This is a genomic window from Desemzia sp. AGC72 (assembly GCF_057334175.1).
The window spans coordinates 1-50765 of the sequence record NZ_JBHFIG010000008.1 but is presented as its reverse complement, the minus strand read 5'-3'; the positions used below and the strand labels follow the sequence as shown (position 1 = coordinate 50765).

43 protein-coding genes, 1 tRNA gene and 1 riboswitch are annotated in these 50765 nt (G+C 37.5%); of the genes, 12 read left to right on the top strand and 32 right to left on the bottom strand.

Features of this window, described 5'->3' with window-relative positions:
- Positions 1-2 precede the first annotated feature (2 nt).
- The 8 genes from ACE025_RS05290 to ACE025_RS05255 form a co-directional block, all read right to left on the bottom strand.
- Positions 3-635 carry an SGNH/GDSL hydrolase family protein gene (locus ACE025_RS05290; protein ID WP_485938177.1) on the bottom strand — a complete coding sequence of 211 codons (633 nt, stop codon included), beginning with the start codon at positions 633-635 and terminating at the stop codon, positions 3-5.
- Complete coding sequence (locus ACE025_RS05285) at positions 616-1527, bottom strand: ROK family protein (RefSeq protein WP_485938175.1); 912 nt, start codon at positions 1525-1527, stop codon at positions 616-618. Before ACE025_RS05285 ends, ACE025_RS05290 begins: the two co-directional genes overlap by 20 nt.
- Positions 1527-3785, bottom strand: a complete 2259-nt coding sequence (locus ACE025_RS05280; protein ID WP_485938173.1) for an alpha-galactosidase — start codon at positions 3783-3785, stop codon at positions 1527-1529. Before ACE025_RS05280 ends, ACE025_RS05285 begins: the two co-directional genes overlap by 1 nt.
- Positions 3786-4131: 346 nt before the next feature.
- Positions 4132-5739, bottom strand: coding sequence for a gamma-glutamyltransferase family protein (locus tag ACE025_RS05275; protein WP_485938171.1), 1608 nt, complete (start codon positions 5737-5739; stop codon positions 4132-4134).
- A gap of 133 nt (positions 5740-5872) precedes the next feature.
- Positions 5873-6250, bottom strand: a complete 378-nt coding sequence (gene gloA / locus ACE025_RS05270; protein WP_485938169.1) for a lactoylglutathione lyase — start codon at positions 6248-6250, stop codon at positions 5873-5875.
- A 95-nt stretch (positions 6251-6345) separates the two neighbouring features.
- Positions 6346-6726 carry an SMU1112c/YaeR family gloxylase I-like metalloprotein gene (gene gloA2, locus ACE025_RS05265; RefSeq protein WP_485938167.1) on the bottom strand — a complete coding sequence of 127 codons (381 nt, stop codon included), beginning with the start codon at positions 6724-6726 and terminating at the stop codon, positions 6346-6348.
- Positions 6727-6794: 68 nt separating this feature from the next.
- Positions 6795-7796: an L-glyceraldehyde 3-phosphate reductase gene (gene mgrA, locus ACE025_RS05260; RefSeq protein WP_485938165.1), complete on the bottom strand. Its 1002-nt coding sequence runs from the start codon at positions 7794-7796 to the stop codon at positions 6795-6797.
- Positions 7797-7845: 49 nt separating this feature from the next.
- A complete protein-coding gene (locus ACE025_RS05255; protein WP_485938163.1) occupies positions 7846-8787 on the bottom strand; it encodes an MsnO8 family LLM class oxidoreductase in 942 nt (313 codons plus the stop codon).
- A gap of 255 nt (positions 8788-9042) precedes the next feature.
- On the opposite strand from ACE025_RS05255, the gene ACE025_RS05250 reads away from it, so the two are divergent.
- Together ACE025_RS05250 and ACE025_RS05245 are read left to right on the top strand one after the other, a co-directional pair.
- Positions 9043-9201, top strand: coding sequence for a hypothetical protein (locus ACE025_RS05250; protein WP_177192457.1), 159 nt, complete (start codon positions 9043-9045; stop codon positions 9199-9201).
- A 717-nt stretch (positions 9202-9918) separates the two neighbouring features.
- The gene (locus ACE025_RS05245; protein ID WP_485938160.1) at positions 9919-10836 is read left to right on the top strand and encodes an AEC family transporter; all 918 of its coding nucleotides are present in this window, start codon (positions 9919-9921) and stop codon (positions 10834-10836) included.
- A 112-nt stretch (positions 10837-10948) separates the two neighbouring features.
- Here ACE025_RS05245 and araA read toward each other — a convergent pair whose 3' ends face one another.
- The 12 genes from araA to ACE025_RS05185 all read right to left on the bottom strand — a co-directional run bounded on the left by araA (position 10949) and on the right by ACE025_RS05185 (position 24139).
- Positions 10949-12373 (bottom strand): L-arabinose isomerase, encoded by a 1425-nt coding sequence (gene araA / locus ACE025_RS05240; RefSeq protein WP_485938158.1) that lies wholly within the window; start codon positions 12371-12373, stop codon positions 10949-10951.
- Between the two features lie 14 nt (positions 12374-12387).
- Positions 12388-13089: an L-ribulose-5-phosphate 4-epimerase gene (locus tag ACE025_RS05235; RefSeq protein WP_485938156.1), complete on the bottom strand. Its 702-nt coding sequence runs from the start codon at positions 13087-13089 to the stop codon at positions 12388-12390.
- A 27-nt stretch (positions 13090-13116) separates the two neighbouring features.
- A complete protein-coding gene (locus tag ACE025_RS05230; protein WP_485938154.1) occupies positions 13117-14724 on the bottom strand; it encodes a xylulokinase in 1608 nt (535 codons plus the stop codon).
- 169 nt (positions 14725-14893) lie between these two features.
- Positions 14894-15982 carry a substrate-binding domain-containing protein gene (locus ACE025_RS05225; protein ID WP_485938152.1) on the bottom strand — a complete coding sequence of 363 codons (1089 nt, stop codon included), beginning with the start codon at positions 15980-15982 and terminating at the stop codon, positions 14894-14896.
- A gap of 196 nt (positions 15983-16178) precedes the next feature.
- Positions 16179-16493, bottom strand: coding sequence for a PTS sugar transporter subunit IIB (locus ACE025_RS05220; RefSeq protein ID WP_485938150.1), 315 nt, complete (start codon positions 16491-16493; stop codon positions 16179-16181).
- 27 nt (positions 16494-16520) lie between these two features.
- Positions 16521-17738 carry a multiple monosaccharide ABC transporter permease gene (gene mmsB, locus ACE025_RS05215; RefSeq protein ID WP_485938148.1) on the bottom strand — a complete coding sequence of 406 codons (1218 nt, stop codon included), beginning with the start codon at positions 17736-17738 and terminating at the stop codon, positions 16521-16523.
- A 1-nt stretch (position 17739) separates the two neighbouring features.
- Positions 17740-19269: a multiple monosaccharide ABC transporter ATP-binding protein gene (mmsA, locus tag ACE025_RS05210; RefSeq protein ID WP_485938146.1), complete on the bottom strand. Its 1530-nt coding sequence runs from the start codon at positions 19267-19269 to the stop codon at positions 17740-17742.
- Between the two features lie 66 nt (positions 19270-19335).
- The gene (gene chvE / locus ACE025_RS05205) at positions 19336-20424 is read right to left on the bottom strand and encodes a multiple monosaccharide ABC transporter substrate-binding protein (RefSeq protein WP_485938144.1); all 1089 of its coding nucleotides are present in this window, start codon (positions 20422-20424) and stop codon (positions 19336-19338) included.
- A gap of 262 nt (positions 20425-20686) precedes the next feature.
- Positions 20687-22033, bottom strand: coding sequence for an FAD-dependent oxidoreductase (locus ACE025_RS05200; RefSeq protein ID WP_485938142.1), 1347 nt, complete (start codon positions 22031-22033; stop codon positions 20687-20689).
- A 203-nt stretch (positions 22034-22236) separates the two neighbouring features.
- Positions 22237-22320, bottom strand: a tRNA-Leu gene (locus tag ACE025_RS05195).
- Between the two features lie 83 nt (positions 22321-22403).
- Entirely contained in the window at positions 22404-23048 is a 645-nt protein-coding gene (locus ACE025_RS05190; RefSeq protein ID WP_485938140.1) for a response regulator transcription factor, read from the bottom strand.
- On the bottom strand, positions 23045-24139 hold the full coding sequence (locus ACE025_RS05185) for a sensor histidine kinase (protein ID WP_485938138.1): 1095 nt from the start codon (positions 24137-24139) through the stop codon (positions 23045-23047). The genes ACE025_RS05190 and ACE025_RS05185 overlap by 4 nt, the downstream gene beginning before the upstream one ends.
- A 143-nt stretch (positions 24140-24282) precedes the next feature.
- On the opposite strand from ACE025_RS05185, the gene ACE025_RS05180 reads away from it, so the two are divergent.
- The 3 genes from ACE025_RS05180 to ACE025_RS05170 are packed head-to-tail and all read left to right on the top strand — an operon-like array spanning position 24283 to position 27623.
- Positions 24283-25221: an ABC transporter ATP-binding protein gene (locus tag ACE025_RS05180; protein ID WP_485938136.1), complete on the top strand. Its 939-nt coding sequence runs from the start codon at positions 24283-24285 to the stop codon at positions 25219-25221.
- The gene (locus ACE025_RS05175; protein WP_485938134.1) at positions 25214-26440 is read left to right on the top strand and encodes an ABC transporter permease; all 1227 of its coding nucleotides are present in this window, start codon (positions 25214-25216) and stop codon (positions 26438-26440) included. Before ACE025_RS05180 ends, ACE025_RS05175 begins: the two co-directional genes overlap by 8 nt.
- On the top strand, positions 26427-27623 hold the full coding sequence (locus ACE025_RS05170; RefSeq protein ID WP_485938132.1) for an ABC transporter permease: 1197 nt from the start codon (positions 26427-26429) through the stop codon (positions 27621-27623). The genes ACE025_RS05175 and ACE025_RS05170 overlap by 14 nt, the downstream gene beginning before the upstream one ends.
- Positions 27624-27718: 95 nt before the next feature.
- On the opposite strand, the gene pyrE is transcribed toward ACE025_RS05170, so the two are convergent.
- Both pyrE and pyrF read right to left on the bottom strand, forming a co-directional pair.
- The gene (pyrE, locus tag ACE025_RS05165; protein ID WP_485938130.1) at positions 27719-28348 is read right to left on the bottom strand and encodes an orotate phosphoribosyltransferase; all 630 of its coding nucleotides are present in this window, start codon (positions 28346-28348) and stop codon (positions 27719-27721) included.
- 1 nt (position 28349) lies between these two features.
- On the bottom strand, positions 28350-29063 hold the full coding sequence (gene pyrF, locus ACE025_RS05160) for an orotidine-5'-phosphate decarboxylase (RefSeq protein WP_485938128.1): 714 nt from the start codon (positions 29061-29063) through the stop codon (positions 28350-28352).
- A gap of 311 nt (positions 29064-29374) precedes the next feature.
- Here pyrF and ACE025_RS05155 point away from each other — a divergent pair, with 311 nt between their 5' ends.
- On the top strand, positions 29375-30607 hold the full coding sequence (locus tag ACE025_RS05155; protein WP_485938126.1) for an MFS transporter: 1233 nt from the start codon (positions 29375-29377) through the stop codon (positions 30605-30607).
- Between the two features lie 43 nt (positions 30608-30650).
- Here the strand turns inward: ACE025_RS05155 and ACE025_RS05150 are convergent, their stop codons facing one another.
- From ACE025_RS05150 to ACE025_RS05140, 3 genes are all read right to left on the bottom strand, one after another.
- Positions 30651-32063, bottom strand: coding sequence for a glycoside hydrolase family 55 protein (locus ACE025_RS05150; RefSeq protein WP_485938124.1), 1413 nt, complete (start codon positions 32061-32063; stop codon positions 30651-30653).
- 93 nt (positions 32064-32156) lie between these two features.
- On the bottom strand, positions 32157-32627 hold the full coding sequence (locus tag ACE025_RS05145) for a SprT family protein (protein ID WP_485938122.1): 471 nt from the start codon (positions 32625-32627) through the stop codon (positions 32157-32159).
- Positions 32628-32647: 20 nt separating this feature from the next.
- Entirely contained in the window at positions 32648-34828 is a 2181-nt protein-coding gene (locus ACE025_RS05140; protein ID WP_485938120.1) for a Tex family protein, read from the bottom strand.
- An 806-nt stretch (positions 34829-35634) separates the two neighbouring features.
- On the opposite strand from ACE025_RS05140, the gene ACE025_RS05135 reads away from it, so the two are divergent.
- From ACE025_RS05135 to ACE025_RS05125, 3 genes are all read left to right on the top strand, one after another.
- The gene (locus ACE025_RS05135; protein ID WP_485938118.1) at positions 35635-35829 is read left to right on the top strand and encodes a gauf-3-monomer; all 195 of its coding nucleotides are present in this window, start codon (positions 35635-35637) and stop codon (positions 35827-35829) included.
- A gap of 176 nt (positions 35830-36005) precedes the next feature.
- Positions 36006-36371, top strand: a complete 366-nt coding sequence (locus tag ACE025_RS05130) for a hypothetical protein (RefSeq protein ID WP_485938116.1) — start codon at positions 36006-36008, stop codon at positions 36369-36371.
- Positions 36371-36559: a helix-turn-helix transcriptional regulator gene (locus tag ACE025_RS05125; protein ID WP_485938114.1), complete on the top strand. Its 189-nt coding sequence runs from the start codon at positions 36371-36373 to the stop codon at positions 36557-36559. Before ACE025_RS05130 ends, ACE025_RS05125 begins: the two co-directional genes overlap by 1 nt.
- Positions 36560-36895: 336 nt before the next feature.
- Here the strand turns inward: ACE025_RS05125 and ACE025_RS05120 are convergent, their stop codons facing one another.
- The 4 genes from ACE025_RS05120 to ACE025_RS05105 form a co-directional block, all read right to left on the bottom strand.
- A complete protein-coding gene (locus tag ACE025_RS05120) occupies positions 36896-37720 on the bottom strand; it encodes a metallophosphoesterase (RefSeq protein ID WP_485938112.1) in 825 nt (274 codons plus the stop codon).
- 78 nt (positions 37721-37798) lie between these two features.
- Positions 37799-39316, bottom strand: coding sequence for an ABC transporter permease/substrate-binding protein (locus tag ACE025_RS05115; RefSeq protein WP_485938179.1), 1518 nt, complete (start codon positions 39314-39316; stop codon positions 37799-37801).
- A complete protein-coding gene (locus ACE025_RS05110) occupies positions 39316-40287 on the bottom strand; it encodes an ABC transporter ATP-binding protein (protein WP_485938110.1) in 972 nt (323 codons plus the stop codon). The genes ACE025_RS05115 and ACE025_RS05110 overlap by 1 nt, the downstream gene beginning before the upstream one ends.
- 123 nt (positions 40288-40410) lie before the next feature.
- The gene (locus ACE025_RS05105) at positions 40411-41139 is read right to left on the bottom strand and encodes a metallophosphoesterase (RefSeq protein ID WP_485938108.1); all 729 of its coding nucleotides are present in this window, start codon (positions 41137-41139) and stop codon (positions 40411-40413) included.
- Between the two features lie 173 nt (positions 41140-41312).
- On the opposite strand from ACE025_RS05105, the gene ACE025_RS05100 reads away from it, so the two are divergent.
- Genes ACE025_RS05100 through ACE025_RS05090 form a run of 3 tightly spaced genes read left to right on the top strand, consistent with a single transcriptional unit; the run spans position 41313 to position 44126 of the window.
- Positions 41313-42179 (top strand): efflux RND transporter periplasmic adaptor subunit, encoded by an 867-nt coding sequence (locus ACE025_RS05100; protein ID WP_485938106.1) that lies wholly within the window; start codon positions 41313-41315, stop codon positions 42177-42179.
- Between the two features lie 13 nt (positions 42180-42192).
- Positions 42193-42882 (top strand): ABC transporter ATP-binding protein, encoded by a 690-nt coding sequence (locus ACE025_RS05095; RefSeq protein ID WP_485938104.1) that lies wholly within the window; start codon positions 42193-42195, stop codon positions 42880-42882.
- Positions 42883-42899: 17 nt separating this feature from the next.
- Positions 42900-44126 carry an ABC transporter permease gene (locus ACE025_RS05090; protein WP_485938102.1) on the top strand — a complete coding sequence of 409 codons (1227 nt, stop codon included), beginning with the start codon at positions 42900-42902 and terminating at the stop codon, positions 44124-44126.
- A gap of 316 nt (positions 44127-44442) precedes the next feature.
- On the opposite strand, the gene ACE025_RS05085 is transcribed toward ACE025_RS05090, so the two are convergent.
- From ACE025_RS05085 to ACE025_RS05075, 3 genes are all read right to left on the bottom strand, one after another.
- A complete protein-coding gene (locus tag ACE025_RS05085; protein WP_485938100.1) occupies positions 44443-45834 on the bottom strand; it encodes an L-cystine transporter in 1392 nt (463 codons plus the stop codon).
- 248 nt (positions 45835-46082) lie between these two features.
- Entirely contained in the window at positions 46083-48758 is a 2676-nt protein-coding gene (locus ACE025_RS05080) for a cation-translocating P-type ATPase (protein ID WP_485938098.1), read from the bottom strand.
- Between the two features lie 142 nt (positions 48759-48900).
- The gene (locus ACE025_RS05075; protein ID WP_485938096.1) at positions 48901-50364 is read right to left on the bottom strand and encodes an NCS2 family permease; all 1464 of its coding nucleotides are present in this window, start codon (positions 50362-50364) and stop codon (positions 48901-48903) included.
- A gap of 188 nt (positions 50365-50552) precedes the next feature.
- A riboswitch (purine riboswitch) is annotated at positions 50553-50654 on the bottom strand.
- Positions 50655-50765 lie beyond the last annotated feature (111 nt).

The window sequence follows — 50765 nt, the reverse complement described above, 5'->3', positions numbered from 1 at the left end:
TGTTACTCGATATTTTCCAACCATTTTTCAGCAATCAATCCATGTCCTGCTACTGTTGGGTGCACGCCATCTTCACCTGTTAAATATTGGAAGCTGTGCTTGATGCCGTAAGCATTCAATGGACCATCCAACGCTATAAATTCTGTCTGGAATTCTTTCGCTAGTTTGCGGATGATCTGGATACGCTGGTCTAAATCAACTCTCCATTTTGTACGATTTTCTGGATATGGTAAGACAAAAGGTTCCATCAAAACGATTCGTGCAGCTGTTTCTTCTTTTATGCGTTTCAACACTTCACGGTAGTCTTGTTCAAATTGAACCATCACTTCTTTTGAACCTAGAGCTGGCGAGTTTTCGATGTGCCAAGTATCGTTTATTCCGATTAGGATAGACACTACAGTAGGCTCCAATGCAATACAGTCTTCATCTAATCGATTCTTCAAATCTGCTATTTTATCTCCACTGATCCCGCGATTTAAACACGTCAAATTCAACTCAGGGTATGTTGCTTGCAGCTTGCCAGCAGTCATCAACGCATAACCTTGACCTAAATGATCATATTCTTCGCGGTTTCTCCCTACATCTGTAATACTGTCACCATAAAATAAAATTTTGTCATTTTGCAGTAGTTTCATTCTTGGTCCCCCTGATTTTATTACTTTGTTGTACATAATTATAGACAGCCCCAATCAAATTGGCTTCACTTTTAAAATAGCATGTTTCTACTTTAGGAACAAATGGAGCAATACCAACTTGTTTCAAAATAAGTTCGAAGCGCTTCTCCAATTGCTCTAAAATATCTGGTTTATTGGATACACCCCCACCAAGCAAAACCAAATCCGGATCATAACTATACTGCAAGTTGTAGATTCCACGTGCTAGAGAATGATAAAAGACTTCTGCTTCTTCTGCAGCTATTTCATCTCCTGTTTCAGCTAATCGGAAAACCTCTTCCCCGTTTACAGTCCCTATAGGATACCCTTTTCGTTCGCAATAACGTTGTGCCATTTTCACGGCCGTTCCTAATTGACTGAACGTTTGAGTCTCATTCAACAGCATAAATCCAAATTCCCCACCAAATAAGTGAGCTCCGTGCTGCACTTCTCCGTTGATGATCACAGAACCGCCTATTCCTGTGCCGACAACGACCATCAATACATTATCTAGCCCTTTAGCTGATCCTTTCCATACTTCGGCCAGGGCAGCACAATTCGCGTCATTCTCCAAAGCCACTTCACAGCCAAATACCTCTTCCAATTCATCATAAATTGGAAAATGATGCAGGTACGGTAATGCACTAGCTCCTTCAACAACTCTAGCAGCTTGATTGACCGCCCCAGGAGAACTGATTGCCACGCCATCTACCACATACCGTTCTGAATACTTTTCTTTTACTCTTCTCAACTCTTGTTTCATGCTGACCCATGTTGTCGGCGAAGGGAAACTGCCTTTTTCAATCAAATTATCTTCTTGCCAGAAAGCATGTTTTACAGATGTACCTCCAATATCAAATACTGCTAATCCCATTAGTTTACCTCCGAATCATTTTTACTGGTCAAATAGAAAATGTTGCTCGTGAAATCTCCATGGCGATTAAAAGTCCAGTTTTCGCCTCGATCAGCCGTCACATCATCCGCAAAAATCAAGCCTGCAGCCATCAGGTCGTCTCCATAACGTTCCTGATGCATAGGATGCACCGCATAGCGTTTTTCAGTGTCTAATCCCGTCAGTACCAATCGTTCATAAGCTGGGTTTGGTGTTCCTAAAACTTGATAAAAGCCTACGACAGCTTCTGTTTGATTTCTTGAAACGATCATCCAGGCCGTATGGTTTCCTTCAAACGGTGATTTCAAACGATAAAAATCTCCTTGTTGAATCAACTTACGGTGTTTTTTAAAGAACTGGATATGCTGCTGGATTGATTCAATTTCTTCGTGGCTGAGCATCGTAATATCTAACTCATATCCAAATGTTCCAAAATAAGCTACATGAGAACGCATATCCATTGATGTCATCCGACCTACTTGATGATTAGGAACTGCTGAAACATGGCTTCCGATACTGGAGATTGGATAAACCATCGAAGTTCCATATTGAATCTTCAATCGTTCCACTGCATCTGTATCATCGCTCGCCCAAGCTTGTGGCGCATAATACAACATACCCGGGTCATTACGTGCACCGCCGCCAGCACAAGATTCAAACAGAATTTCTGGATACTTAGCAATCAATCGTTCATACAAATCATAAACACCTAATATATACCGGTGATAAATTTCCCCTTGCCGGTCCGCTGGCAACCTGATTGAGAAGGCTTCTGAAATGTAACGGTTCATGTCCCATTTGATATAATCGATGTGAGAACCTTCAATGATCGCGTCCATTTGCTGAAATAAGTTATCTACCACTTCTGGGCGAGAAAAATCCAACACAAATTGGTTTCGCCCATGAGAAACATTTTTCCCGGGTACTTGAATGATCCAATCGGGATGCTTTTCATAAAGAGTCGTGTCCTTGTTGACCATCTCAGGCTCAAACCATAACCCGAACTTCAGTCCTAATTGATGGATTTTTTCTGATAACCCTTTTATCCCATTCGGCAACTTCGATTCGTCTTCAAACCAATCTCCTAGAGAAGTTGAATCATCATTTCGTTTATTGAACCAGCCGTCATCCAACACAAACAGTTCTACTCCTAATTCAGCAGCATTCTCTGCGATCTCCAAAATTTTATTTTCGTTAAAATCAAAATAGGTCGCTTCCCAGTTATTGATCAATACTGGGCGTTCTTTATCTCTCCAGACACCTCTGGCTAATCGAGTTCGATAAAGCTCATGAAAAGCCTGACTCATGCCATTTAAACCTTTATCAGAATAGACCATGACAGCTTCAGGAGTTTGGAAAGAAGCTTTGGGATCCAACTGCCAATTGAAGCGGAACGGATTGATTCCAATCATTGCTCTCGTCACGTGGTACGTATCAACTTCTACTTGTGCAGAAAAATTCCCACTATAGACCAAACTGAATCCATAAACTTCTCCTGCCGTTTCCGTACTATCTGGACGGACTAAAGCCATAAACGGATTATGAGCATGACTGCTTGCACCTCTGGCACTGGATACAGATTGCAGCCCTGTATGAAGAGCTTTACGTTCAACATGAGTTTCTCTTGCCCAGGCTCCATTTAAATGCAGCAAATCATAGTTAGCATCTGGCAAATCGATACTCGCACTCATCGTATTCTCCAATTCAACACTCTCTAAGCCATGATTGATAAAACGAGTGCTGCGAGCAATTACAGGCAGCGCTTTAAAAATAGTGTAATTCAAGTGAACTTCTAGTCCAGAATAAGCGTCTTTTAAAATTACTGTTAACGTTTCTGCTTCTGATTCTTCTTCAACATATGTAGCTGGCAATCCTTCTAAAACCGGTTTTCCTTTCATTACTTTGTGAGAAGAATATTCCAAGTGGGTCACCCGGTCTCCTAATGGCCATTTTACTTGGTGAGCAGGATATCTGAAATCTGTCGTCCCAAATCCTGGGTATTCTTGCTTGATGTGTTCCAGAGCTGAGGTATGATCTCCTTCATATAAATTATTTGCCGGACGATTTTCCCGCTCTACTAAATAAGAAAATGATTCTCTATGTTTGATGCTCTTACCGAAAAATAATTGCTCCAGTTGTTTGATTTTAGGTTCTACTCTAAAAATATAACTCATTTGACCGTTGCTTAAATGAAATTCTTTGGCTTCTTCATTGATGTGAATCAACTGCATGTTTTCCATTGAGAAATCCCCCGCTTTTTCCTTCATTTGATAATACAACGCTTCGCATTTAAATCGCTTTCATTTATGTGGTTGGTAATAGTAGTACACAAATTATATTATACATATTTTTTTATTCAAAGATAGGTTTTTTAGACTATTTGTATATACTAATTAAAAGATTGCTGTTCTGACGGAAAGGCTCCTGTATTTCTACTCTCATTTCTACTCTTTCAAAAAAGTTTTTATTAAGCTGATAAGCCTGTTTTAGAGCTGTAACTTTTTTATATTCTTCACTCATATTGGAGTCAAATATAGTACCAAAAAAAGAACAATAAGGAAAAATTCCCCTATTGTTCTTTACGTTTTACCAAACTGCTATATGCCCGTCTGCTCTCGGCTCAGTCCCTCCGACGAGCACTCCATTTTCCTGTCGCAAAATGATTTGCCCCCTGCCAAAAGATGCCGTACTCGTAGCAATCTCCACCTCATGCCCTCTCTTTAACAAATCTTGAATGATTGGATAAGGGAATTGTGGTTCAACGAGGATCTTTTTCTCCTCCAACCATTGCCAGCGCGGAGCATCCAAAGCGTCTTGAGGATTCAATTGAAAGTCGATCATACTGCTTAGGACTTGAAGGTGAGCTTGGGGCTGCATCCCTCCGCCCATGATGCCGAATGGTCCGATAGGCTTTCCGTTGTGAGTGATAAACGCGGGAATGATCGTATGGAAAGGTCTCTTACCAGGGACCAATACATTTGGATGGTTTTCATCTAATGAAAATTGATTACCTCGATTGTGCAAGCTGATTCCAAGACCAGGAACAACTGACCCGGAACCAAATCCCGCGTAGTTGCTTTGGATATAAGAAACCATATTCCCCTCACTGTCAGCAGCAGCCAAATAAACCGTTCCGGGGTTGTCAAATTTTCCAGGTTCAGGTAAAAGAGCTTTTTTAGTAATTAGACCAGCCCTGCTGGTGGCATATTCCTTAGACAGCATATCTTCAATTTTTGTTCTCATCGAACGAGGATCAGAAATATAGTGCAGTCCATCGCTGAAAGCTAACTTGATGGCTTCTATTTGCTTGTGATAAGTATCTGGACTCTCTTTATCTTTCAACGTCAACTCTTCTAAAATATTCAACGCCATCAATACAATGATCCCTTGTCCGTTTGGCGGCATTTCCCATATTTCATATCCTTTATAAGCAGTTGAAAGAGGGGTGATCCATTCCAATTGATGTTTCTTTAAATCTTCTTTTCGTATGTAGCCGTCATACTTTTTGGAAAAAGCATCGATTTCATCTGCGATCCAACCGGTATAAAAAGCCTCAGCATTAGTAGCACCAATCTCGCGCAACGTTTTTGCGTGACCTTTTGAAGACCACATTTCTCCTGCTTGAAGAGGTTTTCCGTCTGGACAAAAAGTGTCAAACCATGTTTGAAGAACCGGATAGTCTTTCAATTGTTTAGAGAATATTTGATAAGTCCTTTCCCAAGATTCTGCTATCTTACTGGTTACTGGATGCCCTTCTTCTGCTATGATGGCTGCAGGTTCCATCACTTCACTGAGCGATAGTCGTCCGAATTTGTTGACCAATTCTGCCCATCCTTTAGGTACTCCTGGAACAGTTACCGGTTCTAATCCATATCGCGGAATCTCTGTACCTTTTTGCTGGAAGGCCTCTCGCTTCATCAATTCAGGTGCAGCTCCACTTGAATTGAGTCCATACATCTCTCCTTTATACCAAATGATCGCAAAACTGTCGCCGCCGATTCCGTTCGCAGAAGGTTCAACAACTGTTAATGCCGCTGCTGCAGCGACAATTGCATCAATTGCATTACCGCCTTTTTTCAACACTTCCAGCCCAGCTTGTGAAGCTAGGGGATGCGTGGTTGAAACCATCCCTTTTTTCCCGTAAACCAATTCTCTTCTAGATGAATAATGAAAAGTTCCACTATCATATTTCATCAAATTCCCCCTAATTATTTGTGAAGTCGTTATTCGTATCCCTATATAATAAAAAGATAGATTCATTAAAGACCATTTGTATCAGTCTTTAATGAATCTGTTGTTTAGCCGTCCCTATTAAATATGGAATGGATTAATTTTGTACTACTTCGATTTTGTAGCCATCTGGGTCCATGATGAAGAAATAAGTAGCAGCTCCATCAGAAAGACCTTTGATATCTGTAATATCGCAGTTTTTACTTTTGTATTCTTCATGAACTGCATTTAGATCATCTACACCTATAGCGATGTGTCCGTAGCCATTTCCTAAGTCATATTTTTCCGCACTATAGTTGTAAGTCAATTCCAACTCATAACCGCCTTCTTCAAAGGCTAAATAAACTAAAGTGAATTTGAAATCAGGATAGTCTAAACGACGAGCTTCTTTCATCCCTAAAATTTCTGTATAAAATTGAACTGATTTTTCTAAATCTTGTACTCTATAGCACGTGTGGATCATTTTTGTACTCATATTATCCTTCTCCTTCTCGAATAAATTGCTCTTACCTGTTTTATTTTAACCCAACTCTATAAAACTTTCAAAAATGTTCGTTTAAGTTTAAAAATTTACTCATGCAGCTCCAGCGGTAAACCGTCTGGGTCTTTAAAAAAGGTGTATTTGCCGCCCGTAAATTCATCAACTCGAATCGGTTCAGTTTCAATCCCCTTTTGATTCAATTCTTTTACCGTTTCTTCAATGTCATCCGCGTAAAAACACAAGTGTCTCAACCCGACAGCTTCTGGACCACTTTGTCTTTTTGGTGGGTTTGGAAAAGAAAACAATTCTATCTCGCTGTCTCCTATTTTCAAGTCCAACTTGTAAGAGTCCCTCTCTTCACGATAGTTTTCACGGATAATCTCCAGTCCTAGCAGCTCTGTATAAAAATGTTTCGATTTTTCGTAATCAGACGCAATAATAGCGACATGATGAATGTTTTTTAAGTTCATTTAATTTCCTCCTGCAATAAAAAGCTCTTCATTCAGTATATTGAATGAAGAGACCAATTGATAGAATGTTATTTTTTCGTCTCGTTTAAAATAGCATCGATTTCATTCAATTCTTCAGCTGTGAAATGAATGTTGTCCAAGGCTTTTACGTTGTCTTCCAATTGAGCAACACGACTTGCACCTATTAATACACTGGTAACTTTTTGGTCGCGCAAGATCCAAGCTACAGCCATTTGAGCTAATGATTGTCCACGTCGTTTGGCAATCTCATTCAAAGCTCTCGATTTTGCGATATTTTCATGAACTTGGTCTTCTTGTAAAAACGGACTTGAAGAACGTCCAGCTCGCGAATCTTCTGGGATTCCATCTAAATAACGGTCTGTTAATAATCCTTGCGCTAATGGACTGTAAGCGATTGTTCCGGTCCCGTTCTCACTCAAAACGTCTTGCAATCCGTCTTCGATCCAACGGTTGAACATGCTATATGAAGGTTGGTGGATAATGAACGGTGTCTTGAGTTCTTTAAAGATAGCGCTGATTTCGGCAGTTTGTTCTGCAGAGTAATTAGAAATCCCAATATACAAAGCTTTTCCTTGGCGCACCATCAAATCTAATGCTTGAGCAGTCTCTTCAAATGGTGTATTGACATCTGGTCTGTGAGAATAAAAGATATCTACATAATCCAATCCCATGCGGTTTAAGCTTTGGTCAATACTGGCCGTCAAGTTTTTTTTCGATCCGAACTCTCCATAAGGACCTGGCCACATATAATACCCAGCTTTGCTGGAAATAATCAATTCATCACGATACGGTTTTAAATCTTTTTCAAAAATTCTACCGAAGTTTTCTTCAGCACTTCCAGCTGGAGGACCGTAGTTATTTGCCAAGTCAAAATGAGTGATTCCTAAGTCAAATGCTCTTGTGACAATAGCTCGACTTTTATCAAATAAATCTACGTCTCCAAAGTTGTGCCACATTCCTAGCGAAACAGCTGGTAATTTCAATCCGCTTTTTCCTACTCGATTATAGATCATTTTATCGTAACGATTTTCTGCTGCTTGGTAACTCATTTTATCTCTCCTTCAATCTTCTTTATTTTTTAATAAACAATACACTTATTTATCCAAAAAGAGCTCTTCTTTGTTCCGCCAAGGCTTCAGCAAACAACTGGATCGTCATAGCTCTTTTTTTGTTGTTCTCTATATTTGGGATCAACATGACTTCATCAGCTGAATATTCTTTAGCTAATTTGCTGACTTTTTCCACTACTTCATCCCCAGTACCAATGATAGCACGATTTGGGTCTCTTTCTCTATCAGATGCCTGCTGCAATTCATCCCAATGATTGAAATCTTTCTTTAATTGTTCGATTTCTTGTGGTGTATTACCAATAGCGACAAAAACAGCCAGCATAACGTGGGCCTTTTCCAACACATTAGATTGGACAAAATGTTCTTGATAGTAACGGATTGCCTCTTTTAATTCATCGGATGAATTCAAATAATATGGTGCGAAAAAACCTGCACCGATTTCTGCTGTTATGGGTGTATTTCTTGGGCTATTATTGATAATAAAAACTTCAGGTGTTCCATTTTTCATTAGAGACATATAAGCATTGCCAGCTTTTGTATGATTGGTTTTCTCAAGCAACCTTTGAACTTCTTTCATCTCTTGTTCAAATTGACGGTAGTCTGATGGAGCTTCATTCAACTTTTTCGAAAACCATCTTTTTCCGTCAGCTTGCCCTACTCCTACATCAATTCGGTTGTCTCTAACAACAGCCATCGTTTTAAAGGTATCGACGATTTTTTCTCCATTATAGTAAGGCAACATGATTCCTGCAGATCCAATCCGAATCTCATCTGTCGCAAGTGCCAAATGAGCCATGATCAATTCTGGTGTACTGCCGACCAGAACTGAATTGGCCTCATTTTCTGAAATCCAAAAACGATGGTAATCCATAGATTCTGTCAATCTCGCCAATTTGATTCTTTCATTGAGATTTTTCTTTGCTGAAACAGTCGTTTCTTGAGAAGAAAAATCTAATATACTATATTTCATATGAACACCCCATCATACTAGAATTCTTTTTTTATTATACCATTAAAGAATCCGTTTACACATTTTTTGAGAACTTTTTCGTTGTTTCCTTATCTTATAAGCATTCTTAGTTCCTTTTTTAATTTTTAAAAAAAGGAGAGTGTTTTTGTTGAAGTATTGGCAAGAATAAGAGATAATGAAGGTGTAATAAAAATAAATAGATTTCACTTTAAGTGCAGCAGGATCGAAGGATTTTTAGGAGAGAGGATGAGAAATATGAACACAGAAACATTGATTTTCAGTTCAGGATTCATGATGTTTGTAACCTCAGCACTTTTCCTGCGTGCCCACTTTTCTATGTTAAAAAGAAAAGCTGTTCGCGTACGCGTACAAGCCCGTGACTCTGTAGACAGACGATACAATAACCTCAGATAAATGAAGCAGTCTTTAGCCTTGTGCTAGAGGCTGTTTTTTTAAAAACATAGAATAAAGGAGTGGTCAAATGGTCAACCAAGCGCATCCCTTTAATGAACTTATCTCATCTATGTTATTGGATTTATTCGCTAGACGTAATAAACCTCCAAATCATTCACTATACGGGGGAAAATCATTTTATTAATCGTCCGGTTTCGTATACTTAATTAAAAGGAGGGGATTGTCATTAATCTTTTGAGTTTTTATTCCAAAAAGAAAGGTTAAGGTGATCCAACTATCTCGTCCGGCTGTACGTTAACAGCTGAATGATCGGTAACATAGAAAAAATTTTATACGCTAATCAAAAGAGCAGATTAATTTTCTGCTCTTCTTTTATTTCTTATATGGTTAGATAGTAATTGCATCACTTTATTTTACTAACCAACTGGGCACTCTCTAACACAACAGAGTCTTTTTAAATGTGCTTTGGAAATGTCTTCTTCAGAATAATGAATAGCTTTTGCTAATCCTTTGTTTAACTCACCAAATAAAGACATTCTATCCCCAGCTGTAAATATCTTTCAAAATCAATACTTGTTTAGCCAACTTGTTCCGTTCTTCTTTTATAAGATTTTCTGAATCAGATAGGTAAATGAATTCTCTTTTTTATTTTGCAAAAGACCCGTATACTAGTAGTAATAGTGTTTTAATTCAGACTGCGGAAGGAATTTTAATTAAATGAATATTTCAGGAATTATTATCGGGCAAATGAGCATTATGTTTTTGTTGATTTTCTTTGGCTATTTTTTAATGAAGAAGAGCATTCTAAACGATGATGGAACTCAACAAATAGCTAATATGCTGACCAAATACATAACACCTATCATTTTGATCAATGCATTTACACAAGATTTTGAGTCCAATCAAATAGGTTTGCTGTTAATGACTATGGGAGTCTCTTTTTTACTGCTTTCTTCAAGAGCTTTTTTAAATCATTTCCTTTTGAAAAAAGAGCAACGGACCGATAAATTTGCAGCTACATTTTCCAATTCAAATTTTATGGGAATACCTTTGGTGATGTCTGTTTTGGGGTATGAAGGAGTCTTCTTTATGACTGGGTTTATGGTGGTATCCATCACTTTTCAATGGACTTATGGCATCTATACCGTTACTGGAGACAAAAGAATGGTTCAGTTGAAAAATGCTTTGCTTAACCCAGCATTTATAGGTTTATATATTGGGTTATTTTTCTATCTAACTCAAATCCCTTTGCCTTTTGTGATCTTTGAAGCATTCAATGATTTGAGTTCGTTAAATACTCCTTTAGCCATGATTTTATTAGGAAGTTACATCGCTAAAAGCAACTTGATCGATATCTTCAATTCAAAAGCGGCTTATTGGGCAACTTTCTTGAGATTGGTCCTTTATCCTTTAGTAGGAACGTTTATTTTATGGATATTGCCGATTGATAATTATTTGATCTTAATGGTTCTGACAATAGCCTCAGCGGCACCTTCAGCCATCAATACTGCTCTCTTTTCTCAAATATATGGCGGAAATTATGAGTACGGGGCTAGGATCGTTGTCTTATCCACACTACTTTCCATCATCACTCTTCCAATAACATTGACGATTTCGAATATGTTGTTTTCTTGAGTAACATTAAAGGTTTAACTAAAATATGCGTAAACTATTGTAAATAAAATACTCCAACTATTCGACTCCTACTTTTTAGAAGTCGTTAAACAGTTGGAGTATTTATTCTTTTTTATTTGATTACAATTGTTTCCAAGTCAACCATCTTTGCCCAATCTTGAATTTGTTCTACTGTTAAAACTAATGATACTACTGTATGGTGTCCGCCACCTGATTGAATCCATTTAGTGATACCTTCTTTAAAGTTAGGTTTAGGTGTCCACAATACTCTGGCTACAGGCAGTTTTGGTGCCTCTTGAGTTGGAACCTCAGCCTCTACAGCATTGATCAAAAGTCTATAATGAGTTCCCAAATCTAACATTGAAACTACGACTCCATTTCCTGCTGCTCCATCAAATACTAAACGAGCAGGGTCTTCTTTATCACCAATGCCAAGTGGTTCAACGACAATTTTCGGTTTACTACTTGCTAAAGTCGGATCAACTTCTAACATATGAGATTGTAAAATCATTTCTTTTCCTTCTGTTAAATCATACGTGTAATCTTCCATAAATCCCGTCTGCTTATTTTTTGACATAATTTTCATTAACCGATCTAATGCTGCCGTCTTCCAGTCGCCTTCGCCAGCAAATCCGTAACCTTCAGCGTTTAATCGTTGAACAGCCATCCCAGGCAATTGCTTCATACCATGTAAGTCTTCAAAATTAGTAGTAAATGCTGTGTATCCTCCTGCTTCAAGGAATCTGCGTAAAGCAATTTCGATTTTAATTTGTTCTTTTACGTGTTCTTCATAGTATGCTGGTTCATTATTTCCCAATTCAAAATCATATAATTTTTCGCACTCTTCATAAGTAGCATGAATCTCTTCAGAGGTTACTTTTTTCATTTCTGCTACTAAATCTCCAATACCATAGTAATCTACAGTCCAACCAAATTGTATAGAAGCCTCTACTTTATCGCCTTCTGTTACAGCAACATGTCGCATATTGTCACCAAATCGTGCCACTTTGATATTTTGACTTTCAATAAATCCGATAGCTGAATCCATCCATAAGGCAATATCTTGTTGAACAGATCTATTTCCCCAATACCCTACGACAATTTTATTGTTTTTCTTCAGTCTTGCATTTATGAACCCATATTCGCGATCTCCATGAGCTGATTGGTTTAAGTTCATAAAATCCATGTCAATAGTATCCCAAGGAATTTTTTCGTTAAATTGTGTCGCTAAGTGAAGTAATGGTTTTTGCAGCAATTTAGTTCCAGCTATCCACATTTTAGCAGGAGAAAATGTATGCATCCATGTTATCACACCGGCAACGTTATCCTGGTAATTCACTTCTTTCATAACATTTTTGATTTCATCCGAAGTTGTGACCAGCTCCTTAAAAACCATTGGATAAGGCAAGATACCGCTCTTATTTAATCCTTTGACCATTTCATCAGCATGCTCTTTAACTTGATTTAACGTTTCTTCACCATATAAATTTTGACTCCCAACTACAAACCAGAATTCTTTTGCATTTGTTTTCAACATATTGATTAGCTCCTCTATTTTTTAATTTGTCCATAATAGGCATTTTTTCCATGTTTCCGCTTAAAATGTTTATCTAGCAGTACTTGATCCATACGAATATCAAATGGATTCAATTGCAGTGAGTGATATGTCATCTCAGCAACTTGCTCTAGTACTACTGCATTATGGACAGCATTTTCCGGAGATGTTCCCCATGTAAATGGTCCATGGTCATTTACAAGTACTCCAGGTAATTCATCTGGTGATAATCCCTTTTCTTGGAATGTCTCAATAATCACAGTGCCAGTTTGTTTTTCATAATCAGTTGTAATTTCATCTTCCCTCATTGCACGTGTAATCGGGATATCGCCATAAAAGTAATCTCCTTGGGTTGTACCGGCTGCCGGAATTGCGCGTCCAGCTTGTGCAAATGAAACGGCCCACGGTGAATGTGTATGTACAATACCTTTTATGGAAGGAAAGGCCTTATACAATTCAATATGGGTAGCGGTATCGCTAGAAGGATTCATTTTTCCTTCTACAATGCTTCCTTCTAAATCTACTATCACCATGTCTTCTGGTCGTAATTTATTATATTCTACTCCACTCGGTTTAATGACAATATGACCACTTTCTCTGTCAATACCACTAACGTTTCCCCAAGTAAAGGTGATTAATTGATACTTAGGTAACAGCATATTAGCTTCATAGACTTTTCTTTTCAATGTTTCTAACATGACTAATCTCCTTTATTAACTTACTTTTTAACTAAGATAATCAATTGCTGCTTGTTCTATAGGCAAGCCCATTTTATAACGTTCCATAAATATTTCAAATCCAGCTACTTCTTCTGCAAGAGGTTCAATAGTTGTTCCTTTGTCTTCTTTAAAAACTTTATTTTCCAGAAAATCAGCCAATGTTTCATTATTTTCTTTTTGGCGTAGATAGGCAGCCAACAAAGCAATGCCCCATGCTCCACCTTCTCCTGCAGTATGCATCACTGTCACTGGCGCATCCATTACTGATGCCATAACACGCTGACCAACTTCTTTAGTTTTAAAGATTCCTCCATGGCCAACAATTTTATTTATATTTATTTTTTCTTCTTTTGTTAAAATGTCCATCCCAATTTTCATAGCCCCGAATGCTGTATACAAATTAACGCGCATAAAGTTTGCAAGAGTAAATTTACTATCTGGTTGCCGTACAAATAGAGGTCTTCCTTGATTTATATGTGTAATATTTTCGCCCGAATAATACCCGTATGATAGTAACCCACCGCCATCTAAATCACCTTTTAAAGCTTCGTTGAACAACAAACTGAACAACTCATTCTTATCCAATTTCAATCCTGCAGCAGCAGAAAATTCTGTAAATAGATCTATCCAGGCATTTACGTCAGAAGAGCAATTATTGGTGTGTACCATTGCTACTAAATTGCCCGAAGGTGTTGTCACTAAATCGATTTCGGGATGAACTTTTTGTAGTTCTTTTTCTAAAACAATCATGGCGAACGCAGAAGTTCCAGCTGAAACATTACCAGTCTTTTTGGACACACTGTTTGTTGCAGTCATACCCGTTCCAGCATCTCCTTCTGGAGGACAAATCGGAATTCCTGCTTCTAGTTTACCTGAAGGATCTAATAATTTCGCACCCTCTACCGTTAAGGAACCAGCATTATCACCGGCAAATAAGATGTTTGGCAGTATACTCTCAAGTTGCCATGTGTATCCCTTATCTCTAATAAGTTCATTATATTGGCGAAACATTTCCGGATGGTATCCTCTAGTTGTATTATCGATTGGAAACATCCCTGATGCGTCTCCTACGCCGATAACTTTCTTTCCAGTCATTTTCCAATGAACATAGCCAGCAAGCGTAGTTAAAAAATCAATCTCTTTTACATGCTCTTCATTATTCAATATAGCCTGATGTAAGTGAGCAATGCTCCAGCGTTGCGGTATAGGGTAGTTGAAAAGTTTAGTTAGTTCTTTTTCTGCTTGCCCAGTCATTGCATTTCGCCATGTTCGAAATGGCACCAATAGACTTTCTTGTCTATCAAAAGCTAAATATCCATGCATCATTGCACTAAACCCAATAGACCCAACAGAAGTCAATACTTCATCGTACTGTTCTTTAACCTTATTAGCCATTGCTTGATAGCTTTCTTGTAACCCCTTCCAAACGTTATCAAGCGAATAAGTCCAAATTTCATTTTCTAACTGATTTTCCCATTCAAAACTTCCTGAAGCAATTGTTTGATAATGAGAATCAATTAATATGGTTTTGATTCTAGTAGATCCTAATTCGATACCAAGAGAAGTTTGGTTACTTAAAATATCTTTTTTGGCTTTTTCTATTTTACTGTTCAAAACATCTCCACTCCTTATCCATTCTATAAATAGAAAGCGCTATCATCTGTACAACAAAAATTATACCTTTTTTGTACGTACACGTCAACGTTTTTTTTTAAAACGTACGTACAAAAAAGGTATAATTCGTTTTTTCCTTTTTATTCTATCCATTTGCTTAATTCTCAATTTATATTTTGTTTTTGCTTGTAGAAGAACGAACAATCAACTCAGGTTCATACACAATAGATTCCTGTTTGAAAGAATTCTTCTCAATAGCTTGTATGATCCAGTTTGCTGCATCTCTTCCGAGTTGTTCTTTCGGATGATTGATTGAAGTCAACTTTACATCTGTGGCAGTACTTAAGAAGGAATTATCGTGACTGACGATGGAAATATCTTCAGGTATCCTTTTCCCTATAGCTTGAATACGTTCTATGACTTTTACAGCAATCTGATCGTTATAGCAGACAAATGCAGTGGGCGAATTATCCAGTTGCAATACTTGATCTATTTTACTAGTCAATTTGTCAATGTTTTCAGTATCAAAAGTAATCATTAAATTTCCGTCAAAAACCTTATTAACATTACTATGCGCTCTCACAAAACCTTTCATTCGTTCTTTCCCTTGTAAATCATCTGTTTTCGTTACCATACAGATTCTAGCATGTCCTAAATCTAATAAATGTGATGTCAATTTTTCACTTGCCAATTTATCATCCATTCTTATTTCTGGAGCTTCTAATTCTTCATATGAAGCATTTATAGACACGTAAGGGATTCCTCTTTCTTGAATACCAAGATAATAGTTTAAGTTAGGGTTCAAATTTGCACTTTTAGTGGGCTCAACAATTAAACCATCTACACGTTTTTCTAACATCATTTCAAGACTTCTTTTTTCATTTTCAACATTATTTTGAGTACTGGACAATAATAACGCGTATCCTTTTTTACTCAATACATCTTCAATTCCTCGGATAATAGATGGAAAAATATAATCAGAAAGATAAGTTGTAATGACCCCTATGGTTTTTTGAGAAGTATCTTTTTGTTCCAACTGGTATTGGTTACTTACATAAGTTCCTGATCCCTGTTCTTTTTTCAAATAACCTTCATTTACTAGCTCTGATATAGATTGACGAATAGTATGTCTGCTGACATTAAATTTATCTTTTAACTCAGCTTCTGAAGGGATCTTACTATTCACTTCATATTCTCCGCTTAAAATAAATTGTTTTATTTTATTTTTAATAATTATATACTTAGGTTCACTACCCATAAGTTCACTCCTTCAAAAGTTGTACGTACGTATATAGTACAGCAAGTAAAGTATAGTTGCAATAACGTACATTCTTCTGTACAAACTTAATTTTATTTTTTCTACCTTAGTATATAAGTTTACTGTATATAAAAAAAGCAATTAAATTACCTTATAACAAGGCTAACTTAACTGCTTTTCACTTAAATTAAAATTTTTACAACATCGTTTCTAATTTACTATAAATCACTTGAGAATCAAGTCTCTTGTAATCATCCTCATCAATCAATCTATATGGAACTTTTTTGTAGTTAAGCAACTCTTCCAGTCTAGAAACTTCATATCTAGCTTGGGGGCCAATTAATAAAGCATCAATTTTCTGTTCTTTTATAACATTTTCAGCAACTATCGCAGGAGCAGAATAAATATGATACTTTTTACCACTATCTTCTGCAATTTTCTGTAAATTTTTTACTATTAAACCTGCTGTGATACCCGCGGTACAAATCAAAAGAATTGTTTTATCTTCCAAGAATCAGCCACTCCCTCAGTTCAAGTTTTAAGATGCTTTTCTTTTTCTGCTGTAAATATCAAAAGCTACTGCAAGTAATAATATCAGCCCTTTGATTGCTTGTTGCCAGTCAATACCTACACCCATGATAGACATTCCATTATTTAAAATCCCCATGATCAGACCACCAATAACAGCTCCAAGTATAGTTCCAATCCCGCCAGATGCTGATGCCCCACCAATATATACCGCTGCAATAGCATCTAGCTCAAATCCATTTCCTGCGTTTGGTGTAGCTGCGTTTAAACGAGAAGCTACTAATAATCCAGACAAAGCAGCCATGACTCCCATATTTACAAATATCCAAAAAGTTAGTTTTTTCGTTTTAACCCCTGATAATTCAGCCGCTTTTCTATTACCTCCTGTCGCATATACTTGTCTTCCTATAGTAGTTTTTGTCGTTACGAAACCATAAACCATAACTAGAACAGCTACAAGTATTAATATAAGAGGATAGCCTTGGTACGAGGCTAATACAAAGGTCAATAGCATAATTGCTATAAACGTAATAGCTACTTTAGTTGCAAACCAAACAATAGGTTCTACTTCAAATAAGTTATCTTTTTTCCTTTTACGTGCCTTCCATAAATTCCATACAGCAAGAAGAGATAAAAGTAAGCCTATTATAATTGAGGTAATATGCAAACCGCCATCTCCAAAGAAGTCTGGTATATAGCCTGAACTTAATTTAGTGAACGTTGTTGGAAAAGGAGCAAGCGTAGTTCCTCCTAAAATTACTTGAGTCAGTCCCCTAAAAGATAGCAAACCTGCTAATGTAACAATGAAGGCTGGGATACCTATATACGAGATCCAAAAACCGTTCCAAGCACCAATCAATCCACCAATCAATAGCGATGCACCTATAGCTACAAAAGGCGGCCATTGCCATTGAATCATCATTACAGCTGATGCTGCACCTACAAAAGCGACAACAGAGCCTACCGAAAGATCTACATCACCCAGTAAAATAACTAACAACATTCCTATAGCCAACACTAGAACGTGACTATTTTGTAAGATTAAGTTTGTGATGTTTAATGGTTTCCAAAGGATTCCATCTGTCAATAACTGGAATGCTATTAGAATAGCAATCAAAATAAATATCATACTATATTTGCTTAAAATATCTAAGGCTATATCTTTTATGGTCTTTTTTTCTCTTGTATTGTCTTTTGCTTCTAATTTTTTATCGCTGATTTGTTCCATATTATATCATTGCCTCCTCTGAAGTCATCAGTTTCATTAAATACTCTTGTGTCGCTTCCTCTTTAGTGATATTTCCAGTGAAACGACCTTCATTCATCGTATAAATTCTATCGCACATACCCAAAATTTCAGGTAATTCTGAGGAAATAATACAAATAGCTTTCCCTTCAGTTGCCATTTGTTCAATAATAGAATAAATTTCAAATTTAGCTCCTACATCTATTCCTCGAGTAGGTTCATCAAGAAACAGAACGTCTGGCTCGGACATCAGCCATTTTCCAAGAACTACTTTCTGTTGATTTCCACCACTTAAACTTGCAACATTTTGATAAATATCCTTGGTTTTTATGCGCATATTGTCTCGATATTTTTCTGCTTCAATAATTTCTCTTTCTTTGTCAATGACTCCTTTTGCTGAAATTTTAGACAAACTTGCGATAGTAATATTTTCTTTTATATCTTGCAATAAATTTAACCCATAGTTTTTTCTATCTTCTGATAAATAAGCTATTCGGTTATTTATAGCATCAGATACACTGTTGATTTTTATTTCTTTACCATCTTTAATTACTTGACCACTTATCCCATGACCATATGATCTACCGAATAAACTCATAGCGAACTCTGTTCTTCCAGCTCCCATCAGTCCTGCTATACCAACGACTTCGCCTGCATTAATATAAAAATCAATGTTGTCATTTACTCTTCTCTTTGTATCTATAGGATGATAGACAGTCCAATTTTTAACTTCAAATATCTTTTGTCCTATATTAGGTTTTCTATCTGGATATCTATTTATTAAGTCCCTACCAACCATTCCTTTAATAATTCTATTTTCATCAATTTCTTCGTTCGATAGCGTTTCAATAGATTTACCATCACGAATAATTGTTACATTATCCGCTACATCTGTTATTTCATTTAATTTATGGGAAATAATAATAGACGTAATCCCTTGTTTTTTAAATTCTTTCATTAGCTCCAACAAATTTTTACTGTCTTCTTCATTTAAAGCTGCTGTTGGCTCATCTAATATGAGTAATTGAACATCTTTAGAAAATGCTTTTGCAATCTCTACCAACTGTTGCTGACCTACTCCTAATTGAGTTACTAGACTATTAGGTGAGACTGCCAGTCCAACAGTTTTCAATAAATTGGAAGCTTTTTTCTCTGTTAGATCCCAATCAATAATACCTTTTTTAGATTGTTCATTACCTAAAAAAATGTTTTCTTTAATAGATAAATAGGGAATAAGTGCTAATTCTTGATGTATGATAACAATTCCTTTTTGTTCACTATCTGATATAGATTTAAATTCGCAAACTTCTCCGTTATAAACAATATCTCCAGTGTATTCTCCGATTGTATAAACTCCGCTTAAAACTTTCATCAAGGTTGATTTTCCTGCACCATTTTCTCCGCATAAAGCATGAATTTCACCTTTTTTAACTTTAAGATTCACATTATTTAAAGCCTTGACTCCAGAAAAATCTTTTGTGATATTCTTCATTTCTAAAATTATATCTGACATATACTCACTCCTAATCTTATTTTGGCTCTTACTTATACTAAAATAAATAAGAGCCAAGATAATTTGTTAGTTGTTGATTTCTTCTTCTGTATAGTATCCGCTATCAATTAATGCTTCTTCATAATTCTCATCATCAACAGAAACAGGTTCTACTGTAAATGTTGGAACAACTTTTACACCATTGTCATAAGTTTCTGTATCATTAACTTCTACTTCTTCATCATTGATAATAGCTTCAATCATATCAATAGTTACAGAAGCTAATGTTCTTGTATCTTTAAATATTGTTTGTGTTTGTTCACCTGCGACAATGGATTTAATGGCTGGTAAGTTAGCATCTTGCCCCGTAATAACTGGCAAAGGTTTGCTATCAGTTCCATAACCTACTCCTTTTAGTGAGGAAATAATTCCTAAACTAATAGGATCATATGGTGACAATACTGCGTCTAATGTATTATCTGTATAGTTTGCGCTTAAAAGGTTATCCATACGAGATTGAGCAGTAGCTCCATCCCAACGTAATGTTGCAATTTGGTTGAATTCGGTTTGTCCACTTTGTACTACTAATTGTCCTTTGTCTATATAAGGACTAAATACTGACATGACACCTTCAAAATTAATTACAGCATTATTATCGTCCGGTGAACCACCAAATAATTCTATGTTGAAAGGTCCTTTACCTTCTTTTAATCCTAAAGCTTCTTCTATATAACTAGCTCCTATAACTCCAACTCCAAAATTATCAAATGTTGCATAATAATCTACATTTTCACTATTCATCAACAATCTATCATACGCAATAATTTTAATGCCTTCATTTTTTGCTTTTTGTAATACATCTGTTAACGCTGAACCGTCAACGGAAGCGATTACAAGAACGTCAACACCCTTTGTAATCATGTTTTCAATTTGAGATACTTGGTTGTCTACTACATCTTCAGCAAATTGCAAATCTGTTTTATAACCTAAGTCTTCTAATTCTGTTACCATGTTATTTCCATCGTCAATCCAACGCTCTGCTGATTGTGTCGGCATAGAGATACCTATATATGCCTTTGATTCTTCTGCTTCTGAGTTGCCACACGCAGCTAATAAGACAAAAGATACTAAACCTATAAAACTTAATAATAACTTGCTGATTTTCTTTTTAGTCATTTTCTATATCCCCTTACTAAATTTTTTTATCTATCAACTAAAATATAATCTCTAACAAACCGTTATTAAATAGTTTATCCTCCTTATACTTGTTATGATATCGCTTTCAAAAAGAATTATAACTTACTTATACGTACATGTAAAGTCAAAACTTAAATATTGTACGAACGTTTTTTTGATATTAATAACAAAAAGAAAGCACCATCCTTAAATGATGCTTTCCTTTTTGCTGTTTTTTCAAGTTCTATACATTGTTATACTTTTATAATTTCTCGTTATCAAAATTACCATCTAAAGCTTTTTGTGCAAGAACGTTCAGGTAGTTCCATGGACGGTTGAATCCTGGCTGGAAGAAGAAGTCAGCAAATGCTAATTGCTCTAATGTCCATCCTGATGAAATCGCCACAGAGATTACATTAATTGAAGCTGTCACATCGTAAGTAGACATCAATTGTGCCCCTACGATACGGTGGCTTTCTTTTTCAAAATGGATTTTCATCATCACTTTTTCATCATCAATAAATGTTGGACGGATATTTTCGACTACAAATGTGCTTTCTACTTCAGCATCAATTGAGTCTTGATCGATATCTTTTACACCTGTAGAAGCTAGTTTGTAATCAAACAAAGTTAATCCTGATGTTCCAGAAACTTCCGGCATTTTAACTTTTTTCTCCATAATATTCTTAGCTGCAATCACACCTTGGCGACGAGCGTTTGAAGCTAAGGCAATCAATTTAGAACCATGGTTTGGAGCAAATGGAATCTTAGTAGCGTCTCCCATTGCAAAGATATCTTTTGCAGACGTTTCTAAATACTCATCAACAACTACAGTTCCGTCTTGATTCAATTCAACAATACCTTGCAACCATTTCGTATTTGGACGAACACCTACAGCCATGATAACGGTATCTGCTTCATATTCGCCTTTATCTGTGATGACTTTAGTAACAGTTCCATTTTCTCCAACGACTTCTTTAACCATTTCACTTGTACGGACAGTCAATCCATTTTGTTCCATATTTTCATTTAATACATCTACAAATTCTTTATCTAAATAAGTGTTCAATACTCTATCAAGAGAATCGATGACCGTTGTTTCAATACCCGCTTTAGTAAAGGCTTCAGCGACCTCGATACCAATGTATCCTCCACCCACAACAACTGTTTTTTTCGAGTGATTCATACGATTTTTAACTTTTTCAGCCCAGTTACGGCCACGCACGTAGAAAATGTTGTCCAAGTCAGTACCTGGAATAGGAATACGAACTGGCATTGCACCTGGAGAGATGATCAATTTTTCATAACTTTCTTCAGTTTCTCCATCGGCTGTTTTTACCGTAATCGTTTTGGCTTCCGGATTGATCCCAACAACATCACTATTCATATGTACATTGACGTTTTGCTCAATGTACGAATCTTCTGTTGCATAATGTAAGCTATCAAGAGATTCTGCAATCCCTTCTAAATAACTTTGGATTCCACAAGACAAGAACGATGCTGTGTCTCCACGTTCGTACAAATGCAATTCAGCATCTGGTTGTTCTTTTATCAACGTTTGAATAGCTTCATAACCAGCATGTGATGTTCCTACGACAATAACTTTCATTTAAAATGCCCCCAATAATAATTTTTTATTACAAACTGTACCTTATCACTAATCTGTATTTTTATAAAATGATATGCATATAAAATGATAAATTCATGAGTGGAAAATTAAAATAATTCGCCCAAATATTGATGTATAAGCAAAAAAATCCCTTTAATTAGCTGTTAGACTAATTAATAGGACCTATTAGTTTCGTATATATATGCGGCCGAGAAGAGTCGAACTTCCACGGGAGAACCTCCCACTGGCCCCTCAAGCCAGCGCGTCTACCATTCCGCCACGACCGCGTATCGCAACACAGACAATTTTAACAACATTTTAAAAGATTGTAAAGATAGTCTTTGATAGGATATCCAAGAAAACTTTTTTTCTAAAATTGCTCTGAATTTTTGTAATAATAAATCGCTAATTGAGTTCGATCTCGTAAGTGGAGTTTCTCTAAAATAATGGATAAGTAATTACGAATCGTACCTTCACTAAAGTGCATTTTTTCAGCAATTTCTTTATTGTTCAGTCCTTGCGAAACCCAATGTACTAGCTCGCCTTCTTTTTCAGTCAAAAGAGGAAAAGATAAGATTTTTTTCTGCTCTTTAAAAAGGTATCCAGGAATTTTGGCAATAATCTCATCACCAAATACTCGTTGTCCAGACGCTACTGCTTCAATGGCTGGAATAATACTGTCGTAATCTGTTTTCATCAAATAGCCTTTAGCACCTAACTTTAGCGCATCTATAATGTATTCATCTTCTAAAAAAGTTGTGAGATAAATCAGTTTCGCATTCGAATCCAGTTGAACAATTTGTTTTCCCGCAGTAATTCCATCTAACTCTGGCATCCGAATATCAATCAAGACAATATCCGGTTGATGTTGTTGATAAAGACTAATGGCCTCATTTCCATTTTTCCCTGTGTTGCAAATTTGATAAGGGTTTGGAAAATGTTTTGTTCCCATCTCGATGATTGTTCGAAGACCATTGATTACCAAAGCGTCATCATCTATTAATAGAATATTCATCCTGCTTCCCCCTTTTTTGGAATAACAACAAATATATGAAAACCATTTTCATAATTGATATAGATATGGCCATTCATTTTGCCTACCCGTTCTTCTATGTTCAACAATCCAATACCTTTGGGATGCTTCATTTGATATTCTGACACTGTTCCATTATCCGCTATTAATAATGTCCATTGATGACTTACTTCTGTAAATCGGACTTGAACAGATGTGGCAGTTGAATGTTTATTGATATTTGTTAAAGCTTCTTTGACTATATTAACTATTGAATGAGCGATTTGGTTATCAATCAGAGCATAATTTTTGTAGTGAAAGCTGATAGGGCATTTAGAAAATTGGCGCACAAGTATCCGTAATTCTTCTTCCAAATTCACCGTTGTTTGTCGTTCTGTGTGGATAACCGTCCGCACGTTATCCATGCTCGTGCTCAATACCTCTTTTACTTGTGTGAGTGAAGACTTAACTTGGGGTTCAGTGGCTAGATATTCTAGAGCACCAATTTGAATGATGGCACTGCTCAACTGATGTCCTAGAAGATCATGGATTTCTTCTACAATTCTTCTCCGTTCTTGCAAACGAGATGAAGTTACTTTCTCATCTTGCAAATGCAATAGGCTATCTTGTTCGTTTTTAATTCGCTGATTTAAAAAACGTAGTGTATCTATTTCTTCAAATGAGGCTTTTTCAAATATTTGACTGTTGTCTATAACAGTGTGGATGATCGAAGCTAACCAACACAGACTTGTAATAAAGTAACTTATATAAATGGATTGCCCGGTCCCTAATCCTAACAAAAGTGGCAATAGAAACAAACTGTAGTTTTTATAGGATTGAAGAGAATACTCATAAAAAATAAGCGGCCAAAATAAGTACAGCTCAGGCAGAAAAGTACTGGTGAGAAAGAATAGAATAAAATAAATGAGGTAACGTCTAGGCACATCTACATTCTCTGTCAACAAGTACACTGCACAATAAATAACAGCTATGCACAGTTCAACAATTGGAAATGAATTTGGTTCGATAATCATCTGAAACAAAAACATAGCTCCCAATAAAACAGCGCGTATTCCTAGTTCCAACCATCTCATATTCTCCCCTCCTCATAAGAACAGTTTACCACATTTACTGGCTGTTTTTAGTGACAGATGTCATCTCATACACTGACAAATAACCATTCAAAACCATACCTATCTTTGCCATAATAAAAGAAAGAGTAAGGAGGAGAAATAAAATGGTAATCGAAGTCCACGATTTGGTAAAGCGGTATAAAGAGTTAGTAGCACTTGACCATTTTAGTATGTCCGTCAATGAAGGTGAAATTTATGGTCTATTAGGTCCAAATGGAAGTGGTAAATCAACTGTTATCAATTGCATGCTGTCTCTTTTACGATATGAAAAAGGGGCTGTAGAAATATTTGGAGAAAAAATGCATCCGAACAATTATGACATCAAAAAAAGAATTGGTTTGGTGATGCAAAATATTGGGGTGTATGACGAACTTACTGTAGAAGAAAACATTGATTACTTTTGTGGATTGTACATCCAAGATAAGAAACTAAGGAAAAAATACGTAGATGAAGCCATTGAATTTGTCGCATTGGAAAAATTCCGTAGTTTCAGACCTAAAAAATTATCGGGCGGTCTCTTGCGTAGGTTAAATTTAGCTTGCGGTATTTCTCATAAACCTGATCTAATTATTTTAGACGAGCCGACAGTAGCTGTTGACCCGCAATCTCGAAATCGTATTTTAGATGGAATCAAACAATTGAGAGATGAAGGAAAAACCATTATTTACACTACACATTACATGGAAGAAGTAGAATTGATTTGTGATCGCTTGACTATTATGGACAACGGAAAAGAAATTATAACTGGAACAAGTGACGAAATCAAAGCCATTTCCCAGCATGGAGAAGTTGTCAAAGCAGAGGTCTTTGATTTGACGGAAGAAACACAACTTAAGATTCAGCAAATGCCTGAAGTCACAGGATTCCATTACCATCAAGGTGACTTGACTGTTCATTTTCAAAAAGGAGCAAGTCACTTGATGACTTTAATCGAATTATTTGAAAATGAACACATCACTCTATTGAATTTAACCGTCCAACGTCCAACGTTAAATGATGTCTTTCTGGAAATCACAGGAAAGGAGTTGCGGGACAATGTTTAGCCATTTGCAAAAATATGCTGTGAAAATATTTTTCCGCAACAAAGAGGGTGTAGCATTCGGTATCATTTTCCCTCTCGTCTTTGGACTTATCTATCTTTTTGCTTTCCAAGGGCTAGCAGCAACAGATACTGTTTTAGAAATCGTTCCCGTAGCGATGGTTTTTGAAGGTAACGAAGAAGAAACGGAAAGTGCAAAAGATTCTTTTTCTTCCATTGCGACTCCAGCTAGTTTAGAAAAGGATGAATTGGTAGCCAATGAACTAACGGAAAACGACTATATGATGTACTACGAAACAGATTCTCAAGTAGCTCAGCAATTACTCGAGGATGGTGTAGTAGAGGAAATTATATATGTCGATAACACGGAGCAACAATTCAATATTTCTTTGACAGTAGCTCCTACTGCAGCAAATTCTATGTCTTCCACGATTATTTATACAGCCTTGAACACTCTTGCCTCTGTTAACAGTACCATCAATATACTTTATACCAATGCTGCACAAAGTGATGATTCTGAACAAGCAATTATGTCTGTTAATGCGACTCTAGTTAGTTCTAGTGTGTCGAATTCATTCATTGCGGATTCAACTAAAGAGGACGGAATTAATGGGATGAGCATTTTTTATTATGCCTGTCTAGCTTACATTTGTATTTTCTTCATGTCCATCGGAATTAGTGTCGTGACTGAAAATGAAGCCAATTACTCTCCAGCTGCCTTGCTTGTCACAGCAAGCCCAATTCCTAAAAGCAAGCGTTTTAGAGCCATGTTTATCACTGGCGCAGTTTCTTGTTTAGCTATTGTCTACCTTTTATTGATCATTTACAATTTAAATGGCGTTCCATTGGGGAATAATCCTTTTCGTCTAGTTGCTCTAATGACGTTAGGTGTATTGGTTGGATTATTACTTGGTACGGCAATAGCTAGTCTCTTAAAAGCTAACACGAAAATTTTGATTGGTATTTCAATTGCGGTACCACTTGTGCTTGGTGCTTTATCTGGTTTAATGGTGATTGACTTAAAATATTTCATTATGGAAAAAGTTCCTTGGCTTGCTAAAATCAACCCAGTCTCTCTCATTAATGATGCTATTTATTATTTAAACAGCTATCCCACTTATGAACAGTACAACGGGAATATGTTGATTTTAAGTGGATATGCCATTGTCTGTTTGACGATTACTTTAGTGGCATTGAGGAGGACTGATTATGAAAATCTTTAAGCTTTTCTATCAACTGTTAAAAGACAATTCCACTTCGATTATTTGGAATATCTTATTGTTATTGGCGATTGTTATTCCTGTAAATGCCTTGTTCAATAACAGCTACACTAGTCAATTTGAAGTGGCAAAAAGCGATATCGGAATTATCAACTACGACGAAGGTGACCCAGTCACACAAAATTTGTTGGATTATTTAGATACGAAATCCAATATAGTTCCTATCAACAATACACCGGAAGATATCGCTGATACTCTTTACTATCAAAATGCGGATTATATTTTAACCATTCCAGAAGGCTTTGGAGAATCCATAATTGACTCTACTAAAGAAAACATTCCATTAGAGAAAACTGTTACACAGGCTATAGAAGATGAAGCTCTTGTTGACATTTTAATCAACACTTATCTGACAAATCTGCAGTTGTTGTCTTCTCAAATAATTGATTTTACGGATTCCACTCAGTTAAGTTTAGCTTTAGACGACTTAAATCAACAAGCAGACCAGTCAAATGTAGCGATTATCCCTGCTGAAACCAATGCAAATGTTTCTCTGCTGGCCTTTGGTACCAACTACACTTATTTTATTTCTTATATTATGATCACCACGTTCATTACCATATTCGGGTATGCCATACTAGCTATGCGAAATCCTGAAATTGTGAAGCGAGACCGAATGGGAATGGTAACAGAAAGTCAGCGCTGGGTACAGATTTTATTAGGTTGTATTACGTTTAGTATAGTTTTTTGGTCGCTTTTGGTGGTTGGAGCAACAGTCCTGTATGGGGTAGAGACTATTTTTTCTCAAAAAGGATTGCTGTTAACACTCAACAGCTTTGTAGCAATGTTTGGTATTCAAGCAATGACCTACTTCTGTGTCACTATAGCCAATTCCAAAGGAGCTATTTCATTTTTATCAACAACAGTCAGCTTGGTGTTAGCCTTTGCCAGCGGTATATTTGTACCGCGTGAATTTGTTAGTCCCGTGCTGCAACAAGTTGCTTCTTTTGCCACACCTATTTGGCAAGTCAAAGGAACGGAAATCATTCTAGATAGTACTACACTTTCTTTAGAGAGTATTCAACCTTTCTATACGATATTAGGGACACAGATACTGATTGGGTTTGCATTTTATGCCATCAGTTTTGTCATCCAAAAATACCGGCAGCAAAATAGTATTTACTAATGACAAAGAGAACGTGGAGCAGGGCGCGTGAGATACCGTGTTACAAGCGTTAAAAAAAAGCGGACCATTGTTTTGGTCCACTTTTTGCTCTTATTTTATTTACCCCATTGACAAGACTTTTTCCGCCATTCTTCCAGCAACTGTTTTTCTTCCAAGTCAATAGTGCCCTTTTCTACAGCTTGCCCGATTAAAGCAGTATAGTTCGAAAGTGTGTGTATCTCAAATCCAGATTTTTCGAAATTTTCTTTCGCTGCAGGAAGTTGATAACTAAATATAGCTGCACATCCTAAAACTTCTCCACCATCCTGTTGAATAGCTAGTCTAGCATCAATAACACTTCCACCTGTAGAAATCAAATCTTCAATACAAACCACTTTTTGTCCACTTTTAAGGCGTCCTTCGATTTGATTTTGTTTGCCGTGATCTTTAGCTTTGCCACGGACATAAATCATCGGCAAATCTAATTCTTCCGCTACCCAAGCAGCATGAGGAATCCCAGCTGTAGCCGTTCCAGCAATCACTTCAGCATCTGGATAAAATTGTCGAATCAAATCAGCCAATCCTTTAGCGATTTCTTTACGAACAGCTGGGTAACTCATTGTAATGCGATTGTCGCAGTAAATCGGACTTTTGATGCCGCTCGCCCAGGTAAAAGGTGCTTTCGGACTTAAACTGACTGCTCTACATTCCAATAATAAATCTGCAAATTTAGTCTTTAGATTCATCTTATTTCTCTCCATTCCATTGGTTCTTGATATTTTCATAAGCTTTTACTGGGTTTTCAGCGTAGGTAATCGGGCGTCCCACCACAATGTGAGTGGCGCCTTCTTTTAACGCTGATTCAGGGGTTGCTACACGTTTTTGATCTCCAACATCAACACCTACAGGTCTAATGCCTGGAGTCACACACAAGAATTGCTGACTAGTCGCTTCATGAATCATACGAGCTTCCAAAGCGGAGCATACTACCCCATCCAATCCAGCTTGATAAGTCAATTTGGCATACTGAGTAACGCTTTTTTCTAACGAATGTCCAATCAATTGTTCGTTCTGCATCGTCGTTTCTGTAGTAGAAGTCAGTTGAGTTACGGCGATCAGTAAAGGACGAGTAGCTCCCTTTTTGGTACCTTCTTCTAACCCTATCATGGCCGATTCCATCATCGTTTTCCCGCCAGCTGCATGCACATTCACCATGTCCACTTCTAAAGCTGCCAAAATTTTCATCGCCCGATAAACCGTATTGGGGATATCATGTAATTTTAGGTCTAAAAAAATTTGATGACCTTTTTCCTTTAACTCACGTATCAAACTTGGACCTTCGCTATAATATAATTCCATTCCAACTTTTAAAAATAAAGATTCTTGTTCGAAAGCCTCTAGAAAAGGCATCGCTTCTGCTTTAGACGGCATGTCCAAAGCAATAATAGGTTTGGTTATCATTTTTTTATCCTCCATGTCGGTTTGGTTTTGTTCGTTCTTCCACTCACTGTAAAAATAGCCACAAAAAAACTCCTAGCCTAAAAAATGGGCATAGGAGCGCAAAGAGAATATAGCTTTTCCGCACTTCCTTTCAGCCTCACAGGACTCAATTAAGGAAATCATTTATTTTCATTGTGTCTAATCTTAGCGAATCGATTTGCAGATGTCAATGCAAAAAAAAGTGCTTGCCAGATCAAAAAATAATGGCTATACTGTGTTGGAACTAAAATAAAGGATGACAGAGAGCATCCATTTTAAGGAGAGATGTCGTTATGGCTAGTACAACTATGCCCAAAAATAAACAGAAAGCCCTCTTTGCTGCCTTAGCCGGTTCTGGGATGGACGATTTGAATGTCATGTTTTTGTCATTCGCTTTGTCTTCTATCATCACAGATCTTGGTATTACAGGGACGCAAGGAGGGTTTATTTCTACCATCACAAACCTCGGTATGCTGCTTGGCGGTTTGGTATTCGGAGTTTTAGCCGATCGCAGAGGCAACCTGAAGTTGTTCAAATGGTCCATCATCATTTTTTCACTCGCTACCGCCGCTTTGTTCTTTGCAGATTCGTTCTTCTGGGTTTGTCTTCTTCGCTTCATCGCAGGAATCGGAGCTGGTGGAGAATACGGGATCGCCATTAGTATCATCGCTAAAGTCTCCCCTCCAGAAAAATTAGGCGTGATGTCATCTTGGAACGGAGTCGCCGGGCAAATTGGTTCCATCGCTGCAGCTTTATTAGCAGGTGCCATGATTCCGCTGTTCGGTTGGAGAGCCTTATTCTTATTCGGTTTGATTCCTATCCTACTTGTCATTTGGCTGCACACTTCACTAGACGGAGAGTTTGAACTGATGGCGTCTACTGAAGAGATCAATAAAGAAAAACCTTCTCTAAAAGAATTGTTTAAAACTAAAGAATTAACACGCACCACTCTTTCACTAATGTTTATGACAACCGTCCAAATCGCCGGTTACTTCGGATTAATGAACTGGCTGCCTTCCATTTTGCAGCAGCAAATCGGTTTGACTGTTACCGGATCGTCATTATGGATGGTCGTTACAATCGCCGGAATGTGTGCTGGGATGCTGACGTTCGGGCGTTTATTGGACAAGTTTGGTCCGCGTAATATCTTCGCCGTTTTCCTTTTGATCTCAGCAGCATCTGTATTCTTATTCGTTTATGCGAATAGCCAACTGACACTTTTATTCGGCGGAGCGTTCGTAGGTTTCTTCGTAAATGGAATGTTTCCAGGGTACGGAGCTATCGTGAGTCAGCTTTATCCCGCACGCATCCACTCCATTGCCAACAATGCAGTATTGAATGTAGGTCGAGCAATCGGTGGATTTTCTTCACTTGTAATTGGTTTTCTGATGGACAATTACAACTTAGTGATCGTTATGGGATTCCTTTCCGTTTTGTATCTCGCAAGCTTCATGATTATGCTGACTATTCCTGGTCTTAGACCCGAAGCCTACAAATCCATTGCCACTAAACCTGTTAAAGTTTAATATCAAAAAAAAGATTCCCTTCATCGAAAAGGGAATCTTTTTTTTATTCGATTTTTATGTTATCAGTCGTTTCAGCTACTCTGATCGGCTTTTCAGCTCGTTCGTATCCTTTTAGTATCACATTCTTCAATCGAACTTGATTAGCTCTATATTGAACAGAAATGGCTATCGGGTCTTTTTCATGACTAGTTTCTATTGCAACAAAATGATGAACAGCCACTTTTTGATACGCTGAAACAACTAACGCTCGCGGTGTTGACCCAACATACAACTCTGTTTTTTGCGGGGAATCCGCTACTAAATAAGTCGCTCGGATGCTGTAAGCGGATTGAGAATATTGATCCTCATCTCGATGATGACCAATGTGTCGAAAATTATAAGCACGATTGTCCTGTTTTGAATAGTGTCCGATGATCTGAGTGTCCGATGCAGCAGAACTGGTGGCATGTGCTTTGATTTCGATGCCTCCAAAACAGTAAGCCGTGCGATTATTGGATAAAACAACATGTTGAGATCCGTCATCCACTTCAATTCCATTAGAGTTTGAGTAGCCTTTTTCATGCGCTCTTCCACTTGGGTGGTGCAAATAACAATTGGAAACCCAGACATCATCGCTGTGGTGAGTCGTGATACCATCATCTCCAAATCCGCTAGCTTCGACCTGATCCACCCAGACAAAACGGCTGCCCAAAACAGATCTCCTGCCATCGCCAAAATAATTGTATCGAATAGAAGTAATATCGACTCCGTGCAGTCCGGGATTGAAGATTTTTACGTTTTTAATACACGCAAATTGCACATGAGCTAAAGTTATGCCACTTGAAGACGTTCCACCAGCTGACGTTTTCTCATTTTTGGATAACCGCTCAACATTCCAATCCAGTGTCAGGTCAGCAACTTTCAAACATTGATTTCCTTTGACATAATTCTGATTTGTTATCAGCTTTTCTTTCTTTGGTGCTTCATCAACCAGCTTCAATATCGTTCGTTCGACTCCGGATCCAATCAACGCCGTATAGGATGGCAACTTCAACCCGCGTATGCGGTAAACACCTTCAGGAACGAACACTCTGCGATTTCCTTTGCCGATGGCTGCTTTAAAAGCTTCTGTACAATCCGATTTTCCATCACCGACAGCTCCGTAGTCAGCTACTGAAACATGTTCAAGTTCATCCAAAGGTTTGAGCGCCTGTTCCAGCAAGCTTTTCCAGTATGGACGAACACGGTTGCTTTTCTCAATCGTGACCGGCACAACTGAACGGTAGTCTGTTTTAGGTTTCGTAAGCAAAGGCATATACAAAAAGTCTTGCCACTTCTTAGAACGTTGAGGCATATCTTCCAATGAGCGAAATATTTTTTCTGTTTCTTGAAGAGCTTGTTTTTTCTTAACTGGATCTATATACTCAGGCAACTTTTCCATAATCAATCGTTCATTTTCCAAACCGATATCCGCCATACTCCTCGCTTCCTTTCTAGGCATTCTCATTGTCCTTATTGTAGCAAAAGAGACGAGCAGCATCTTTTTATCTGCCTCGCCTCTTTAAACTTTTTATTCTGCTGTTGTTTTTTCAGCTGTCATCAACTGGAAACTTCCTTTACATTTTGCACAAATGTAGCGGCTGGTATTAAACCTTCTTTGTCGATACAACTTTTGCTGACACTTCTTACACTCATAGATCCAATAGGTCTTTTCCGGTTTTGGTTCCCTCAATGACTGCACGAACCGAGACCCGCCAACTTGTTTCAACAACTCTTTAAAATCACGGTCTCTATGCCGGTACCCTTTGCCGGATAAATGCAAATGATAATGACACAGCTCATGTTTCACAACACCTAAGAACTCTTCTTTTCCGAAAACCTCTAAGATCTTGGGATTAAAATCTAAATGGTGCGTGGCAAAATGATAACGTCCGCCAGTTGTTTTCAACCGCTGATTAAAAATAGCTTGATGTTGAAAAGGTGCGTTAAAATAAGTCAGAGAAACCTCTTCTACTAACTGTTGCAACTCCTCCGTACTCATTTGTTAAACACCTCCTAAATTTAGGCTTTCTGAGGGTCAATCATCGACAAGGAAATGCGTCCTTTATTGACATCGATTTGATCTACCCACACTGTTACTATATCTCCTACAGCAACGACATTGGTTGGATGCTTGACAAAACGATCGCTTAATTTGGAAATATGAACCAATCCATCTTGTTTGACCCCAATGTCCACAAACGCTCCAAAGTCAACTACGTTACGAACTGTACCTTCCATCTTCATACCTGGTTGGATATCTTCCATAGACAAGACATCTTGACGCAATAAAGGTGCAGCCATATCGTCACGTAAATCTCGGCCTGGTTTTACTAAGGCATCTAGAATATCTTTTAAGGTTTCTTTCCCTAGCCCAGTTTTATCTGAGAGTTCAGCGATATCCACTTTAGCTAAAGCTTCTTTAGCAGCCTCTGTTCCGACGTCTTTCAAAGTCAACCCAGCGTACTCCAAGACTTGCTCTGCTTCTGCATAAGATTCCGGGTGAATGCCTGTATTATCCAGTACATTCTTTCCACCAATGATTCGCAAGAATCCAATCGCTTGTTCGTACGCTTTAGGTCCTAAACGAGGAACCTTTTTCAATTGATTTCTCTTTTCAAAGCTGCCGTTCTCTTCACGATAAGCTACAACGTTTTTAGCCGTTGTTTTCGTCAAACCGGCTACACGCTGCAACAATGAAGGACTAGCGGTATTCACGTTTACACCAACTTGGTTAACTGCCGTTTCCACAACAAAGTCCAATTGTTCTTCCAAACGTTTTTGAGAAACATCGTGTTGGTATTGTCCAACTCCAACAGATTTAGGATCAATTTTTACCAATTCAGCTAATGGATCTTGTAAACGACGTCCAATGCTGACTGCACTTCTCTTTTCTACTTCCAGATCAGGGAATTCGTTCCGTGCTTCTTCACTGGCTGAATATACAGATGCTCCAGCTTCATTCACGATGACGTAATACACTTCTCGGTCAACCTGTTTCAAGTTTTCCGCTACGAAGGATTCAGATTCTCTGCTGGCTGTTCCGTTTCCGATAGCCACCATTTCTACATCATACGTCTCAATTAATTTTCTGAAATGCACAGCTGCTTCTTCACGCTGTCTAGCACCAGCTGGTTTATGCGGGTAGATCACATCAATGGATAACACTTTTCCAGTTGCATCCACCACAGCCAATTTGCAGCCTGTACGATAAGCGGGGTCAAAGCCTAGAACGACTTTCCCTTTCAAAGGCGGTTGCAGCAGCAAGTTACGCAGGTTCTCACCAAAGATGGCAATAGCTTGTTCATCTGCTGCTTCAGTCAATGACGAACGAATCTCCCGTTCAATCGCTGGTCCAATAAATCGTTTATAGCTGTCCATATAAGCTTCTTGAAGATAAGGAGCTGATTTTGCAGATGTATCTTTGACGATTTGCTTCATTAAGTAAGCAAAAATCTGATCTTCATCAATTTCTAAAGCGACTTTCAATATTTTCTCTTTTTCCCCACGATTCATTGCTAAAACTCGATGTGATACTACTGATTTGATGGGTTCGCTGTAGTCATAGTACATTTCAAAAACGCCTTTTTCGTCAGCACCTTCGTCTTTAACTGTAGAAACAACTCGTCCATTATTGAACGTGAAATCCCGAATCCATTGACGATAATCAGGTTCATCACCAAATGTCTCGGCTAAAATTTCATGTGCACCTGCCAGAGCATCTTCAGCTGTAAAGACTTCTTGTTCTTCATTGATGTACGTTTCAGCTTCTGCTGTTACATCTGTTTTTGGAAAAGCTAATAACCAGTCTGCTAACGGACCAAGTCCTTTTTCTTTTGCAATGGTCGCTTTTGTCCGGCGTTTTTGTTTGTACGGACGATACAAATCTTCTACTAGCTGCATTTTATCTGCTTGTTTGATTTCTTTTTCAAGTTCAGGCGTCAGTTTGCCTTGTTCTTCAATCGTTTTTAGGACATCTACTTTACGTTTTTCTAAAGTCTCTAAGTAAGCATGTCTCTCTTCAATTTCACGAATTTGTACTTCGTCTAATGTTCCAGTCATTTCTTTACGGTAACGAGCAATAAAAGGAACTGTATTCCCCTCTTTTAACAGATTCAATACGGTAGTAATTTGTTTTTTTGAGTATGCCGTCAATTCAGCATTCAACAATTCTAATACACGATTTTCATTCATTTCAACCATTACTATCTTCCTCTCTATAAAACACATACACCCTATTTTATCATAAAAGACAAGAGAGTGAAAAAAAGCGTTTAGTCTATCGACTATAAGAAAATCCTAACAGGCAGATGATCTTTACCTGACAGTTAGGATTAGGTGATACATCTTTGAGCAACATGTCTTTCCGCAAATAAAAGGAAATGTAAGCCAATGGGTGCGACATGTAAACTGTTGGTTGCTATTTATAAAATGATTTTTGTTATATAATGAATCAAACTATTAAAACAGGCAAGGAGAATCTCTATGCAGTTTCCATCAAATATTATTGTTGCATTCGTCATTTCTATCATATACGTTTCAATCTCTTTCGGCCTTAAATTACCGAGCAAATACAAAAAGCCGTTTCGTCTTTATTCTGTTGTAGTCAATTTAATTTTTATTGTATTTCTACTAGCCTTTTTTTTGTTTTTTAAAACATCTTTGCCTACCCAAGGAATAAGCCTCTACTATAATGGTTTAACTGCATTGTATTTTTTGTTGTTTATTCCTTTAGGAGTAACCTTGATACTCCTGTTTAGAAAATTCATAATGAATGCAGATATCTATTTGGTTTCTTTAAAATATGTGATCAGTATTGGAGCTATCATTATATTAACAGGAATAATTACTTTAGGATATTTACTTTTTATCTTAACTTTTTACGGTTTCGCTCCTTAATGTGTATAAATAAAGTGAACTTAAAACTAAAGAATAAATATGGTGCTATTTCTGTTTCCTTAATTAATTACTTTTAGAATTATTTTACATAAGGATAGGAGAAAGTTGATATGAAAAAAATGAAAATACTCATTCATTTGGTTGCCATTGTGTTGCTACTTTTACTTGGATTTGTATATGCTGCATATGCTAAAAGTAACGATAAGCTATTATGGGTTCCAGGTGTTTTATTCTTTTTTGGTATTTGCTTTAATTGGTATCTCTACTCGAGATTATTTAATAAACTAACTAAGAATAAGAAATGATAAATGTATAAAAGATAGAAGGATTTAGATTAAATAATGTATACAGACCTTGTTTTGGCAAGGTTCTTTTTTTATTCAATAAAGTCAAAAACTTTTGACTTTATTAATAAGATAGTTTATAGTATGAATTATCAAATGTAAAAAGTTTTTGACACAAATTTAAAGGAGGAATTGTAATGAATAGTGGCGAAGTTATTTATCTTTTATCTTCTTGGGGTATATATCTGTTTTTATGGATTTCATCTATCTATGGTTTACACGCAATATATTACACCTATTTTAAGTCAAAAGATGAAAGGCAAAAATATATTGTTCTACGCAGCACAACTCATGCTTTTGGTATATTGCTAGTGTTTTTCCTCGGCTATTACATCATACAAATTATAGTGACTGTCGCTAATGTTCAAGAGTTGACTATGCTATGGAATTTGTTACACTTTGGAATTGAAAGTTCTAATTTTTCTATTGCCATGGTTTCTTCAATGATGAGTGTCTTAGGTATCTGTTTATTTGTAAATAAGCAAAAAGTAGGCGGAGATTAATGCAGAATAAAATAGAAAGCTTGCGTAAAGAAATTGGACTGACTCAGGCAGACTTAGCCAAAGCTTGTAATGTGACTCGCCAAACTATCAACGCTATTGAGAATAATAAATATGACCCTACTTTACAATTAGCCTTTTCTTTATCAAAGATATTAAATACCAAGGTTGACAAACTTTTTATTCCATAACGAATTAGTTCAAGAATAATAGTCAAAAAGAATTATTTTTATACTATTATTCTTGATTCAAAACAATACAAAGATACTGTTTAGTATATGAAATTTTATAAGATCATGTGTCGAGAATCCTATTTTTATAGGGTTCTTTTTTGGCAAGAAAGACTATTCCGAAGTTTTTTATTTTACTTTAGAAATGATACCTAAGTTATTCCTAATATCTAAGAGTCCTAGACTTTTAATACTTCTTTGTTTTTTTGACATAATGTTATAGAACCTGATAGTTTAACTTATAAATATCAAAAAGGAGCAAAACCTATACAAGTTTTGCTCCTCAAAATAGTCGATCTATTCAATTTCGAACGTCACCATGGTACGTTTGATTTCTGCTTCTAAGTCCTTTTTTCCCCAATGCTTTTTATTGCCTAAACAAGCAGTAATATAGGTCCGCTCTTCATCACGTACAGTTTTCCTAAAATGAACATGCCCCATGATACTGTATTTGATTGGATATTTAGTATACAGCCATTCATAAGACGAGCTGCCTAAAAAAGCATTGAAATAATCATAAATTCTGTGCGGCAAAGGGATGACAAATTGCGGATGCATGGCAACATGCGTCATCAAAATTATTTTTCTGTCACCGACCGCTTTCATATCCTCTTCGATTTTATCCATCATCCATTGTGCGACTGCTTGATTCCCTTCATTCCAATGAACATAGTACTTGTCATTCCAAGCTCCTACACGGTACTTCATGCGGTCAAAATCTTCTTCTGTATATTGATCACCATCTGCATAACCGTAATCGTACCAGCCGGAATTTCCTACTACCGCCCACTCATCATTGATGATATAAGGTCTTTCTAATACACTTTCTGGTTTTGCTTTGAAGAATTGATAGATTTTGTTCGTATCTTCTTCGCCGTTTTTCCTAGACCAGTAATCATGATTCCCCGGGACAAATAAAATCCGACATTTCGTTTGGCTTTTCAATTCATCTATAAACTGTTGAGACAACAGATAGTCGCTGCTGATATCTCCAGCCAATAGCAACAATTCTATTTGCTGTTGGTTGAGTTGATTGCCTAGAATTTCTGCAAATGTACTGCCTTCAGGAACGATTTTTTTATTTGAATCAATGTGGATATCCGAAATAACGCCTATCTTCATATATTACGTCCTTTACTTCTTTTTATATCATTCGCTTCTATCAGCCTATCTCATCTGGACAATAAATGCCAGATGATTTTATTCTTCCAACAAATTCGTTTGAATCAGAAAATCTTTGGCTACTTCATCTTCTGATTTGCCTTCGACATCTACTGCATAATTCATTTTACGCATCTCGTCGTCCGTTATTTTTCCACCCAGCTGATTTAAAATCTCTTCCAATTCTGGATACTCTTCTAGAGTTTCCATTAATAACAAAGGAGCGCCTTGATATGGAGGGAAAAGTCCTTGATCATCTTCTAGCTGGGCCAGCCCATATTTCTCGATATCGCTGTCTGTAGAATAAGCATCCACCAAATTCACATCTCCTGTTTCCACAGCTTGATAGCGAATATTTGGTTCCATAGTTTCCACATTCTCAAATGTTAATTCATATAATTCTTGTATCCCTAAATATCCATCTTGTCGGTCGGAAAATTCCAATGTAAAACCTGCTTTGATTTCATCTGAAATAGGAATCAAGTCAGAAATCGTTTCTAAACCATATCGTTCTGCCATTTCTTCTGTAACGGCCAATACATACGTATTATTGAATGCCATCGGTTCTAACAATGTCATATCATATTGTTCTTCCAACCCTATTTTAGCTTGTTCATAAACGGCTTCTCCATCAGAGGAGTCAAGTGGTTCATTTAAAAAAGTTGCTAACACAGTTCCTGTATATTCTGTGTAAATATCGATATCTCCAGATTGAAGAGCATTGAAGTTGAACGTTGTTTTTCCTAAATTAGGTTCCAATTCCACAGAGATATCTGTTTGGCTTTCAATTAAGTCTTCATACATATGCATCAAGATCGTCGGCTCTGCGCCTAATTTCCCGCCAATAACGATTTTTTCTTCTGTATTTGGAAATAAAGAACTGATAAACACTACTATAATAAGTAAAACTCCAACACCTAAGATCCACAAAGACTTCTTGAACGAAATTTTTTCTAACACGCCTAATAAAATATCGAATAAAATAGCTAATAAAGCAGCCGGAACAGCACCCAATAAAATCAAGGCATTATCCCCTCTATCGATTCCCAACAAGATCAAATCTCCCAATCCTCCAGCACCGATCAGTGAAGCAATCGTTGCTGTTCCTACGATCAGTACCATCGCATTGCGGATTCCACCCATAATGACAGGTAGAGCCATCGGGATCTGCACTTTGATCAATTTACGGAAAGCATTCATTCCCATCGCGTCAGAAGCTTCGATCAATGAAGGATCAATCTCTGCAATACCGATGTATGTATTTCTTAAAATCGGCAGCAAGGCATACATCACTAAAGCAATCGTTGCAGGTACGCGACCGATCCCTACTAACGGAATCAACAGTCCCAGCAAAGCTAATGAAGGAATCGTTTGGAAAATAGCTGTTACTTGAATAACCGGATTAGCAAGTTTTTTGCGGTACGTCAACGCGATCGCTACTGGAACAGCAATAAAAACAGCGATCAATAAGGCTATTAATGAAAGTTGAATGTGTTCAATCACCGTAGATAATAATTGGTCTTTTCGTTCTATTAATGTATCAATGAAAGTCTGCATCATTTATTCTCTCCTTCCTGTATATCTTGAGACAGGTAAGAAAGAAATTGCTGTTGCGAAATGGTTCCCAAAATATTAACTTGTTCGTCAATTACCGAAACTTCAGTCTGCATAGACAAAACCGTCATCAATTTATCGATTGGGTCCATCACTGTCACAATCATCTCATTGACTGGATGCGTAAGCTTTTTATTTATGTAGCCTCTTTGAATCATGTCCGCTACTGTTTTTTTGGATTTTGGTTGTATGTTTCCTGCTTTCAAGAACGATCTCACGAACTCATCTGCAGGGTGTTGTACGATTTCTTTTGGTGTACCAATCTGCGCAACTTTCCCTTTATTGAATAGACATATCCGGTCTCCTAACAACAGAGCTTCTCGGATATCATGTGTCACAAAAACAATTGTCTTATTGAGTTTCTTTTTCATCTCCAATAAATCTTGTTGAAGACTCGCTCTGCTTATCGGATCGAGAGCGCTGAATGGCTCATCCATCAGAATAATGTCCGGATCAGCTGCTAGTGCGCGAACGATTCCGACACGCTGCTGTTCTCCGCCAGACAACTCTGAAGGCTTTCTATTGCGATACGTATCCGGATCTAATCCGACGCTTTCCAACAACTCTGTCACCCTATTTCTCATTTCATCTTTAGACCATTTTTTCATTTCAGGCACGATCGTGATATTTTCTTCGATTGTCATATGCGGAAATAATGCAATTTGCTGCAGTACATATCCAATGTTCCATCTCAATTCGTTCAGTTTATATTCGCTGATCATTTTTCCATTGATACGGATATAACCTTTAGTCAATGGGATCAATCGGTTGATCATTTTCAGCGTCGTGGTCTTTCCGCTTCCGCTTGGACCAATAAACACAAAAAATTCATTGTCTTGAATTTCTAAATTCAACTCTGATACTACCGGCTGATTTTCTTGATACTCTTTAGATACATTCTCAAATAGAATCATAGTGTTCTCCTTCAGTTTCTTCTATAATGATGTTCCATAAACATATTCCTTACTTATCGTCAAAAACCCCAGAAACTCCGAACGTTCTAAAGTAAAAGTTTCTGAGGTTTTACGCATTTTCCATCATTCCCACAATTTTTTTGCACGGTTATCGATTCGGTAATCCTGCACGATCCCATCTCGGTCAAAATGTACGCCATGCAACGCTCCTCCGTAAACAGCTCCTCCATCAATGCCGATCAGATCATCTTTGATCCATAGGTCGGTCGTTTGATTATCACCATATAACAGAGGTGTGATTGTATGCCCGAATACGATTTTTCTTCCTGTATGATTCTGTTGATCATAAAACCCTTCTCTGATCCACACGAAGTCTTCATCCGACGTTTTCTTCCAGTCTTTTTTAGACAAGTCCACTCCGCCATGGACAAAAATATAATCGTTCCATTCAAAATAAAGAAGGCAGTTTTCTAAAAAAGATTCCAACCAAGGATAATGATTTTTTATCATGCTGGCCATTTCTGTCGGAGAGTATTCCGCTTCAGCGCCTGTATGCAGAAAAGTCTCAATCGTCTTTAAGCCGCCATTCAATGCATAAAGTGAATAATTTTCTTCTGGATGACGCAAGAAACGCAAAAGCATATCCTCGTGATTACCTTTTAAACAGACAGCTCCCTTTTCATTCACTAATTGATAACCTAACTGAAAACATTCTTTTGGATTTTCTCCCCGGTCTCCTAAGTCACCAATCAACACAAGTTGTTGTGTCTTCTCGTCCCAGTACTTCAGCATTTCTTTAAACAAGTTGATTTCTCCATGAATATCTCCAATTACAAAAACGTCTTGTTTCATAAAGCAACGCCTCACTTATTTTAATATCTTAATTATACAGAAATTTAAGAAATAGGTTAAAAATTAGACTTTAAATTAATTATTAAGATTGTGCACCACAATAGACGGCACTCTTTTTTCACTCTATAATAAGGAAGTATATATATTAATAGATAGTGAAAGGAAGTTTTGAAATGAATTGGAAAAAAATCATTGGTATTCTAGTTGCGATTGCAGCTGTTGCCTTTATTGGGTACACGGTCATTTTCGCAAATAATGAAGAAGAGGCGATGTCCGTTCGTACAGACAAAGTAACAGAAGAAACCATCAATGAAACACTGAATTTGACAGGAATGGTTGAACCTGGCGAAACACAAGAAGTATTCGGCCAAGGGATGGTATCAGATTTACCTGTTGCTGTTAACGACACAGTTGAAGAAGGCGATACACTGATTTCATTCAGCGGTGTCCCTATTGAAGCCAATTTTTCAGGCACAGTTACAGCTGTCAACGCTACTGAAGGCGAGCCTGATACAAGTACACAAACTGGAACTCCAGCAGTCGTTTTAGCTGATTTGTCTCAATTGGAAGTAGCAATCCAACTGACAAAAACAGATGCTCCATTAGTTAAAGCAGATCAAACAGCTACATTAACAAGCGGAGATCAAACTTACTCTGGAAAAGTTTCGCAAGTCGATCCTGTAGCTACAAGTACACCTGGTGCTACTGGAAACACTCAATTATTAAACGCTGTGGTTTCATTTGATGAAAATCCTGAAGATCTGATTCCTGGGTTTGATATCGATGTTGAAATCACAACGAATACTTCCGAAAACGCTATGACGATCCCAATTGAAGCTCTGGTATATAATAACAATAATGAACCTTTCGTATACACTGTAGAAAATGATGTCATCAAATCTAAGCCAGTAGAAATCGGAATCCAATCTGCTACAAAAGTTGAAATTTTATCTGGATTAGCGGCTGATGATACAATTGTTCTTTCACCAAGCGAAGATGTCAAAAATGGAATCACCGTAACAACTCAAGAAAAAGAATAGAGGGTAGATAACATTGATTGAAATTAAAGGTATCACTAAAACGTATCATACTGGCGGTGAATCTCTTACTGCCCTAAACAATATTACTTTAACGATAAATGACGGAGAATTTACTTCAATCATGGGTCCAAGTGGTTCGGGGAAATCTACAATGATGAATATTTTGGGTTTGCTGGATCGTTTTGATGGCGGAACGTACTTTTTAAATGGTCAAGATGTCAGCAACTTGTCCGATAATGAAAGTGCTCATGTACGAAACAAAGAAATCGGGTTCGTCTTTCAATCTTTCAACTTGATGCCTCGTATGACTATTCTTGAAAACGTTGAGCTGCCGATGGTTTACGCAAACGTCCCTAGAAAAGAACGTCGCGAACGCGCACTGAAAGCTTTAGAGCGAGTAGGCTTAGGCAATCGAGTAAAACACCGTCCTAATGAGATATCTGGTGGGCAAAAACAACGTGTAGCGATTGCTCGTGCTATCGTCAACGAACCATCTGTTTTGATGGCTGATGAGCCAACAGGTAACTTGGACTCCAAAACAACTTTAGAAATCATGCGTATTTTTCAAGAAATCAATAATGAAGGCACTACTGTTGTTATGGTCACTCATGAACCAGAAGTCGCTGAGTATACAAAACGAATCGTTTTATTCAAAGACGGAGAAATCCAAAATGACCACTTGCAAGAACAAAAACTAGTTTAGAAAGGAGCTGTTACGCTTTGAATTTTAGTGAAAATTTTAAAATGGCGATCGATAGTGTTATGGCCAATAAAATGCGCTCCTTTCTAACCATGTTGGGAATCATTATTGGGATAGCAGCTGTTATTGCTATTTTAGGTGTCGGTAATGGAGCAACCGAAGAAATCACCGGAACGTTCAACAATTTAGGAGCTTCTACTATTTCGTTGTCAGTGACTGAAGAAGCGACTGATGATGAAGCTATTACAGAAAATGATATCATGGCTTTAAAAAATGCTATTCCAGAAATCGAACGCATATCTCCTGATGCAACAACTTTTACAGGTGTAAGTTCGGATTTTGAGAGCCGACAATCGGTCGTATCTTATGGTACACCTGACCTTCAATACACAAACCAAGCTATGGAAAGTACAATCGTTCACGGGAGATACTTCAATGAGACAGATTATGCGGACGGAAAAAATGTCGTAGTCATTAGTGAAGATACAGCTTCCGCTTTATTTAACGGCCGTACAGACGTACTAGGCGAACAGATCAGTCTTGACGGAGAGTCTGGAAACCAATTAGATTTAACCGTCATTGGTGTCGTTGAAGGAACTTTCCAAGATCTGCAAGGTTCGTTTGATTTGAGCCAAATGCCTGTATATACTGCACTTCCTTTGACAACGATGGAAAAATTAGATCCTAACATCGGCGGCTTGGAAAGCTTGACCGTTCAAGTTTCCAGCAAAGATGCTATCGAATCAGTCTCAACTCAAATCGTGCGCATTTTAGAAACCCGTCACGATGCTGTTGGAGAAAATTGGTATTCAGCAACCAACTTCTTACAAGCGTTAGATCAAGTGGATCAAGTATTGAGTTTGTTTATCAACTTTATCGCAGCAGTAGCAGCTATTGCTTTACTGGTAGGCGGTATTGGGGTCATGAACATCATGCTGGTTTCCGTTACGGAACGTACTCGCGAAATCGGTACTCGTAAAGCCTTAGGTGCAACTACAGGAACGATTTTGGTTCAATTCTTAATGGAATCTGTTATCCTTTGTCTGATTGGCGGAATCATCGGCCTGATTTTAGGTATCGCATTGGCAACAGGAGTATCTAACGCCTTAGATATCGTACCAAATATCACGATTGGTTCAGTCTTATTGGTGCTCTTCTTCTCGAGTGCCGTTGGTATTTTCTTTGGAATCTATCCAGCTCGTAAAGCTGCCAAATTAGATCCAATCGAAGCTTTAAGATACGAATAAGTTTATCTTTATCAAGATGTCTATGACGAGTTCATAGACATCTTTTTTGTATCACATTTAGAATCGGAATTGGAAATTTATGTGCCGATTCTGACTAGAGATTCGAATAACGGGCACGCAAAATTGTTTTGCGTGCCTTTTTTACGTTGCTTTTCCGATTTTGGATACATAACTTGTATTTACGTGCCCTTTTTTATTTGTTTATCTCATTAAAATAACGCAAACTTCTTGTCCTCTCAATGCCCCGTTTCCTTCGATTCCATTTGCGCAACTAAAAAAGCTGGGACACCTGTTGGGCATCTCAGCTTGATTTAAATTAGTATTCGCTAGTTACGATAGCTTCGTCGTTGTTCAATACGTCTTCATCTAATGTGTTGATTACTCTAGATGAAACAACTCCAGCAAGCATGCTGTCGTTTACGTTCAACATCGTACGAGCCATATCGATAACTGGTTCAACAGAGATCAACAATCCAACGATTGCGATTGGCAGATCCATAGCTCCTAGAACGATCAGAGCAGCAAATGTTGCTCCTCCGCCAACTCCAGCAACTCCGAATGAACTGATTGTTACAACTGCAATCAATGTTAAAATATAGGCTGGGCTAAAGATGTCGATTCCTACAGTTGGTGCAACAATCGTTGCCAACATTGCAGGATAGATACCAGCACATCCATTTTGACCAATCGACAATCCGAATGATCCAGAGAAGTTCGCTGATGCACTATCTACACCCAATGCTTTCGTTTGCGTTTCAATATTCAATGGTAATGCTCCTGCACTCGAACGAGAAGTGAACGCAAAGCTCAATACTGGCAATGCTTTTTTCAAATAAGCAATCGGGCTCACTTTAAATCCAGTCAAGATCAACATGTGGATGATAAACATCACGATAATCGCTGCATAAGAAGCAATCACGAAAACACCCAAGTTTACTAATGCATTAAAATCACTTGTTGCCAGCATTTTTGTCATTAAAGCAAAAATACCGTATGGTGACAGACGTAAAACTAATGTCACGATTCGCATAACGATTGCATACAAGCTGTCCATAATTTTTTTGAAGAAAGATGCATTTTCAGGGTCTTTTCTAGAAATTCCCATGTAAGCAATTCCTACAAATGCTGAGAAAATAACTACTGCGATCGTGCTTGTGTCTCTTGAATCAGCTAAATCCGCGAAAAAGTTGTTTGGAATAAAGTTGACGATTTGTTCTGGAATGGATAAATCTGCGACTTGTGTTGAAGTTTCTGTGATTTGTTCGATCCGTTCTGTTTCTGCTGTTCCTTGAACAAATTCAGCTCCGTCTAAGTTGAACAACATTACACTACCCATACCGATCAAAGCAGATACTGCTGTTGTCGCTAATAACGTAGTCAAAACTGAAGTACTGATTTTCCCTAAGTTTTTGTTTGTTTCAATTTTAGTGAATGCTCCAATAATAGATACAAAAATCAATGGCATGATCAACATTTGCAAGAACCTTACGTATCCTTGACCTACGATGTTGATCCAGCTGATGGCTTCTGTAGTAACCGCACCGTCAGCTCCGAAAATCAGCTGCAACAGTCCCCCAAATACTACCCCTGCTCCTAAACCTGTAAAAACACGAGTTGAAAACTTCACATGTTTTGCTTGCATTTTCCATAAACCAAACAAAACAGCGACAAATAATAATAAAACTAAAATAATTGATACTACTGTCATATAAATCCTCCCTTTAATGGCCGCTTCCCTATGACTGGCAAGCAATGTTATATCATAAGATTAAAGGTCCCAGACTGCCTAGCTTTCCGACTGACAGTCCTGAAATTCAATAGTAAAAATTTCAGTGACTTATAAATAGTAACTGTTTTTACCTAAAAAAGCAATCTAATCAGACAAATAAGACCAACTTCTTATAATAGAAGCTGGTCTTTTATATTTTTTTATTATGCAGCGAAACAATTATGTCTTTATCCGTTGTTTTTCTTGCTGAATTTCCGAATAAAGAACTTAATAATTTCAACGATTGGTATGATTGAAAAAGCTGCTCCCAATACAATCAGCCATTGTTCCATATTCAACGTTGTTACGTTGAACCAACTGTTCAATCCAGGAATCAAAATGACCATTCCCAGAAGTACTCCTGAAAATACAATCGCCAAGTTGAACATTTTATTTTTAAACAGGCCTACTGTAAATAAAGATTTTTCAATCGATTTCACGTTAAAGGCATGGAAAAGTTGAAGCAATCCTAGCGTGGCAAATGTCATTGTCAATGCATCTAAATGAATCAATTCTTCATTTCCGACATGAACTGGGTTATGCGTTGCCCACCAGTAGACCATCAATGTGATAGCACCTTCTAATATTCCTTGGTATACAATACTTGGCAAGACTCCATTTGAGAAGAACGTCGCTTCTTTTCCGCGTGGTTTTTCCTGCATGATATCTTTCTCGCCAGGTTCCAACCCTAGTGCGATTGCAGGGAAAGTATCCGTCACTAAGTTGATCCATAAAATATGGACAGGAGACAATACGCTCCAGCCTAATAATGTAGCAATGAATAATGTCAATACTTCTCCCAAGTTGGCTGACAACAGAAATTGAATCGCTTTTTGGATGTTGGTAAATACTTTCCGTCCTTCTTCTACAGCTACTACAATGGTTGCGAAGTTATCATCAGCTAAAACCATGTCACTGGCACCTTTAGAAACTTCGGTTCCTGTGATTCCCATCCCGACACCAATATCGGCCGTATTCAATGCAGGCGCGTCATTGACACCATCCCCTGTCATCGCTACGATCTTGCCGGCTTTTTGCCAAGCTTTAACAATTTTCACTTTGTGTTCTGGAGATACTCGGGCATAGACAGAATAGTTCTTCACCGTTTTAGCAAATGTCGCATCATCGATCTGATCCAATTCCGCTCCGGTGATGACCGCATCAGTTTGCCCTTCCTCAATAATGCCTAACCGTTGGGCTATCGCTGAAGCGGTATCTTTATGGTCTCCAGTGATCATGATCGAACGAATGCCTGCCGTTTTAGCAACAGCGATAGAGTCTTTTGCTTCTTCTCTTTCCGGATCGATCATCCCTACCATTCCTGCATAAACTAATTCAGTTTCCACTGTATTTGTGTTTACCTCATCTGGAATAGCACTGACAATTTTATAAGCCATAGCTAATACACGCAAAGCTTGTGTCGCCATATCATGATTGCTGTTCAAAATAGCTTTCCGGTCTTCATCAGTTAGTGTTTGAAGTTCGCCATTGATGTCGATTTTAGTACATCGTTTCAATAACTCGTCTGGTGCTCCCTTAGTTGCTATAAAGTACATTCCATCAGTCATTTTATGGATGGTAGACATCAATTTCCGTTCTGACTCAAAGGGAACTTCTGCTTCTCTCGGTTCTTTTGCTAAAGCAGCTTGTACATCAATCTCTTTATCTAGAGCATATTGAATCAAAGCCGTTTCAGTCGGATCCCCAATTAGTTCCCCTTCTCCAGAAATATTCGTATCATTCGCATACATCATGACTTTCATGACTGGCAAATCTTTAACTTCAACATCAGCTGCATCTTTTAATTGATTGTTCGCATAGACTTTTTCAACTGCCATTTGGTTCATAGTCAACGTACCCGTCTTATCTGAACAAATAATATCTGTGCTTCCTAGTGTTTCTACAGCTGGCAAATTACGGACCAAAGCTTTTCTTTTAGCCATTTTTTGTGTCCCCAATGAAAGAATTATTGTTACAATAGCAGGTAAGCCCTCAGGAATAGCTGCTACAGCCAGTGAAATCGAAGTCAACAGCATTTCTACTACATCTCTGCCGTTTGTTAAACCAACGATGAACATCAAGACTGCGATAGCAATAATCGCAATAGTCAAATATTTTCCAAGACGATTCAAGTTGCGTTGCAATGGTGTCATCGTTTCTTCAGAGGAGGCCAACATTTCAGCGATTTTCCCTACTTCTGTCGCCATTCCTGTCGCAACAATCACACCTTCTCCGCGTCCGTAAGTGACATTGCTGTTCATGAAAGCCATATTCTTTCGATCGCCGACTCCTGCATTTTCGTCAGTAATGACGGCGATATCTTTATCATCCGGTACAGACTCTCCTGTTAAGGCAGACTCTTCAATTTTAAGCGATGCATTTTCAAACAAACGCATATCAGCCGGCACCACATCTCCAGCTTCCAACAATACAATGTCTCCAGGAACCAATTCTTCACTTTTGATATGTACGACAGACCCATCTCGCCGGACACGTGCCTCAGGTGAAGACATTTTTTTTAGCGAATCGATTGCTTCTTCCGCCTTTGCTTCTTGAAAAACACCCAATACAGCATTTAGAATAACCACGGCTAAAATAATCACGGCATCTGCTGCATCACCGAAAAAGGCTGATATCAAAGCGGCTGCTATCAAGACTAAGATCATAAAATCTTTGAACTGTTCAAAAAACTTAACCAGGATACTTTTTTTCTTTTCTTCATTTAACTGGTTGTGTCCATAAGAATCGATTCTTTTCCCTGCTTCTGCAGTGGTTAGTCCTTCTCTAGATGTTTCGAACGTTTGAAAAACTGTAGCGATGTCTTGAGCAAAAAAAGGTTCCTTTCGTTGTTCTTTTCTTTCCATAATGACCACCTGCTTTCTCATTTCTTCACTTCGCTTTCATTATATGTTTTTATCTTTTGTAATTCAAAGAATCCGGTGCGTAATACAAAAAAGGAGTCGCAGCAACTTTAAATTGCCACGACTCCTAGTGAAGTAGTTGTTTTTAAATAAATGCCAGTATAAGGAAATTCAAGACAAATAATGCTGTAGATACTCCTAATACAGGGTGAACATCTTTTATTTTGCTCTTAGCTAGTTTTACAATGATGTAAAAAATGAACCCAGCTGCTATTCCATAAGAAATGCTGTAAGCTAGACCCATAAAAATAGAAGCAAAGAATGCAGGAATAGCTTCTTCTAAGTCATCCCAGTTGATTTCCAACAGAGAAGACATCATCATAATTCCTACCATGATCAACGCCGGCGCAGTAGCTTGCCCTGGGACGATTGCTACTAATGGCGAAAATAAGCTAGTCAATAAGAACATTACTGCAACGACTACACTCGTAAAACCTGTACGTCCGCCAGCTGCAATACCAGCAGCACTTTCAACGAATGTAGTAGTATTAGATGTTCCAAAAACAGCTCCTACAGACGTCGCAATCGCATCTGCAAATAGTGCTTTGTCCATTTTTGTTTTGATCCCAGTACTGTTATCCAAAGCCAATTCATCTTCTTGTGAGAAGATACCTGTTTTCCGTCCAGTTCCAATAAATGTCCCAATCGTATCAAAGACATCAGATAAACTGAATGCAAAGATCGTCATCAAAACTAATGGCAGACGAGATACATCTCCAAACAGAGAAGCCATACCTTCTGATCCAAAAGCTGCTCCAAAAGTAACACCTAATTCAGAAAAAGCACTGCCTAAAGAATTTGCTGGATTTGAAATACCTGACAAATCTACTATACCCATCGGAATTCCTAGAATAGTCGTTGCTACGATCCCGATCAAGATAGCTCCGCGCACTTTCGAGACCAATAAAATAACCGTAATAATCAACCCGAATAAAGCTAAAAGAGCTCCTTGACTGGTAAAGTTCACTAGAGCTGGAACGATTCCTCCACCACTCACTATGCTGGTAATGCCGCCTTCATAACTGGTAGCTGCTGCATCGAATGGAGCATTATTGATACTTTGGATATTTCCAGGTTCTGAAGTAAATTGTAAGAATCCTGCATTTTTGATTCCAATATAAGCAACGAATACTCCGATTCCTCCGCTGATCGCATGTTGCAAACTCATAGGAATCGAGTGGATAATCATTTTACGGACTTTTGTTACCGTGATCAAAATATTGAAGATTCCGCAAATAAATACCATCGCTAAAGCTTCTTGCCAAGTAAAACCTAGTGCAAAAACAACTGTGTATGTAAAAAACGCGTTCAATCCCATTCCAGGTGCTTGAGCATACGGTACATTAGCAAACAATCCCATAACTAAAGTTCCGATTGCGGCTGCAATTAACGTAGATAAAAATACTGCTTGCGTGGGCATTCCAGTCATAGAAAGAATCGCTGGATTAACGAATATGATATAAGACATCGCAAAAAAAGTTGTCAAACCTGCCATGATTTCTGTTGAGAAAGTCGTGTTGTTTTCTTTAAACTTAAAAAAATTATCCATTGAATAAATACCCTGCCTTTTTTATAGTTTACAAAAGAAATGCTCGCTCTTTTATAAAGTAAGAAAAAGGGTCAAAAAGTTTCTTTAAAGAAACACTGGTGTCTTTGTGGAAAAAATAAAAAACAATAATAACTCTAAAACTGATCCACAATTAAAACATCAAGCTGCTAATAGTCAGCTTGATCACACGCTCTATTTATTTCTCTAATAGTTGAACCTTTTACGGTGTTCAGTAGAAACTTCAAAGCCCATATCGCTTAAATTATATTAGATTTTTCTTTTGCTCCATCATTATAGCCGGTATTTGATAAAAGAACAAGATAAAATCATACATTTTGCAATACGTTTCTATTTAATGTTCGTTTTTTCGTGTAGTGAACACAAAAAAAGAACGGTTGAAG

What these genes read in the sequence shown, in the direction of transcription:
- ACE025_RS05080 (WP_485938098.1), bottom strand. Translation starts at nt 48,758, where the DNA reads ATGGAAAGAAAAGAACAACGAAAGGAACCTTTTTTTGCTCAAGACATC.
- ACE025_RS05280 (WP_485938173.1), bottom strand. Translation starts at nt 3,785, where the DNA reads ATGGAAAACATGCAGTTGATTCACATCAATGAAGAAGCCAAAGAATTT.
- ACE025_RS05150 (WP_485938124.1), bottom strand. Translation starts at nt 32,063, where the DNA reads ATGGCGGATATCGGTTTGGAAAATGAACGATTGATTATGGAAAAGTTG.
- ACE025_RS05185 (WP_485938138.1), bottom strand. Translation starts at nt 24,139, where the DNA reads ATGAGATGGTTGGAACTAGGAATACGCGCTGTTTTATTGGGAGCTATG.
- ACE025_RS05105 (WP_485938108.1), bottom strand. Translation starts at nt 41,139, where the DNA reads ATGAAACAAGACGTTTTTGTAATTGGAGATATTCATGGAGAAATCAAC.
- ACE025_RS05250 (WP_177192457.1), top strand. Translation starts at nt 9,043, where the DNA reads ATGAACACAGAAACATTGATTTTCAGTTCAGGATTCATGATGTTTGTA.
- pyrF (WP_485938128.1), bottom strand. Translation starts at nt 29,063, where the DNA reads ATGATAACCAAACCTATTATTGCTTTGGACATGCCGTCTAAAGCAGAA.
- ACE025_RS05180 (WP_485938136.1), top strand. Translation starts at nt 24,283, where the DNA reads ATGGTAATCGAAGTCCACGATTTGGTAAAGCGGTATAAAGAGTTAGTA.
- ACE025_RS05190 (WP_485938140.1), bottom strand. Translation starts at nt 23,048, where the DNA reads ATGAATATTCTATTAATAGATGATGACGCTTTGGTAATCAATGGTCTT.
- ACE025_RS05100 (WP_485938106.1), top strand. Translation starts at nt 41,313, where the DNA reads ATGAATTGGAAAAAAATCATTGGTATTCTAGTTGCGATTGCAGCTGTT.
- ACE025_RS05125 (WP_485938114.1), top strand. Translation starts at nt 36,371, where the DNA reads ATGCAGAATAAAATAGAAAGCTTGCGTAAAGAAATTGGACTGACTCAG.
- ACE025_RS05285 (WP_485938175.1), bottom strand. Translation starts at nt 1,527, where the DNA reads ATGGGATTAGCAGTATTTGATATTGGAGGTACATCTGTAAAACATGCT.
- araA (WP_485938158.1), bottom strand. Translation starts at nt 12,373, where the DNA reads ATGTTGAAAACAAATGCAAAAGAATTCTGGTTTGTAGTTGGGAGTCAA.
- ACE025_RS05085 (WP_485938100.1), bottom strand. Translation starts at nt 45,834, where the DNA reads ATGACAGTAGTATCAATTATTTTAGTTTTATTATTATTTGTCGCTGTT.
- mmsA (WP_485938146.1), bottom strand. Translation starts at nt 19,269, where the DNA reads ATGTCAGATATAATTTTAGAAATGAAGAATATCACAAAAGATTTTTCT.
- ACE025_RS05155 (WP_485938126.1), top strand. Translation starts at nt 29,375, where the DNA reads ATGGCTAGTACAACTATGCCCAAAAATAAACAGAAAGCCCTCTTTGCT.
- gloA (WP_485938169.1), bottom strand. Translation starts at nt 6,250, where the DNA reads ATGAGTACAAAAATGATCCACACGTGCTATAGAGTACAAGATTTAGAA.
- ACE025_RS05075 (WP_485938096.1), bottom strand. Translation starts at nt 50,364, where the DNA reads ATGGATAATTTTTTTAAGTTTAAAGAAAACAACACGACTTTCTCAACA.
- ACE025_RS05225 (WP_485938152.1), bottom strand. Translation starts at nt 15,982, where the DNA reads ATGGGTAGTGAACCTAAGTATATAATTATTAAAAATAAAATAAAACAA.
- gloA2 (WP_485938167.1), bottom strand. Translation starts at nt 6,726, where the DNA reads ATGAACTTAAAAAACATTCATCATGTCGCTATTATTGCGTCTGATTAC.
- chvE (WP_485938144.1), bottom strand. Translation starts at nt 20,424, where the DNA reads ATGACTAAAAAGAAAATCAGCAAGTTATTATTAAGTTTTATAGGTTTA.
- ACE025_RS05175 (WP_485938134.1), top strand. Translation starts at nt 25,214, where the DNA reads ATGTTTAGCCATTTGCAAAAATATGCTGTGAAAATATTTTTCCGCAAC.
- ACE025_RS05145 (WP_485938122.1), bottom strand. Translation starts at nt 32,627, where the DNA reads ATGAGTACGGAGGAGTTGCAACAGTTAGTAGAAGAGGTTTCTCTGACT.
- ACE025_RS05110 (WP_485938110.1), bottom strand. Translation starts at nt 40,287, where the DNA reads ATGATTCTATTTGAGAATGTATCTAAAGAGTATCAAGAAAATCAGCCG.
- ACE025_RS05120 (WP_485938112.1), bottom strand. Translation starts at nt 37,720, where the DNA reads ATGAAGATAGGCGTTATTTCGGATATCCACATTGATTCAAATAAAAAA.
- ACE025_RS05290 (WP_485938177.1), bottom strand. Translation starts at nt 635, where the DNA reads ATGAAACTACTGCAAAATGACAAAATTTTATTTTATGGTGACAGTATT.
- ACE025_RS05235 (WP_485938156.1), bottom strand. Translation starts at nt 13,089, where the DNA reads ATGTTAGAAACATTGAAAAGAAAAGTCTATGAAGCTAATATGCTGTTA.
- pyrE (WP_485938130.1), bottom strand. Translation starts at nt 28,348, where the DNA reads ATGAATCTAAAGACTAAATTTGCAGATTTATTATTGGAATGTAGAGCA.
- ACE025_RS05115 (WP_485938179.1), bottom strand. Translation starts at nt 39,316, where the DNA reads ATGCAGACTTTCATTGATACATTAATAGAACGAAAAGACCAATTATTA.
- ACE025_RS05245 (WP_485938160.1), top strand. Translation starts at nt 9,919, where the DNA reads ATGAATATTTCAGGAATTATTATCGGGCAAATGAGCATTATGTTTTTG.
- ACE025_RS05200 (WP_485938142.1), bottom strand. Translation starts at nt 22,033, where the DNA reads ATGAAAGTTATTGTCGTAGGAACATCACATGCTGGTTATGAAGCTATT.
- ACE025_RS05170 (WP_485938132.1), top strand. Translation starts at nt 26,427, where the DNA reads ATGAAAATCTTTAAGCTTTTCTATCAACTGTTAAAAGACAATTCCACT.
- ACE025_RS05275 (WP_485938171.1), bottom strand. Translation starts at nt 5,739, where the DNA reads ATGAAATATGATAGTGGAACTTTTCATTATTCATCTAGAAGAGAATTG.
- mmsB (WP_485938148.1), bottom strand. Translation starts at nt 17,738, where the DNA reads ATGGAACAAATCAGCGATAAAAAATTAGAAGCAAAAGACAATACAAGA.
- ACE025_RS05140 (WP_485938120.1), bottom strand. Translation starts at nt 34,828, where the DNA reads ATGGTTGAAATGAATGAAAATCGTGTATTAGAATTGTTGAATGCTGAA.
- ACE025_RS05255 (WP_485938163.1), bottom strand. Translation starts at nt 8,787, where the DNA reads ATGAAATATAGTATATTAGATTTTTCTTCTCAAGAAACGACTGTTTCA.
- ACE025_RS05135 (WP_485938118.1), top strand. Translation starts at nt 35,635, where the DNA reads ATGAAAAAAATGAAAATACTCATTCATTTGGTTGCCATTGTGTTGCTA.
- mgrA (WP_485938165.1), bottom strand. Translation starts at nt 7,796, where the DNA reads ATGAGTTACCAAGCAGCAGAAAATCGTTACGATAAAATGATCTATAAT.
- ACE025_RS05130 (WP_485938116.1), top strand. Translation starts at nt 36,006, where the DNA reads ATGAATAGTGGCGAAGTTATTTATCTTTTATCTTCTTGGGGTATATAT.